This is a genomic window from Pinibacter soli (assembly GCF_029961145.1).
In the GTDB taxonomy this organism is placed as follows: Bacteria; Bacteroidota; Bacteroidia; order Chitinophagales; family Chitinophagaceae; genus Pinibacter; species Pinibacter soli.
In genome coordinates, this window is the sequence record NZ_JASBRG010000001.1 from 230,687 (window position 1) to 288,357 (window position 57,671).

At 41.3% G+C, this 57,671-nt stretch carries 41 protein-coding genes (2 of these 41 running past the window's edge); 18 read left to right on the plus strand and 23 right to left on the minus strand.

Features of this window, described 5'->3' with window-relative positions:
• The 3 genes from QJ048_RS00975 to QJ048_RS00985 form a co-directional block, all read right to left on the minus strand.
• On the minus strand, positions 1 to 3,490 hold the 5' portion of the coding sequence (locus QJ048_RS00975; RefSeq protein ID WP_282332439.1) for a SusC/RagA family TonB-linked outer membrane protein. The gene continues 215 nt to the left of window position 1, outside the view; the window shows 3,490 of its 3,705 coding nt (coding positions 1-3,490); its start codon is at positions 3,488 to 3,490; the stop codon falls past the left edge of the window.
• Between the two features lie 107 nt (positions 3,491 to 3,597).
• The gene (locus QJ048_RS00980) at positions 3,598 to 4,485 is read right to left on the minus strand and encodes a FecR family protein (RefSeq protein WP_282332440.1); all 888 of its coding nucleotides are present in this window, start codon (positions 4,483 to 4,485) and stop codon (positions 3,598 to 3,600) included.
• 197 nt (positions 4,486 to 4,682) lie between these two features.
• The gene (locus QJ048_RS00985) at positions 4,683 to 5,291 is read right to left on the minus strand and encodes an RNA polymerase sigma factor (RefSeq protein WP_282332441.1); all 609 of its coding nucleotides are present in this window, start codon (positions 5,289 to 5,291) and stop codon (positions 4,683 to 4,685) included.
• A gap of 296 nt (positions 5,292 to 5,587) precedes the next feature.
• Here QJ048_RS00985 and QJ048_RS00990 point away from each other — a divergent pair, with 296 nt between their 5' ends.
• Positions 5,588 to 6,214, plus strand: a complete 627-nt coding sequence (locus tag QJ048_RS00990; protein ID WP_282332442.1) for a M949_RS01915 family surface polysaccharide biosynthesis protein — start codon at positions 5,588 to 5,590, stop codon at positions 6,212 to 6,214.
• 34 nt (positions 6,215 to 6,248) lie between these two features.
• On the opposite strand, the gene QJ048_RS00995 is transcribed toward QJ048_RS00990, so the two are convergent.
• A complete protein-coding gene (locus tag QJ048_RS00995; protein WP_282332443.1) occupies positions 6,249 to 6,503 on the minus strand; it encodes a hypothetical protein in 255 nt (84 codons plus the stop codon).
• Positions 6,504 to 6,955: 452 nt separating this feature from the next.
• On the opposite strand from QJ048_RS00995, the gene QJ048_RS01000 reads away from it, so the two are divergent.
• A complete protein-coding gene (locus QJ048_RS01000) occupies positions 6,956 to 7,810 on the plus strand; it encodes a hypothetical protein (protein ID WP_282332444.1) in 855 nt (284 codons plus the stop codon).
• 130 nt (positions 7,811 to 7,940) lie between these two features.
• Here the strand turns inward: QJ048_RS01000 and QJ048_RS01005 are convergent, their stop codons facing one another.
• A complete protein-coding gene (locus tag QJ048_RS01005) occupies positions 7,941 to 8,969 on the minus strand; it encodes a DUF481 domain-containing protein (RefSeq protein WP_282332445.1) in 1,029 nt (342 codons plus the stop codon).
• A gap of 236 nt (positions 8,970 to 9,205) precedes the next feature.
• Here QJ048_RS01005 and QJ048_RS01010 point away from each other — a divergent pair, with 236 nt between their 5' ends.
• The 5 genes from QJ048_RS01010 to QJ048_RS01030 all read left to right on the plus strand — a co-directional run bounded on the left by QJ048_RS01010 (position 9,206) and on the right by QJ048_RS01030 (position 15,837).
• A complete protein-coding gene (locus QJ048_RS01010; RefSeq protein WP_282332446.1) occupies positions 9,206 to 10,420 on the plus strand; it encodes a DcaP family trimeric outer membrane transporter in 1,215 nt (404 codons plus the stop codon).
• A 79-nt stretch (positions 10,421 to 10,499) separates the two neighbouring features.
• Complete coding sequence (glsA, locus tag QJ048_RS01015; protein ID WP_282332447.1) at positions 10,500 to 11,537, plus strand: glutaminase A; 1,038 nt, start codon at positions 10,500 to 10,502, stop codon at positions 11,535 to 11,537.
• Between the two features lie 144 nt (positions 11,538 to 11,681).
• Positions 11,682 to 13,037 (plus strand): hypothetical protein, encoded by a 1,356-nt coding sequence (locus tag QJ048_RS01020; protein WP_282332448.1) that lies wholly within the window; start codon positions 11,682 to 11,684, stop codon positions 13,035 to 13,037.
• Between the two features lie 73 nt (positions 13,038 to 13,110).
• On the plus strand, positions 13,111 to 14,475 hold the full coding sequence (locus tag QJ048_RS01025) for an amidohydrolase family protein (protein ID WP_282332449.1): 1,365 nt from the start codon (positions 13,111 to 13,113) through the stop codon (positions 14,473 to 14,475).
• Positions 14,476 to 14,697: 222 nt separating this feature from the next.
• On the plus strand, positions 14,698 to 15,837 hold the full coding sequence (locus tag QJ048_RS01030; protein WP_282332450.1) for a BamA/TamA family outer membrane protein: 1,140 nt from the start codon (positions 14,698 to 14,700) through the stop codon (positions 15,835 to 15,837).
• Positions 15,838 to 16,155: 318 nt separating this feature from the next.
• Here the strand turns inward: QJ048_RS01030 and QJ048_RS01035 are convergent, their stop codons facing one another.
• From QJ048_RS01035 to QJ048_RS01060, 6 genes are all read right to left on the minus strand, one after another.
• On the minus strand, positions 16,156 to 17,535 hold the full coding sequence (locus QJ048_RS01035) for an efflux transporter outer membrane subunit (protein ID WP_282332452.1): 1,380 nt from the start codon (positions 17,533 to 17,535) through the stop codon (positions 16,156 to 16,158).
• Between the two features lie 171 nt (positions 17,536 to 17,706).
• Complete coding sequence (locus QJ048_RS01040; protein ID WP_282332453.1) at positions 17,707 to 20,871, minus strand: efflux RND transporter permease subunit; 3,165 nt, start codon at positions 20,869 to 20,871, stop codon at positions 17,707 to 17,709.
• 38 nt (positions 20,872 to 20,909) lie between these two features.
• Positions 20,910 to 22,043, minus strand: a complete 1,134-nt coding sequence (locus tag QJ048_RS01045; protein ID WP_282332454.1) for an efflux RND transporter periplasmic adaptor subunit — start codon at positions 22,041 to 22,043, stop codon at positions 20,910 to 20,912.
• 216 nt (positions 22,044 to 22,259) lie between these two features.
• Positions 22,260 to 23,387, minus strand: coding sequence for a hypothetical protein (locus QJ048_RS01050; protein ID WP_282332455.1), 1,128 nt, complete (start codon positions 23,385 to 23,387; stop codon positions 22,260 to 22,262).
• Positions 23,388 to 23,730: 343 nt separating this feature from the next.
• The gene (locus QJ048_RS01055) at positions 23,731 to 24,717 is read right to left on the minus strand and encodes a helix-turn-helix domain-containing protein (protein ID WP_282332456.1); all 987 of its coding nucleotides are present in this window, start codon (positions 24,715 to 24,717) and stop codon (positions 23,731 to 23,733) included.
• Positions 24,718 to 25,438: 721 nt separating this feature from the next.
• Positions 25,439 to 28,003, minus strand: a complete 2,565-nt coding sequence (locus QJ048_RS01060; protein WP_282332457.1) for a T9SS type A sorting domain-containing protein — start codon at positions 28,001 to 28,003, stop codon at positions 25,439 to 25,441.
• 594 nt (positions 28,004 to 28,597) lie between these two features.
• Here QJ048_RS01060 and QJ048_RS01065 point away from each other — a divergent pair.
• A complete protein-coding gene (locus QJ048_RS01065; RefSeq protein ID WP_282332458.1) occupies positions 28,598 to 29,197 on the plus strand; it encodes an HD domain-containing protein in 600 nt (199 codons plus the stop codon).
• A 266-nt stretch (positions 29,198 to 29,463) separates the two neighbouring features.
• Entirely contained in the window at positions 29,464 to 29,961 is a 498-nt protein-coding gene (locus tag QJ048_RS01070) for a quercetin 2,3-dioxygenase (RefSeq protein WP_282332459.1), read from the plus strand.
• A gap of 325 nt (positions 29,962 to 30,286) precedes the next feature.
• Here QJ048_RS01070 and QJ048_RS01075 read toward each other — a convergent pair whose 3' ends face one another.
• On the minus strand, positions 30,287 to 31,747 hold the full coding sequence (locus QJ048_RS01075) for a S41 family peptidase (protein WP_282332460.1): 1,461 nt from the start codon (positions 31,745 to 31,747) through the stop codon (positions 30,287 to 30,289).
• 663 nt (positions 31,748 to 32,410) lie between these two features.
• Between QJ048_RS01075 and QJ048_RS01080 the strand changes: the two genes are divergently transcribed.
• Positions 32,411 to 34,804, plus strand: a complete 2,394-nt coding sequence (locus QJ048_RS01080) for a TonB-dependent receptor (protein WP_282332461.1) — start codon at positions 32,411 to 32,413, stop codon at positions 34,802 to 34,804.
• 122 nt (positions 34,805 to 34,926) lie between these two features.
• Here QJ048_RS01080 and QJ048_RS01085 read toward each other — a convergent pair whose 3' ends face one another.
• Complete coding sequence (locus QJ048_RS01085; RefSeq protein WP_282332462.1) at positions 34,927 to 35,826, minus strand: ROK family protein; 900 nt, start codon at positions 35,824 to 35,826, stop codon at positions 34,927 to 34,929.
• Positions 35,827 to 35,870: 44 nt separating this feature from the next.
• On the minus strand, positions 35,871 to 37,706 hold the full coding sequence (locus tag QJ048_RS01090; RefSeq protein WP_282332463.1) for a class I mannose-6-phosphate isomerase: 1,836 nt from the start codon (positions 37,704 to 37,706) through the stop codon (positions 35,871 to 35,873).
• A 295-nt stretch (positions 37,707 to 38,001) separates the two neighbouring features.
• Between QJ048_RS01090 and QJ048_RS01095 the strand changes: the two genes are divergently transcribed.
• The 6 genes from QJ048_RS01095 (at position 38,002) to QJ048_RS01120 (ending at position 42,017) form a co-directional block, all read left to right on the plus strand.
• Entirely contained in the window at positions 38,002 to 38,733 is a 732-nt protein-coding gene (locus tag QJ048_RS01095) for a GntR family transcriptional regulator (RefSeq protein ID WP_282332464.1), read from the plus strand.
• Positions 38,734 to 39,147: 414 nt separating this feature from the next.
• Complete coding sequence (locus QJ048_RS01100) at positions 39,148 to 39,426, plus strand: RNA-binding regulator (protein WP_282332465.1); 279 nt, start codon at positions 39,148 to 39,150, stop codon at positions 39,424 to 39,426.
• A 40-nt stretch (positions 39,427 to 39,466) separates the two neighbouring features.
• A complete protein-coding gene (locus QJ048_RS01105; RefSeq protein WP_282332466.1) occupies positions 39,467 to 39,757 on the plus strand; it encodes a hypothetical protein in 291 nt (96 codons plus the stop codon).
• Positions 39,758 to 39,808: 51 nt separating this feature from the next.
• Positions 39,809 to 40,060 carry an RNA recognition motif domain-containing protein gene (locus QJ048_RS01110; RefSeq protein WP_282332467.1) on the plus strand — a complete coding sequence of 84 codons (252 nt, stop codon included), beginning with the start codon at positions 39,809 to 39,811 and terminating at the stop codon, positions 40,058 to 40,060.
• 347 nt (positions 40,061 to 40,407) lie between these two features.
• A complete protein-coding gene (locus QJ048_RS01115) occupies positions 40,408 to 40,854 on the plus strand; it encodes a cold-shock protein (protein ID WP_282332468.1) in 447 nt (148 codons plus the stop codon).
• 83 nt (positions 40,855 to 40,937) lie between these two features.
• Complete coding sequence (locus QJ048_RS01120) at positions 40,938 to 42,017, plus strand: fatty acid desaturase family protein (protein WP_282332469.1); 1,080 nt, start codon at positions 40,938 to 40,940, stop codon at positions 42,015 to 42,017.
• A gap of 364 nt (positions 42,018 to 42,381) precedes the next feature.
• Here QJ048_RS01120 and QJ048_RS01125 read toward each other — a convergent pair whose 3' ends face one another.
• Both QJ048_RS01125 and QJ048_RS01130 read right to left on the minus strand, forming a co-directional pair.
• Positions 42,382 to 42,933, minus strand: coding sequence for a hypothetical protein (locus QJ048_RS01125; protein ID WP_282332470.1), 552 nt, complete (start codon positions 42,931 to 42,933; stop codon positions 42,382 to 42,384).
• A gap of 6 nt (positions 42,934 to 42,939) precedes the next feature.
• Entirely contained in the window at positions 42,940 to 43,743 is an 804-nt protein-coding gene (locus QJ048_RS01130; protein ID WP_282332471.1) for a tetratricopeptide repeat protein, read from the minus strand.
• Positions 43,744 to 44,530: 787 nt separating this feature from the next.
• On the opposite strand from QJ048_RS01130, the gene QJ048_RS01135 reads away from it, so the two are divergent.
• Both QJ048_RS01135 and QJ048_RS01140 read left to right on the plus strand, forming a co-directional pair.
• Positions 44,531 to 47,182 carry a glycoside hydrolase family 2 protein gene (locus QJ048_RS01135; protein WP_282332472.1) on the plus strand — a complete coding sequence of 884 codons (2,652 nt, stop codon included), beginning with the start codon at positions 44,531 to 44,533 and terminating at the stop codon, positions 47,180 to 47,182.
• 102 nt (positions 47,183 to 47,284) lie between these two features.
• The gene (locus tag QJ048_RS01140) at positions 47,285 to 48,154 is read left to right on the plus strand and encodes an AraC family transcriptional regulator (protein WP_282332473.1); all 870 of its coding nucleotides are present in this window, start codon (positions 47,285 to 47,287) and stop codon (positions 48,152 to 48,154) included.
• 3 nt (positions 48,155 to 48,157) lie between these two features.
• Here the strand turns inward: QJ048_RS01140 and QJ048_RS01145 are convergent, their stop codons facing one another.
• From QJ048_RS01145 to QJ048_RS01175, 7 genes are all read right to left on the minus strand, one after another.
• On the minus strand, positions 48,158 to 49,597 hold the full coding sequence (locus QJ048_RS01145) for a hypothetical protein (protein WP_282332475.1): 1,440 nt from the start codon (positions 49,595 to 49,597) through the stop codon (positions 48,158 to 48,160).
• A 120-nt stretch (positions 49,598 to 49,717) separates the two neighbouring features.
• Complete coding sequence (locus QJ048_RS01150) at positions 49,718 to 51,019, minus strand: aspartate aminotransferase family protein (protein WP_282332476.1); 1,302 nt, start codon at positions 51,017 to 51,019, stop codon at positions 49,718 to 49,720.
• A 125-nt stretch (positions 51,020 to 51,144) separates the two neighbouring features.
• The gene (locus QJ048_RS01155; protein ID WP_282332477.1) at positions 51,145 to 52,470 is read right to left on the minus strand and encodes a sugar MFS transporter; all 1,326 of its coding nucleotides are present in this window, start codon (positions 52,468 to 52,470) and stop codon (positions 51,145 to 51,147) included.
• Between the two features lie 27 nt (positions 52,471 to 52,497).
• On the minus strand, positions 52,498 to 53,478 hold the full coding sequence (locus QJ048_RS01160) for a 3-hydroxyacyl-CoA dehydrogenase family protein (RefSeq protein WP_282332478.1): 981 nt from the start codon (positions 53,476 to 53,478) through the stop codon (positions 52,498 to 52,500).
• 43 nt (positions 53,479 to 53,521) lie between these two features.
• On the minus strand, positions 53,522 to 53,905 hold the full coding sequence (locus tag QJ048_RS01165) for a RidA family protein (RefSeq protein WP_282332479.1): 384 nt from the start codon (positions 53,903 to 53,905) through the stop codon (positions 53,522 to 53,524).
• 66 nt (positions 53,906 to 53,971) lie between these two features.
• On the minus strand, positions 53,972 to 56,260 hold the full coding sequence (locus QJ048_RS01170) for a glycoside hydrolase family 3 N-terminal domain-containing protein (RefSeq protein ID WP_282332481.1): 2,289 nt from the start codon (positions 56,258 to 56,260) through the stop codon (positions 53,972 to 53,974).
• Positions 56,261 to 56,393: 133 nt separating this feature from the next.
• On the minus strand, positions 56,394 to 57,671 hold the 3' portion of the coding sequence (locus QJ048_RS01175; protein WP_282332483.1) for a beta-galactosidase trimerization domain-containing protein. 867 nt of this gene lie beyond the right edge of the window; the window shows 1,278 of its 2,145 coding nt (coding positions 868-2,145); its start codon lies off the right edge, out of view; it ends in the stop codon at positions 56,394 to 56,396.

A 57,671-nucleotide genomic window follows, 5' to 3' on the forward strand; every position in this document is an offset into this window, starting at 1 on the left:
TGTTGAGGTGGAAATATGTGTTTCCTCCAATTTGTTTCGAAGGGTTCGGAGCGGAAGCCTGCCGATTATAAGCAGCTATCGGAAAATCGATCTTCTGACCAGCGTTATAACGGTCAAGTGTAAAGCGGCTCCAATCTACAGCAAACAATGCTTCTGTTGTACCATTGAAATGCAGGTTTGTTGACGGCATTGGATCTGCCGCTACGCCGCCCGCTCCTTGAAACAATACGGAGAAATCCCATCCTTTATAATTAAATCCAAATGAAACGCCATAAGTATATCGAGGTATGGATGTGTAACCGTTTCTTACGTAATCCTTGTTATCGATCACACCATCATAGTTAATATCTTTCATCTTTATATCACCGGGTTGCAAAGCCGCCGTACCGAATGAAAGATCTCTTTCAAGAACAGTCTGTCCGCCAGGGTTCGTATAGGTTTTACCATCTGCATTTTTTGCAGCAACCGGTTGTGAAAGAATCGGGTTGCCAGCCGCATCTACAGCGTACAATTGTGACCATGAAGTGTACAAACCATCCGCCTGCAGATATAAATTTGTGTTGATTGGCTTGCCTGTCTGAGACTGGTACTCAAGACCCGGTACGATCGGTTCATCGCGGAAAACGATCTTATTCTGGTTGTTGGAAATATTGGCTTTTACCCAATAATTGAATTTGCGTCCAACTTTATCGTTGTAGGTAATTTCCAGCTCATTACCCCAGTTTTGCGTTTCTCCTAAGTTGTAAGGAGGCAAACTTGCAGCAACGATGCCCGGCACTGTTCCTCTGTATGAAAGGATATCTGTTCTATGTTCATTATAATAATCGTAAGTGATACCCAGCTTGTCTTTAAAGAACTTAGCTTCAAAGCCAATATTCATTTTTCTTGATGTTTCCCAGGTTACATTAGGGTTACCAAGTGTACTTTCATAAGCGCTTCTTATTTTGTTACGGTTAGATCCGTTTACACCAAAATAGTAACCGCCCATATCACCGCCGCCGTAGCCCCATACATCGGGTAAATACAGGTAGCGAGCCTCAGTCGTGGTACCAGGAATATAAATTTTATCATTACCTACATAACCAAGCGATCCTCTCACCTTCAGGTAAGTAACAATTTGGTTTTGCGGCCAGAAAGATTCGTTACTTGCTACCCATCCAAGTGAGTATGCCGGAAGGAAGCCAAATCTTTGACCTTCAGGGAAGTTCTCAGATCCGTTGTAACCCATGTTATACTCTGCAAGGTATTTGCCTTTATAGCCATAAGCAACCCTGCCCACAATACCCTCGTATGCGTGCGGAAGATCATAAGCCAATTTTGGATCGAACTTCTTTTCAGCGTTAGCCATCAACAAAGCTGTAACTGAATGATCGCCGAAAGTGCGGTTATAGTTGATAGCAAACTCTGCATACCACTTGCGCCACTTTTCTTTGTACGCGTTGGCAAATCTTTGCGAAGGTTGCTCATTATTCAACTGCACCCAGATCGGATCCAAAACGTTGCCGTTGGGATTTTGGCGCACCGCCCATTTTACCGGGAAAGATGTTCCCCTTGCAGTATTAGCAAAGTAACTGTCGTATGCAGCTCTGCCACTTACAGAAAGCCCTTTCGTAATAAAGTCCAGCTTGTGTACTATGCGAACAGCAGAATTGAGTGTACTGTTATTAGTAAGTGCGTACGAGTTACGCATTGACAAACTCCATAACGGGTTAAACTGTTCTGCATCACGCTGCCAGATAAATGCAAACTTGCCATCAATATAACCAGGAGAGCCCATCGGATTCGTCCACATCAAATTCTTCTCATAGTTATAGTTGTCATTGTCCATACCTGTAACCTGAACGAACTGGGTTCCCAGATCCACCGATACTTTCAAATTTTCATTTACATCAAAATCAAAGTTGCCTCTCAGGTTGTAACGGTCTTTTCTGTAGTCCATCTCCTTAGAGAAAGGCATATAATCTGTTTTGAACAAACCACCCTGTGTGAGGTAACCACCGGAAATGAAATATTTCACACCTTTGGTTCCACCAGTGATGTTGATATTTGCCTGCGTTTGAGGTGCATACTTTTTGTAGATCTGGCTTTGCCAATCCTGGTCAGGATGGAAATACGGATCATACCACGGATTTTTTGTTCCGTCAGCCAGCGTGGGTGTATGTGCATTTTGGTAATACTTCAAATCGTTGTCCGAGTATTGCGGCTTATAACCGGTAGGTCCCGGATCATTTCTTTTCGCTACAAACTTTGACCAGCCATCAGCCTGACCCACGATATCCGGATCGTTGGCATGTTGTTGCCAGTATGTTTCAAATATCTGCTCGTTTCTCAACGTTGCATACTGTGGAGAGTTAACATACTTAGGCATGTTAAGGAAACTTACAGCAGCTGTTTGAAAAGTAGCGCTCACTTTAGGTGCACCTTCCTTACCACGTTTTGTGGTAATAAGAATTACACCATTTGCACCACGTACGCCAAATACGGCAGTAGCAGACGCATCTTTAAGAATACTGAGTGTTTCTATTTCATTGGGATCGATATCGTTATAAGTATCTCTTACAACTCCATCCACCATAACCAAAGGCGCTGTACTTGCGCTATAAGTGCTCACACCTCTGATGTATAGGTTCGCAGCATCTTCGCCCGGTTTACCGGAAGACTGCACGGAGATCAAGCCCGGTAAACGACCAGCAAGCGCATTACTGATGTTGGCAACAGGTGACTGAACGATTTCCTTAGAAGATATGGTACTGATAGATGCAGTTACGGATGCTTTTTTCTGTTGTCCATAACCTACTACCACTACTTCTTCCATTGCACTGTTCTGCGACATCAATGCAATTGAGAAATTTCTGTTGTTACCCACATACATTTCCTGTGGAAGGTAGCCGATCATTGATGCAACGATAACGGTGTTAGCGCCAGGCACAGTCAGTTTGAACATACCGTTCTTGTCTGTGATCGCGCCCTTTGCGGCACCTTTTACAAACACGCTTACGCCATCCAGCGGTTCGCCTTTTTGTGTGGTTACTTTACCGGAAATGTTCAAAGTAGTATCAACCGGCGCCTTTACCTCAACTACTTCTTCGGTATTTTTTATATTCAACGAAAGCATCAGGCTCTTCAGCTCTTCGTTGTTTGTGTAAATCACATATGCCTTCTTTAAAACTTTTTTGTACTTAAGTCCATAAGGCTTAAGGAGTTCGTCAAGAAAAGCAGTAACGGTTTTGTACTTCGTTACGTTCATGGCAAGCGCAGCATCCGGCAAGACATTTGATTCGTAGACAAAGTCTACATCAAACGTTTTTCTTGCTTCCAGTAAAAGTTGGGAAATTGTTTTAGATTCCGAATTTGTTGGAGAATTGTGTTTCTGCTGACTGTACGCTATAGCATTCAATGCTGTTTGCGAATGCGCACTCATGACGTTGACCACAGACATGACGATGCCGAGCAGGAAAAACACTTTCCTGGGGTAGAGGCTCTTTTTCATACTTCTTTTTTGCGATCGTTAATTAATCAGTTTTGGTTTCTGTTTCAATTTTTCAGTGTGCCGGGAGCACACTGTGTTTTGGTTTGTTGTTGTTGCTGTTGTTGTTGTTATTGCCCGATGACGAGCGTTTTATTCTTGATTGTTATTTTCCTCTTAAGAATCACTTCCAGGACTTTGGCCATATCCTCTATATTACCTGCCCGCAGCTCTCCTGATATTTTTGCCTGCCATAAACTTGAGTCCGAAATTACAACGCTGTAACCATAGGTGTCCTGTATTAGCCTTGCAACTTCAGTCATTGACGTATAATTGAAGTGGAATTCGTTGCGTGCCCAGCCTGAATACATGTTGATTGTAGAGTCTGCATCCAGTTTTACTACGTCATTCTTGTTAACTACCGCTACTTCACCCGGCTTCATTACCACCGGTTGCTCCTTTTTATCGGCCTTGGATGAAGTAATAGCTTTTACGGCCAGCTGCACTTTTCCTTCCTCCAGTGCCACAGTCGACTGATCGTTTCTTGTATTTACATTGAACCTGGTTCCGAGTACTTCAATGTCTACGTCTTTGGTATGTACTATAAATATGTCTCCGGTGACCTTCTTTTTCGCCACAGTGAAGTAGGCCTCCCCTTCGATCCACACATTTCTTTTGCCGCTCTCTTTCCAAACCTTGGGAACTTTCAAAACGGAATTTGCGTTCAGCACCACGAAAGAACCGTCCGGTAAAGTAATGCGTTTTATTTCGCCGGAAAGCGTTTTTACTTCAGTCAGGTAAAGATTTCGATTTTCATATTGCAGAAATATCCAGATAGAGGTTGCCGCTATGAGTACGAAAGATGCCGCAACCAGCAGGGGTCTTAGCCAGACAATTCTCGTTTTCCCTTTCTGAATTGCAGCTTCAACCTTCAACCAGTTTTCAGTTTGTATTTCAGGGGAAACGGGCTCCTTTTTGAACTCAACCTTATTATTTCCTATCTTAAAAAACCCCGGCATTCTTGTGTTTTTATGTTATACAATGATTAAGACACATGACTTTTTCAGTCATACTCTTTGGGAGTAAAAATTTTTAACTTTTTTTTATTTGGGATAAAGCGTGCGTTGCGGTGATTAAATAAACCGAATTGACTGAATAAACTGAATGATTGATTTTCAATCTTGTACTATAACTTTCAACTATTCAGTTTATTCAGTCAATTCAGTTTATTCAGTTTATTTGTAATAAAGACTGCAGCCAAAAAAACAGCAAGCAGCTGCTCAGAACGCAGCCTGTTGAGTGCTTTTTGGATGAGGTTTAGAACTGACTGATAATTAACGTTCATTATCTCGGCGATCTGCTTGTACTCCATATCTTCATAATAGCGCAGGTAAATGGCTTCCTTCTGGCGGGCAGGTAGTTCGTTTAAAAGTGCGGCGAGTTTCGTATGCAGTGACTCTTCCGTTTCCTTTTCCACAATAATTTCTTCTACCGAAAAACAAATGTCAGGCTCTACCGACATTTTGATTTTCAATTCACGCAACTTTAAGGACCGCAGCTGGTTGAGTATCTGGCGACGAAGAACAGTGAAGAAATATGGTTTTACTTTTTCGAGGTTGCCTATAGAAGTTCGTTTGGTCCACATCTTTACAAAGAGTTCCTGCACGGCATCGTCAGCGAGGCCATTGTCATTCAATAACTTGGATGCATAATAATACAATCCATTAAAAAGCATTTTATGAATGTCGTTGAAGGCATCGGTATTTCCCGCCAGTGTATCGGTCCACCATTGTCGCAGTAGTTCAGTCTCTGATCTGGATTCCATTAGGCCGGCTAAAGATTTTGTATTTATACTTTTCGCATTACCAATCTCATATATATAATATTGCCTGAAAGATCGCATGAAGCTTTTTTCCCAGCTTTACCTATGAGCGCTCAAAAATAAACACTAAGTGTCGTATTTAAAGTGATTTACAAATTAAAACTGTTTTTTGTGGGCATGGGCGTTTTTAGTTGCTGGTTTTCAATCGAGTTGAGAGTTAAAGTGGGAAATCTCCGTATTCATACAGTTTGAAAGTCAGCACAATTTTATTTTCTTTGGAAACAAATTAGCCTACCCTAATGAAACTCCTTACCTTATTAATTCTTTTGCTAGTTACCATTTCAACTTTTTCTCAAATTAATCTCACCAAACTCGGCGCTCAAAATTTACCCAAACACCTGAAGTACGAGGGCCATATTATTAACGCGGTTAAATGGCTCGACAGGCTTGGTTTAAATTATGTGATCACGAGCGAAACAGGTGAAATCCCAACGAAGGGCAAAGACAACGATGGCCTGCGCGATGCTTATTTATATGCTTATCATTATGTTGTAAAAAACGACAGCACAAAGCTTGTATGGAGAATTTACGATTTTAGCGATGGCTGCGTTGTTGATCTCAATGTATACTTTGTTGATAAAACTTTTGCCGTAACAGATCTTGACAACAACGGACTTGCGGAGGTTTGGGTGATGTATAAAAACTCCTGTCATGGCGATGTGAGTCCTGTGCCTACAAAAATTATTATGTACGAAGGCAACAAAAAATATGCGCTAAGAGGGGAAAGCAAGGTACAGCTTTCAGGAAAAGATTATTACGGAGGCACTTACAAGCTGGATGACAATTTTAAAAATGGGAAAGCTGCCTTCAGGCAATATGCTGAGAATCTTTGGAACAAACACATTTTAGAAACATGGAACAGGTAAACAACAATTCTAACTCCTAATTCCTAATTTCACCTCACGGCTTATGTTCTTCAATAAAACTCCTCAGCTCTTTGCTAAGGTCAGCAAGAAGGGCTTCAAATTCAGCAAGATCATTATTTTTTTCAGAGGCTTCTCTTTTATACTTTGCAAGATGCTGCAAACAGGATGTATATTCTTCGCATAACGACCTGAACATACCATCTTGAGAATAAAGCTTTTCGATGCTTTGAGAGTGCATCGGAAAATCTTTCTTTACGACATTCATAAAGTGATCGCTAGACTCCAGCATTAATATCTTTTTTAATAATCGATTTCTAAATTAAATCATAAACACGCTACACGCTAGTGTTTACAATGGTTTACGGTTAAATGCGGAATTTGAAAAAGAGAAAGAACGCAGATTTTCATGATTGTCAAGATCTGTTATGATCAAAAAAAGCATACTCGCTAGATGCCTTTAAAACAGACATCTAGTTTAATAAAAATCCAAATAAGCATCACAATCATGATGATCTGCGTTCCCACCCCTTGGCACATTTTTTTGTGCGGGCTGAACAATTCCAAATTCCTGATGTTGTATCTATAATGACCGTATTAAAACAATAGGTTTCCAAGACCCTGACGTAGCATTTGTGCTACCGTATATCTATGCCCATGCAAAATGTATCCGATATATCCGATATGGGAGCACAAAAAATCTTGTACCTGTTTATTGATCTTTTTTGAAACAAATCGTTACATATGCAATCTCTAACTGCAACGTCAATAGTTCCAGGCATCGATGTCTTTGAACTACAATTGGAAAAAATATCATGCGACCCACTTTTTGCCGAAGCTGGCATTTTAAAAAAGTTTCTGAAATACATTGTATTGGAAACGCTGCATGGCCGCTCGAACTGCCTTAAAGAATATACTATAGCCACCAACGTACTTGGCAAACCGCTGGATTTCAAGCCACAGGAAAATGGCATTGTGCGCATACATGCCGGTCGATTGAGAAGAGCGCTGGATCACTACTATGAAACCGCGGGACAAAACGATGAGTTGATCATTTCCATACCTAAAGGAAAATACGTTCCTGATTTTTCAATGAGGGATGCTTTAACTCCGAACGAAGTTTTGCATACTATTATTGATGATACAGCAGCTGAACCGGAAACAGATTCTGCCATTGCAGTAGTGCCTTTGCTATGCGATGAAGAAAACCCGCTGACAAAACTTTTTATGAACGGCTTTTGCCTTCAGTTAAGCAACAACCTGATGGAAATAAAAGACTTCTATGTTATTTCTTATCAAACGATCAAAGGCATGGTAAATGCAGACAAGGACCTTCGCGACTTGCATCGAACGGTTGGATGCTGCTACATTGTATCTGGTTGTGTGCAATTGATAAATCATCACCTGAGAGTAACACTTCAACTTTTCATCGCAAAAACGGGACAACAGGTATGGTCAGAAATTTACGAGAGAGTGATGACCAAATCGAATGTTCTGCAAATTCAGGATGAGATAGTAAAGAAAATAATTCCTTCTATAAGCGAATCACTTTTACACTTTAAAGACAAAGGAGTGATTGCGAAAATGGAAGCGGTATAGAGAATGATTGAATAACTGAGTAACTGAATAACTGAACTTGCAAGTTCATCTTGCTTCAGATTTTCAGCTCCCCGTCTATTCAATGATTCATTAACTTAATCATTTACTTCTTACTCAACCCTTCAGTTATTCAGTTATTAAAAGAATACGCTATCCCGAACACAACGCCAAAGTCAAGCGTTCTGCTGCCTGCAACGGGAGGCTTGGAGTCGAAGTTGTTGTAGAAGCTCAGGGTGAGTTTAAAATCATCAAAAATTTCCCAGCTTAGATCTGTTGACCCATCGTAACGAAAACGGTCCTTCTGTGTGAGGCTGTAATAAAATGTTTGGCTGGTGAGCAAATTAATTTCAGGTTTGCTGAACCGGAAGAAATTAAATTCAAGTTGTCCGAACAACTCCGCTTGTGTTCCGGTCCTTACATCTTCTGTACTTTTTTCCTGGTTAAATACCATTCCCAATCTTCCCCACGCATACACACTTTTTCTTGTAAGAAACTTATTTCCTGCTCCTAAACCTTCCTGGTAACGCCGGCTGAGACCGAGCTCAAGATTGCGCTGATATGCAAGAAAAACCGAAGCGAACCATGTAGGACTAAAGTAATAATTGTCCTTCATGTAAATATCTTCACGATCACGGCTAAACGATGAGTCTGTAATGGTATAAATGCCGGATGCAGAAAATGTCAGCTCATTCTTTTTCGCGGTATAACTGAGCCTGGTATCAAAATTAAAGCGACCCAAATCACTTGATCTTGTAAAGCTATAGCCAACGCTTACGTTGCCCGAAAACCGCTGCAGCACTGTGCTTTCGTAAGGATATAGCACAGAGATATTTTCGAGCTGCAACTCTGTTGTATCATAACCACGGTTTATAAATATTTTGGTAGCTTCACTATCCGACAAAATTTTCCCGTAATAAACTTCACCTTTTATTGACTCGATTCGAAACACACGCGTACGTGCGGAAAGCGTTCTAATTTTGCGAAGCTGTATAGTAATATCATTTGCATCGTCGGGATCAAATGTCATTACGCCCAGCTTTATTTTTTTTACTTCACCCACAACCATACTGCCGTTTAAAAAATATACAGTATCACGCTGCGCATGCAAGTTGTTGCAAGCCACTATGAAAACAAATATGACGAATGCTAATCTTTTCATGTAGACCAACGGAATGCGTCCCTTATATTTTGATCATGAAAATAAACTCTATAGAAAAAGCAATAGCGCTTTACCGTAAACAGCTTTGGAATGTAACCGTAAAGTAAAATGCCCGACATTAATTAAACAATCTGCTTCTATTTTTGGTTTACTCTATATCCCAGGCAAACTCATTAACTGCTCTGCCAGTAATGTATTGCAGTTGAAAACTCATTTCCAACACAAACTGAAATTTTATGAATCCCTCACACACACATTCGCGACTCCTTTTATTATTTACAACTTTGCTACTCATTTGTTGCAGACTGTCTGCACAGGACGAAAAGCAAAAAAGCATGGAGATCTATGGCGCCATTATGACTGATGCAGGTTATAATTTTAACCAGATCCAGCCTGATTGGTATGATGTGATCCGTACAACGAAATTACCTTCTTACAAAAATCAATATGGCACTAACGGTAATGTTTATTTTTCTGTAAGGCAGACAAGACTTGGCTTTAAAAACTATTTCCCTACTGCATTGGGTGAATTGAAAACTACGTTTGAGTTTGAAATGTTTGGTACCGGCGTCGATGCGGGACAAACAACATTGAGGTTGCGCCACGCATATGCAGAGTTGGGAAAATTTGGAGTTGGTCAATACTGGAGTCCGTTTATGGATATAGACATATTTCCCAATACCTTGGAATACTGGGGACCAGTGGGAATGCCATTGTTCAGAAACATACAGATCCGTTATATGCCCATACAGGGAGATGACAAACTCACGTTCGCACTCGAAAGACCAGGCGCCAGTGCTGATCAGGGCCAGTACGCAGGCCGTGTAGAGTTGCAAGGCGTTAACCCAAGATTTCCGGTGCCCGATTTTTCTGCAGAATATCGAAAGGCATTCAAATGGGGGTACGTAGAGCTGGCGGGCATTCTGCGTTACATCAAATGGGAGGACCAGAATAATGATCAATATAATCTTAGTGGCGATGCTGTTGGCTGGGGACTTAATCTTACTTCAAATATTAAAGCGGGTAAGAACACAACTTTCCGCCTTGGAGTTGTTTACGGCGAAGGAATTGAAAACTATATGAACGATGCCCCGGTAGATATTGGCATCAAAAACAATCTCAGCAATCCCGTTACTCCTGTCTTGGGAAAAGCTCTTCCTGTTTTTGGTGTTACAGCGTTTGTTGATCACAACTGGAACGAAAAATTCAGCTCTTCTCTTGGCTATTCATCTGAAGACATCACCAACTCCGATGCGCAAGGCCCTAGTGAATTTCATATGGGACAATACGCAATAGGTAACCTCCTCTGGTATCCCGCAAAAAATGTAATGGCAGGAGTAGAACTGCAATGGGGCCGCAGGGAAAATAATTCAGACGGATTTTCGAGTACTATAACCAAGCTGCAGTTTTCATTTAAATACAATTTCTCCCAGGCATTTTACAGGAAGTAAGCGGTGAGTTTTAGGTAATAAGTTTTAAGTATGTGCGTGTTCAAATAAAATAAAAACCTCTCAATCAAATTATATTACAATGAAAAAATCATATCGTATTTGCAAAGTTGCCTTCTTCTTTCTGTTGACAATAATTGCAGGCAACACCATCGGTTTTGCGCAAACAAAAACAGATCTTTCAAAAGCAAACATAGAGCGTTTGCTTAATGAAGCTTACACCAAATTCAAAGATGTAAAGGAAGGCAAGAATGCAGACTACATCAAGGAATTGGCAAATGTTGATCCTAATATTTTCGGCATCGCATTGGTTACCACAGATGGCACTGTGTACACGAAGGGTGATATCTCTTCTATGGTTTCTATACAAAGTGTGTCGAAAGTTTTCGTAATGGCTCAGGTACTTGAAGAACTGGGCCCGCAAGCCGTTCAGGATAAAATAGGCGTAGATGCAACTGGCATGCGCTTCAATTCAATTGTTGCTGTTGAATTGCAAAAAGGGAAAGAGATCAACCCGATGGTAAACCCCGGAGCTATAGCGGCAACAAGCCTTGTAGCCGGTGCCGACTCTGCAGCAAAATGGAAAAGCATTCTTCAAAAACAAAGCGATTTCGCAGGACGTCAGTTAACGGTTAATCAACCTGTTTATATAAGCGAAGCAGGAGACAATCTTCGCAACCAGGCAATAGCGCATTTGCTGCTTGCATATGGACGCATGTACTTTGACCCTGTACAGTCAACAGATATTTATACAAAACAATGCGCTATCAATGTAAATGCAAAGGACCTTGCCACAATGGCGGCAACGCTTGCAAACGGCGGCATTAATCCTGTTACAAAGAAAAAAGTTGTTACGCCGCAAACGGTGCAATACACATTACCGGTAATGGCTACAGCGGGGTTGTACGATGATTCCGGTATTTGGTATTACAACTCGGGACTGCCGGCCAAAAGTGGTGTTGGTGGTGGTTTACTCGCTGTTTGCCCAGGCAAATTCGGTATTGCAGTTGTATCTCCCCCACTTGACGCAGCAGGCAATAGCGTGAAGGCGCAAAAAGTGATCAAATATGTAGTGGACCAACTGAAGGTTGATCCGTTTTTGATCGAACCAAAGAAGTAATTAATGATTAACAATTAATAGGGCGGCAGTCTCTACATTATTCGGACACACAATAGTTGATAAAAGACGATAAACGATACCTTATTAATTCTTAATTATTAATTATTAATAGGCCCTCGTCAATCATCCAAACAATGCATGAACATGACTATAAAACGTGCTCTTATAAAAGCGTTTCTTATCCTGGCAATATCCTTATTGGGCTTGTCTACTCATTTGTTTGCACAAAACGACACACCTGTGCTTGACAGTCAATTGAACGGAACTTTCCAAATTAAGCGGGGACCAGTCATCAATGATACCGCGTACAAAAATTACGCAAGTGGTGAATTTACACCGGGACGTGGTTTTGATTTGGTGAGAACAAAATTCGGAGCGCTTAACATTAGTATTTATGCGATGGCCCGTTACCTGAATCAAATGCCGGGCACACAAACATGGCAGGACCATTTAGGAAAGTCGCATGATTTCACAGGTCGAAACGATTTCTACTGGCACCGTAGCATGATCTGGTTTTCAGGTTGGGTGGGCACACCGAAGTTTACTTATGCAGCCACAGTGTGGACAGTGTTTACCACACAACAAACACTTATCTATGGTAACATGCAGTACAGGGTGAACAGCCATCTTCGCTTCGGCTTAGGTGTTGGCCCCAATCTTTCAGTTCGTTCCATGCAGGGGAGCTTTCCTTTCTATTCATCAACGGATAGAACCATGGGGGAAGACGCATTACGAGGAGGTTTTACGCATGGCTTCTGGATCACAGGAGAAGTTGTTCCGAAACTTTATTACACCGTAATGTTTGGCAATAACCTGAGCACACTTGGCATTCAGGCTTCCAAACTTACACGAAACCTTGCAAAAAGTGCATCAATCTGGTGGATGCCTACAACAGGCGAATTTGGCCCACGTGGAGGAATCGGCGATTTTGAAAATCACGAAGAAGTCGCCACTCGTTTCGGAGCATCTTATGTAAATAGCCGGGAAGACAGATTTAACAATATAGGCACACCTTCTCCGGACAATACACAAATAAGAATGACCGACGGGGTGTTGTTTTTTGAAACAGGGGCCTTGGCTGAAGGTGTAACTGTAGACAACGCAACGTACAATATGTTTTCTATTGACGCAGGTGTTAAGTACCGTGGCTTCAACCTTCAGGCAGAATTTTACGGAAGAAAACTTTCAAAATTCGCTGCAGACGGTCCGCTACCACTTAGCGAACTAAATGATTTTGGCTACAGCCTGCAGGTAAACAAAATGATCATTCCACAGAAATTGATGCTGTATGGAGCGCACTCCTACTTCTTTGATGAATTCAAAAGACATCCATGGGAAGCTGGTGGAGGCATCAATTTATATCCTTTCAAAAATCGCAGCTGGCGCCTTAACGGACAAGTGATGTATGTATATAAAACAGCTGCCGGTGGTACGTTTGGATTGTATACTGCCGGGCAAACAGGCACTACCATTACGTTTGGAAGTGATATTCTTTTGTAGTGAAACAACCAGAGGCTGATAGATACATTTGCGGCTCGCATCGTCATTGCGAGCCACAGCACGTAATGAATCGATGAATATTAAAAACAAGATTCCGGTAAAAGCAGGCGTGGCGAAGCAATCTCCGCCCGAGTTCTTGGGAGATTGCTTCGCCCACTCGCTGATTTTTGACTTTGCTTTAATGAATACAGACATACAATTTCCGCATGGGCTCGCAATGACGGTGCCGACACATTGGATGGAAGTTAAGAACCCATTTCAACTCAAAAACTATTTTATGAAATTTGCACCTTCCTTTTATCTAAAAAACATACACATCCGTTGCGCCATGTTTTTGTTGTTTTCGTTGACTACTACACACATCTATGCACAACCGAAAAAACAAATTTCGGCTGACACAGCTTTGTTTTTCGACTCGCACTTTCATTTAACGAATTATGTGCAGGAAGGCATCAGCATACAAAAGTTTCTTTCGATCATGGGAACAACAACAGGCAGGTCCACACTGTTTGGCATTCCATTGCAACAACAATGGTCGTATTCAAACACCGGCGATTTTGCTCCGACATATTATCTCGCCAGCGACGCGCCGTTGTACTATTATTCATTTACCGATGCATATATCGCAATGACCTATCGCTCTTTATCTGCCAAAGATCAAAAGCGCTTTGACCCCATGATAACGGGTTTTAATCCTGCAGACATGTATGCGGCGGACCACATCAAACGTGTGTTGTTATTGTTTCCCGGCGTGTTCAGCGGCATTGGAGAATTCTCTATTCATAAAGAATTTGTGTCGTCAAAAATTGCGGGCGAAGTAGCATCACTCACCAATCCCGCACTGGATCGCATCCTCGACTTCTGTGCAGAATCTGGTTTACTCTCCATTCTTCACAATGATATTGATATGCCTTTCCCAAAGTCCGGACAGGATCCTTATCTTATCAAACAGATTGTAGATCTTTTTCGCAAGCACAAAAACACAAAGATCATTTGGGCACACTGCGGATTAGGAAGAATCGTACGTCCTGTTGAAGAACAGATTTCTTTCCTGGATAAATTTTTGGCGGACCCAACGCTTAGTCATGTTTGCTTTGATATTTCCTGGAGTGAAGTAGCAAAATATATTGTAAGAACTCCGGCAACCATTAAAGCGACCGCTACACTTATTAATAAATATCCTGACCGCTTTTTGTTTGGCACTGATGAAGTAGCTCCGCCTGATGCAGAAAAATACCAGGCTGTGTATCGAAGCTATCAGCCTTTGCTTGCGCAGCTAAGTGCTGAGGCCAGGTATAAATTATTGAAAGGAAACTATACACGTCTGTTTGATGAGGCCCGCGTGTCAGTACGTGCGTGGGAAAAGGCCCACCAGAATGATAGTACGGTGACTGTACCAATATCAACAACTAGTTCGGGAACGGGTAATCAGGATTGATGTAAAGCATATCGCTTGTCATCCCCACGAAGGAGGGATCTGGAATTTACACTTGCGAGCAATTCGCATAAATAAGCACCAAGATCCCTCGTTCCTCGGGATGACAAGCAACTTTCTTTATTCTTTCTAAGCAGGCTAACTAAACGACATTGGATTAGATATTTGAAAATGATAGCTAAACACATTGATAAAAGTGTGTGTTAATTAAAAAAATTCTACCGCATGAATAACAGCAAAAGGCCTATGCGATTTTTTGCTGGAACATTGTTACTGTTAAGCTCGGTTAATGTATCGGGTCAGGATAGTACTATAGTAAAAAAAGACAGCAGCAAATTTGATAAGTTTAATGCCAAGGCAGAGAAACTTTTCAAGATTATTCCTGTCCCTATATTTTCTTACTCAAGTGACGCGGGCAATATTTTTGGCCTGGCAAAATTCAATGTATTAAATCTCTCAAAGAAAGACACCATTTCAAAGCCTTCAAAATTATCTGAGGTGATGACCTTCTCTACTAAAGGAAGGATCAACATTTCAGTTGCAACAGAACTGGTTTTCAAGGAAAATAAATACATCGTTATTTCCTATGTCAACTATAAGAAACAACCGGAATATCTTTTTGGAATTGGCAATGATGTTACAAGAGAAACCCAGGAGCAGGTACAATATGAAAGATTTAAATTTTCGGCGACAACACTTAGAAGAATTGCCAAAGATTTTTATGTGGGCATTCCTTTCAATATTTCCAGCTACTTTAATATTCGTCCGGATAGCGCAAGCTTCCTGATAAAAGACAGTGTAAGTGGTGTGCAGGGAGGCTTTACAGCCGGCATTGGCTTGGATGCGGCTTATGACACAAGGGACAATCGCTACAATCCACACAAAGGCGCATACATTATAGGGGTATATCTATATCAGCCGGATTTTATGAGCTCTTATGTATATGGCAAAATGACGCTGGATGCAAGAAAATATTTCAGTCCATGGTTAAAGCACGTTATAGCGGTACAGGCCACTACAACGTACTGTACTGGTGACGTTCCGTTTTATGAATTGGCGTTGCTTGGTGGCGACAACCAAATGCGCGGTTATTACCAGGGTGCCTTTCGCGATAAAGTGTTGCTCGATGGACAGATTGAATATCGTATGCCGGTTTGGAACATATTTGGCATTACGGGCTGGATAGGTACAGGACGCGTGGCAGACAAATACGAGAACCTTGCGCTTAGAGGTTTTAAACTTTCTTATGGTGGTGGCCTTCGTATCAGAGTAGATTCCAAACACGATACCAATATGCGTTTTGATATGGGATTTGGACCTGGTGGAATCAGCGGGTTCTATATCAATTTTGCGGAAGCTTTCTAATGCCATCCATTTTACCACTGAGGCACTAAGGGCACTAAGCTTCACTAAGGGGTCGCCGATAAAGGACGATGTTACAAATAAATTTAGGACCTTTCGTAGAGACGCATTGCATGCGTCTCTTTTACATTATCGGGCTGTTACACACTTCTTCACAACATCAAAATTAAAAAAGACGCATTCAATGCGTCTCTACTATCTTGCGTTATTCGTTACAATCTTTTAAGTGTTTCCAAATACTTTTGCACTCCTTAGTGAAACTTAGTGCCTCAGTGGTAAATTTTTTAACTCGCACACTAAAGACTGTCGTACACCGCACACCTACCATCCTCCACCGAGTGACTTATATAATAACACAATCGAATTGAGTTTGCCCTGCAAGGCTTGTGACGCATCCAGTTGCGCATCGAACAGATTATTCTCCATGAGTATTACTTCAATATAAGAGGTATAACCGAAGTCATATCTTGCCTTAGATAAATTCAGCGCCTTGCTGGCCACTTCCACCTGGAATCTTCTTTGTTCGTATTCTTCACTAAATGTCTTATAATTATTCAGGGCATTATCTACATCACCAAAGGCAGCAAGTACAGTTTGTTGGTATTGATAGGATGCTTGTTCGGTACGCCTCTTTTCTACTTCCACTAAATTTTTCCTTTGATTGAATTGGAAAATGGGTCCCGTAATATTTCCAAAGCCATTCGCAACAAAACCTTTTGCATCAATGAATGAACTTAGCTGAGGACTTGCAAATCCCAATATACCCGTCAAACTAATTGTTGGGAAACGGTTTGCCTGTGCTACGCCAATTTGTTCAAACTGTGCTTCCAGATTTTTTTCTGCGGCAATGATATCCGGTCTTCTTTCCAGCAATTGAGAAGGCAGACCTACAGGAATATCGGGAGAAAGTGTTTGATCAAAATTGCTGTAGCCTCTTGACACTTTGCCTGGTCCTTGTCCCATCAAAAGACGAATGGCATTTTCCGTTTGCACAATTGCACGTTGAATACTTGGAATAGTGGCCGCCGCAATTGCTTCCTGCTGCTGGGCTTGCAATTTATCAAGCTCCGGCACATAACCTTTCTCAAATCTATTAGAAATAATTTGCGTACGCTCTTTTCTATTTTCAAGTGTTTGCTGCGCTATGAATAATCTGTTATCAAGATCACGTAGTAAAAAGTAATCTGTTGCTACTTCAGACACAAGACTTACCTGCAATGCATTTCTATTGTTCACAGACGCGAGAAACTGTGCCTGGAATGATCTAGTGTTATGCCTTAACTTACCCCATATATCAAGCTCCCAGTTCAAGACACCAAAGGCACTAATCAATCCACCTTCTATGCCTGCGGCCACGTCTTTTGCAGATTGCCCCGCATGACCTCCGCCGGCCTGTGCAGAATAACCAAACTGAGGCAAGGCATTTGCTTTTACAACAGCAGTTTGTGTACGTGCTTCTTCAACACGTGCTGCAGCTGTAAGCAGATCGCGGTTGCTGTCGAGAGTAGTTTTAATCATCGCTGCAAGAGCAGTGTCCTTATAAACATCAAACCATTTCGCCAACGGCATTGTATCCGTCGCTAATGAATCTCTATAAGAAATGTTAGCAGGCGCTGTTGGCTTTTGATATTTCTTACCCACCATACAACTCAGGGAGAGCAGTATGACAGCGAGAAAAAGATATGCATGTTTTGTTTTCATTGTCTATTACAAAATCGTCGTGTGACAATTAAGAATTAGGAATTAGGAATTAAGAATTCATCCAGTGCAAAGACACAACAAGACTTAGAAACCTGCTTCTCTTCATTTTCAATCTTCAACTTTCAATTTTCAATTCCATCCCATTTTCAAATTTTCAAATCTTCAAATTAATCAATGGCTCGGTGGATGCGATTGATCGGGTGGATTCGATTCACCCGCAGCAGCCGCGGCCTTCTTCTTCTTTCTTTCAATCAACACAAAGAATGCAGGCACCAGCAGAACGCTCATCACTGTAGCTGCAATCATTCCTGAGAACACGGCCATACCCATAACCTTTCTTCCTTCTGCACCTGCTCCGCTTGCGGTCAACAATGGAATTACACCAAGTATGAATGCAAGTGATGTCATCAGGATCGGACGGAAGCGAAGCTTCGCTCCATCAATCGCTGCATCCATCACGTGATCGCCCGCTTCCTGTTTCGCCTTCGCAAACTCAACAATCAGGATGGCGTTCTTCGCATTCAAACCGATCAACATTACCAAACCAATTTGTGCAAATATGTTGTTTACATAACTCAATGATGTTATACCCGCCAGGAACAGTCCAAGGAACGCGCCCAACACTGCCCACGGCGTTCCCAAAAGCACACTCACCGGAAGTTTCCAGCTTTCATATTGTGCCGCAAGAATGAGGAATACGAAACCGAGTGCCATCAGGAAGGCAGATCCGGATGAACCTTCTGCTTGTTTTTCCTGGAATGAAATGTTGCTCCATTGATAACCCATGTCTTGCGGTAATACTTGTTTAGCCACTTCTTCCAACGCTGTCAATGCCTGCGCCGAACTATATCCCCGTGCGGGCACACCGCCAATTTCTGCGGCTCGATAAATATTGAAGTGGTTCGTGTATTGCGGACCTGTTGTATCACGTACTGAAGCCACCGTTCCTACCGGCACCATTTCTCCACCTATATTCTTTACATAGAATTGTTGCAGATCCTGTGGCGCCATACGATAGTTCTGATCCGCCATTACGTACGTTTTATATTGACGCCCAAACTGGTTAAAGTTGTTTACAAATGCACCACCCATCATGGATGATATAGTTGTGTTCACATCGTTTAACTGTAAACCGAGCTTGTCAACTTTTTCTTTGTCTACTTCAATATTTTTCTGAGGAACGTTCGCACGGAAGAGTGTGTACACTTTTCCAATTTCTTTGCGTTTGCTCGCCTCTGCAATAAATTTCTGAGCATTTGCAGCGAGATATTGCGGAGAGTTACCTGCGCGATCTTGCAGCATCATCGAGAAACCGTTACCGTTACCCAAACCAATGATTGGCGGCGGACCAACGGCCAGTACCGTTGCCTGAGACACTTCTTTCATACAAATGGCATTGATCTCCTGTACCAGGTCCAGCGCTGTTTTGTGACGATCGTGCCAAGGTTTGAGTGTGATAAAGAATGTGGCTGAGTTTGGCGACACCGTGTTGTTCAAAAGGTTGTTACCATTTACGGTAGTGTAAAGTTCTATTTCAGGAATGTTCTTTAAAATCGCTTCTACTCTTTTTGTTACATCGTCAGTGCGTTGCAGCGAAGCCGCATCCGGCAACATCGTACTTATCAGGAACCAACCCTGATCTTCTTCCGGCACAAATCCTGATGGGATAGATTTGCCGAGAAATACAGTCGCTACAACAATACCTACAAGAACGAGCATAGTGATCAACAGCTTTCTCGCAAAGAATTTTGCAACGCCTACATAGCCATTTGTGAATTTATCGAAGAAGCGGTTGAACGCTGCGAAGAATTTTGCAAGCAAGCCTTTCTTTTGACCCTGCGGTTTTAACAACAACGCTGCAAGCGCCGGGCTTAGCGTCAACGCATTGAATGCCGAGAACAAAACCGAAATCGCAATGGTGATGGCAAACTGTTGATACAACCTTCCCGTGATGCCTCCCGTAAATGCCACCGGCACAAACACTGCAGCAAGAATTACCGCAATGGCGATAACCGGACCACCCACTTCCTTCATGGCTATGCTCGTCGCTTCCTTGGGCGACTTACCATGCTCGATGTGGTGCATTACGGCCTCCACCACTACAATGGCATCATCCACCACAAGACCGATCGCGAGTACCAATCCCAACAATGAAAGTGTATTGATAGAAAAACCAAGCAGTGGGAACACAATGAATGTACCGATCAAAGAAACCGGAACGGTGAGCAACGGAATCAATGTGGCACGCCAGTCTTGCAGGAAGATGAACACCACAAGAATTACCAGGACCACTGCTTCAAATAAAGTATGCATGATCTCATTGATACCTTCTGTAACAGCTAGTGTAGTATCAAGAGCAATATTCATCTTCATGTCTACCGGAAATCTTTGTTCCAGTTCACCCATTCTTTTCTTCACTGCCTCTGCAACTGCCAACGCGTTTGATCCCGGAATTTGATATACTGCGATTGTAGAAGCGGCACTACCATTGATACGGCTCGTCATGGTGTAGTTCTCTGTTCCAAGTTCTATCCTGGCAACATCCGACATACGCACGAGAGCACCGTTTTCATTTGCTTTTAAAATGATCCTTCCAAACTCTTCTTCTGTTACAAGACGTGATTGCAACATCGCGGTGTAGGTATTCTGCACACCTTTTGGCGCAGGCTCTGCACCAAAACTACCACCCGGCTTGATAAGGTTTTGCTCTTTCAGTTTATTAATAACGTCCTGAACGGTGAGTTTGTAACGGGAAAGATCATCTGGTCTTACCCATATTCGCATCGCATATTCTGAACCACCAAATACAGACACGTCACCCACACCGTTGATACGTTTTAATTCATCAACGACATTGATAAATCCGTAGTTGTTTAAGAATTTGGAATCATAAGTATTCTTGGGAGAAGATAGTGATACCAGCATCAGAGGAAACGTAAGTGATTTCTTTACTGATACACCCATTGCGGTAACTTCCGGAGGGAGAAATGGATTTGCGAGTGCCACACGGTTTTGCGTAAGCATGTTGGCATTGTCAAGATTTGTTCCAACTTCGAAAGATACTTCCAATCTCATAGTACCGTCGTTCGCATTTACGGAACGCATGTACAACATTCTTTCCACACCGTTTACCTGTTGTTCAATTGGCGTAGCTACGGTTTGTTCCATGTTTACAGAATTAGCGCCATTGTAAGTAGCGTTCACCTGTACCATTGGTGGTGTGATCTCTGGGTATTGCGATATGGGAATACCTTTTAGAACCAGTACTCCAAGTACTACCATCAGAATGGAAAGTACCATCGCAAAAATCGGGCGCCTGATAAAAAACTCGCTCATGGACGGTGTAATAAAGTTTTATAAATAAGTAACCGGACTTATTGCTTTGTTGTGGTTGAGTCGTAGGAGTAAGCTTTGGGCACAGGCTTTATTTCCATGCCTGCCTTGATAAAGGCATTTCCCACAAGTGCCACATTATCGCCTGGTTTCAAGCCATCTGTTACAACCCAGTTGCTGCCCGACCTTTCTCCTACTTTTACAGGACGCGGATTTATTCTGTTGCTATCATTCACCACATATGCCATATACACATTCTGCATTTGATTGATCGCCTCCTGTGGAACCATTATAGCATTCGGGTACTCATATGCTTTGAATCGAACTTTCACATACTGACCGGGACGCAGCAGATTCGATCTATTTTCAACAACAGCCTGTACTAACAATGACCCCGTAGTAGGATCCACTTCGCGGTTGGCAAAATCAAGTTTCCCTTTTTCAGGAAAAATAGTACCGTCGTTTAAAACGAATTCTACCTCAAGGTTCCTGGCCTGATCAGCATTTAACTTCTGTCTGTACATGAGGTAATCTTTTTCAGTAATGGGGAACCGCACACGCAGCGCACCCAATGTTGATACAGTATTGATTGGTGGTTGACCGATGCTTTTCACGTAATCGCCTACCTGCACTTTCGATATACCGATGATGCCATTTATAGGTGAAGTAATTCTTGAATAGCTTAATTGCAAGCGTGCATTGCTGAGAGAGGCTTGAGCAGAGCGTACTGCTTCCTTTTGCGCATCATATGTAGCCTGTGCTGCATCAAGATCGCGCTTGCTTAGGGCATTCATGTCTGCAAGAGGTTTTACCCTGTCGAGATCTGCTTTGGATTTTACCAGCATGATGTTTGCTTGTGCAAGTTCTGCATTTGCAGCCTGTTCACGATCTTTCAATTCATCATCCTGAATTACATACAAGAGTTGGCCTTTCTTAACGGCCGAACCTTCCTTGAACGCGATGTTCTGAACCCAGCCGTTTACACGCGGTTGAATTTCTACATCGGATTGACCAAAGGTTTGCCCGACATACTCCATATATATGGGTAGATCTTTCTGACCAACTTTTACAACCTGTACTTCCGGTACGGGCGCAGCGGTCTTTTCGTTTTTGTCTTTGCACGCTGCAAAGGCGGAGAAAAGAAAAAGGAACGGTATTGCTTGACAGGGCTTCATAAATATCTTTTTACAATGAACCAGCGTCTTTATTATTTTTTTTCTTTCGATTAAACACTTTATTCTTTGGAGTATGTATCGGTCAACAAATCCTAAACAGCCAATCAATCAGAAATGTTTGCTGTTTGAAAAATTATCTTTTGTTAAGTTGTTAGGCTTCATGTGCTGCTACTCCTAACAATCAACAAGTTTCCTAACACCATGCATAACCGCTTTTTACAATCCAAAGCGATACTGCAATCCTCCAATGAACTGTTGCCTTGATCCGAGAAAACCATACTCTGCACGTATCATCCAGCTCTTATTTATTTGATATTGTGTTCCCACAATGAAGTTCCACATGTTCTTGGGCCTTTTATCAAGCGAATATTGCACGCTTGCATTTCCCGCGCCACTAACCACTTGCGATGCCTGATCAAGAAATCCCCCCGCTCTTTCCAGTGCATTATTGGCAGTGTTATACTTTGCCTTATTTACAGGATTTGCTTGCTGTGCGTCTGACAAGCCATTCCACCATGCGTTCACATTCTGCTGAGCATTGTTTACTTTCATGTAGCCTGTATCAAGTTTGCTTTGCCATTGGTCTATAGGGAAAAGGTCTGTTGCATTCAGGGAGCCGCTTGTTCCGCTATTCAGTTTCACGCGAAAGCCTCCAACCCATACGGCGATATTGCTTTTTTTATTAGGCAAAGTAAAGTTCTTACCCAGCCTGGGGCCGAATACAAATGCATATGCGGGCTTTTCAAGTTCCGGAATATCTGTCCAGGTAAAGTTCATATCAATCGCCAAAAAAGCACCGCCGATACCAAACGTGGGTGTAAGGCCAAATCCGTAAGTCGTAGCATCAAAATTTGCTTTCGTGTTAATTGGCAAAATCTTATTCCAGGCGCCGCTGCTGTCGGGAATATAAATGCCTGCATTGATGGCGGTAGACAAATGCGATTTAGCAAAAATTGCATACACATTTAAAAACGGGAACAACCAAATATCGGGTCTGATGTTGATCCCACTGGAAGTTGATGTCGCCTTGTCGAACCGAACTATCTGGTCGAGATTATATTTAGGTCCGTTATTAAATCCCACTTGTAAATTGTTGATAAGAATGTCCGACTGTTGCCAGAGGTACTGCATACTCAGCCCTGCAGAATGTGGAAGGTTATAACCTTTCGCTACTACCTTTTTGCCCCAGATCGGTAGCATATACGGGTATTCGGAACGAATAAGACTATCTCTTAAGTCAGTCTTTTTCTTTCCTACCACTTTATCGGTTGTGTATTGCCCATAGGTAAACGAAATTGAAAGTAAAGTGGTTATCAGAGTCAGGAAAATACCAAGCTTTTTCATCTGTCTGTATTTTATTTTATTTTGGCCAGATGGAATTCGCATGAAACTAACAATGTCTTTGTATAGCAGCATTGTTGTCACGCTCATTTCATAAGCGTATGACGGGGTTTTATCCGAAAAAAATGTCCCCTGGTATTTTACAAAACAACTGTATTGTAAAACGGTTCGCAGGACACATCCAAATTACCCCGTAAAAGCATGACTTTCCTGCTTTTTAGGCATTTAACTGTTAAATGAACAACCGTGAATTTATTTTCTTGCAAGATTGCGGCAGGCGAGGTTCGTTTGTCCGTGAATGATAGAAAAGCAGACGCTGCTTTTTTGTTTATCGATAACCCTTCCTTCAAATTTCAGTAGGAGATATTTTAAACTTCTTTTTAAAAGTGTAACTGAAGTGCGCAAGATTGGCGAACCCAAATTCGTATGCGGTTTCTGTTGGCGACTTGCCGATGGTCAAACTTTCTTTCGCAGCATGCAAGCGATAATGCTGATAGTATTGATAGTAGGATAATTTGAACATGCGTTTGAACAACACTTTAAACTTCGTAAGGCTCATGTGCACCTTGTGCGCCATATCTTCGATGCTGGGACAATTGCCGGAGAGATCACTCACGAGTACGTTTCTTATTTGAATCATCCTCGATGCTTCCAATATGCCCGTTTCTTCCTGCAGCTTATTGCTTTCAACGTGTATTTCCTGTATCAGCGAAGCCAGCAGATTATACACTGATGCCAGAAAGAAAAGTTTCTGTGCACCCTCCTTCCAGGCATACTCAAATAGCTTGTTTACCTCGTCTATCATTACGGAAGTCATCGCTGCGTACCCTTTTACTGTATCACCGTTAAATACATTAAACTGCTCATCGTCGTTTTTATCCCACATACCAGTTAGTGCATTCTTAGAAAAAATAATGATAACTGCTTTCGATGTTTCATTGGGGATCACCTTAAACAGCGTTTGAACGTCTGCTGAGAAAAAAATCGCAGAATGTTTTGCAGCAAGACCGATGCGATTCAACTCTTCATCCACGTTGTCGAATGCATGCAGATCGATGTTTTCCTTCAGAGAAAACAGACAGGAATAAAAAGAAGGTTTTCTTACTGCAATTCGTCTTATGCCTATTTCCTCCCCAAACAAAACATTAAGCCTGAGTAGGGAAATATGTGGGGTAATGGAGAAGAACTCAATTTTGCCTTTCGCTGTTTCATTGTCGAGAGAAATCGAATTACCTACCAGTGCTACACCGGTTTGGTATGACTTTGAAAGCTGTTCATACAATTTTATGAAGTTAGATTTGTCAACACTCAGATTGACGCGAAATTCTCTCATAGAAAAGTGTTGGGTTGATTAACAACCGGTAAAACAAAAAGTTCTGTTTCAAAGCGTTTACGTTTCCTGCCAGACAGGAACAAAAAAATCCGGCTATGGAAATAGCCGGATACATACCTTACTAAGAAAACTATGATAATAACCCTATACTGATAAAGCGTTTATTGCTGTCATATTTGATAGTGCAAACTTACAACGCGAAGGGTTTTTCATATTTCTAATTCTGTCAATAGTCTTTCAAAAAACGGTTCAAATAATGTTAAAGGCCATTTATCCCTTTCGCTCCTTATACTCTTTAAAAGCGCTCTGTTACAGCACATTACAAAGGCATTCATTAAGCGCTGCAAACTTTTTCAACACTGCCTGATCTTGTAATGCATTTGCCGTTTTTTGAAAGCCACAGTAATTCACAGTTGGTACTTTTGACTTATCCAATTACTTCAAATGCGACGCATTCAGAATAATGAATAGCAAGCAGAAGAAAAACCAGCGTTCAATAACGCTATGAAAAACCACGGCATGTTTGCTGTTTAAGCAGCGAAGAAAGAGATCCACTTTCTATGAAGAACAGCCGTATACAAAGAGCGAGTCACTGTGGTGACTCGCATCTTTTTTTAAATCATATCGCAGCGACATTTATTAGCCAGGCAATGCCTTCATTAAATGCAAAAGGACAGACCATAATAAGTCTGTCCTTTTGCATTTAATAGGTTCCGCGTAGTTACTGAACAATAAACTGCTTCACCCAAACATTATTTTGAGTAGCAATCCTCACAAAATAAACGCCGGGCTCAGCGTTCATCAAATACTGCCTGCGGTCGGAGCCATCGGTAACAAATGAACGTTTGAGGATCAACTGTCCACTAACGCTGTAAATACTTGCATCAACACATTGGCCGGAAGGCAGGTCAAAAAACACTGTACACATTTTTGAACTGCTGTTGTAAGAAACGCTCCAATCAGACTTGTCATCAACTCCTTTATAGGTGGCAACAGATGAATAAAGCGCTTTACCGTCTATATCCACTTGCTTGATGCGATAATATGCTACTACATTGCCTACGGTTTGATCAACAAAACTGTAGTTTTTCACCGCAGACGCATTGTCATCCTTGGGGTAAATTTTGCTGATCGCTTCAAAGGCACGACCATCACTGCTGCGCTCAACTTCAAAATGATCATTATTTACCTCATTCGCGGTGCTCCACTGCACGTATGCCTTGCCGTTATCATCCGTTACTTTAAAGCTAAGGAACGTAACCGGTAATAATCCCCCGTCTGTACTTGCCAAAGTGAATGGGCCAAAGCTATTATAGTAAGTCGTAGACTTTACATACGGGCTTGGGCTTGAAGAAGAATTTCCTCCATTTGTCCATTGGCTACCATCCCATCTTGCAACACGTAGGTTGCTTGGATTTGCAATACCACAGCTCCTCGTATTATCATAAGAAAGCCAGATATTGACATCAGCACCTGGAGCAGCCTTGTCTATTGTCCAATATTCGCAGTTGCTAATATTTTTTAAGTTGACCGGATCATTCTTTTTTGTGAGGTCATAAGGAGGCGATGGGTTTTTCCTGAAATATCTTACGGTTAAATAGTCATTACTGTGCGCGCAATTTGACCATTCTTCTTCGGTAATGCGAACCGGCGCATAAAATCCGCCATTGCCGACGGGATATTCTACAGAACTCCATCCGCTTTTATATTTAAACGGCCCATCCACATGGCTTGCATTGCTTGCGCCTGTAACAGAGCCTTGATCCATTTTAAGATAGTTGTCGTCTGTGGCCGACTTAATAATTCCTTTTTTGAAGATAAGCGCCTGAGCAGTTCCATAACCGGATACGTTGAAAGGCGCGTCCAGTATTATTTGTCCAGAGGGCTTATCAATTGTTACCGGGCAATTAAAGAAATCAACTTTATCCGGATGTGCATTGAAGAAGTGCTGATCGCCATTGCCGGCAACAACAACACTCAAACTTATTAGGTACTTTTCAGCCACCGATGTGGTTGCATTAAGATCGCCTTTTAGAATGATAGTTGCATCACCTCCCTTGGAACCGTCAATAACTCCTGTAACAAGTGTCAGCTTGCCATTAACAACCAGCGAATCTTTCGACGTTGGTTCTACGCTAGTGCAGTTTAATTGAACGTTATAAAAATTCTCAACATGGTTGGTAACTTCAGTGCTATTGACGTTCGAATTTGCAAATACATATGTACCGTTATTGTGCAAAAACTGACCGCCATAATTTGCGTGTCCCCCTTTATTATAAAAATAATTTGAGGTGGACTTGAATGTGCCCTCTGGTTGTATGATCAGCTTATTGAAGTAACTGATAACAGGTGAATTATCAGGGAACTGTATAGTGCCGCGAAGTACTGTAAAATTACCCCCGTTGCCTATTCTTATCGTATCATCAATACCCGCTTCATTTCCCCTGTAAACATTCACCACCGTAGCGCTGGTATTTTTTACAATGCCTACAAATGTACTAGGTCCGCCTGCCGCCAAAGGCCCATTAAGTGTAAGGTTACTTGTGTTAGCCCCTGTACAACCAATAGGAATCGAACTTCCATCAAAGGTTGACGCTTCAACTAAATCTTTCTCTATTTTGAAAAAGCCATCGCCTGCGAGCTTCCCGTTGGTAAGTGTAAGCAGGTTATCTACCTGGAAAGAATCAATCGCAAAATTCTGGTTGAAGCTTGCTGATTGATCATCCGGTTGTTTATTGATAACCAGGTTATAAAATCTAAAAGAGCCGCCGGCAGGGTCGTCTAGCGTAATAGTATTGGAGGCGCTGTCCATAGTTACTGTGCTGGTACCGGGATCGAACGCGGAGATGCTTGATACGCTCAAATTTGCTTTCAGGTATATTGAACCCTGGTTCGCTTTAAACTTTCCACCACTTATTGAGCATACCTGGTTAGAAGAGATATTTAACTTACCTGTTCCTGCATCAAAGGTTCCGGCAGAGAGGGCAAACTTCGACTGAACTGTTAAGTAGCCGGCATTACCCAGCGAAAGTGCCCCACCGGAAATAGTGATATTATTAATTACAGCGGTATTATTTAACACGCAGTTGTAAGGAGTGAGGGCCTGATCAAAATACACATCGTCTGACGCGCCCGGAACACCGGCCCCGCCTGCACCTCCGGAAACTGTTGACCAGTTGTTCTTATCGTTCCAATCACTTGAGGAAGTTCCAACCCAAAAGAGCTGGGCCGCATTTGCCACAACAACGTGTAGCATGAGAAAAAGAAGGATTACATACGTTTTCATGTATAACTGAATTTAAAGCCACCTATGAACGATTGCGATCATGAGTGACTGGTTATTGCGAGCCCAAAAGAAATTGTTGCTTCCGGATTTAACCAGGCTCGCTTTTCAGACAGGAATTATAAAAACGTTTTCTGTAATGTATAGTAAGTATGAAACTGATTGCAAAGGTAGGCTGAAAGTCCAAACATCATATAGCATCATTCATTTGTTTGTATCTGGTTTTTATTAAAGACTTGATTATTATAAAAAAAGACAATTAACAAAAGCCTACGCACTTAGAGAATGAGACGATAAGGGCATTCGTGTAATGATAACCGTTGCTGTGAATTAATAGCAAAAGCCTTAAATGTTTCACAAAATATTTAGACTTAACTTATGGGGTTGGCTGATAACTATAGATGCACCAGGGAAAAAGCAGCAAGCACATTTTAATAAGCATTCCTTTATAAGCGAATGTTGACTTGTCTCTTTCCTTATCGCTTACAATGGCTTCCCCCTTACATCGAAACGCAAAAAATACTTTGTAAATTTATGGTTCGGCAATGCGATTTATTTGTATGATACCTTGCCGTTATTTTCAAAATCTTAGCAACAATGCAGACCGATAATTTACTAAAGCAAATAACTTTCATAAAGGAAATTGATAAGCTAAAATATATACTCCGGAAAACCAAGTTATTCAACAGCGATAGAAATGAAAATGATGCGGAGCACAGTTGGCACCTGGCAATGATGACGATTGTATTGGCAGAACACTCCAACAAGCCGATAGATGTTCTTAAAGTTTTGAAAATGGTTTTGATCCACGATATTGTTGAAATTGACGCAGGCGACACCTTTTTGTACGACACCACAAAAAGCCACACCAACACTGAGCAAGAGCTGATTGCAGCAAAACGTTTATTTGGACTTTTACCAAAGGAACAAGCCAAGGAATTCATTGCGATCTGGCAGGAATTTGAAGATGGCATAACCGATGATGCAAAATTTGCAAAATCAATGGACAGACTCGAGCCGCTGCTTCAAAACACCTCCAACAACGGTGGCACATGGAAAGAATTTGATGTGCCTTATGAAAAAGTTTACGACAAGAAAAAGGCAATCAAAGAAGGTTCCACTGCGATTTGGGAATATGCTGAGAATCTGATCAACGAAAGTGTTGAGAAAGGAATTCTTAGAAAAAGTATTGATTGACGGATGAAAAAATAGTAACCGACAATTGTGGTTCTTAAAAGATTCCATGCTCTGTGGAACATCCTGAACAACCTGACAAAAAAGCCCGCAAAATAGACATTGCGGGCTTTTTTGTGTGAAATGCATAACGCTACACAAACACTCCATTCATAGGCAATAACACTTCATGCCCTGCAATTGCCATTCGATACTTCCTGTACTGTAACAACAGACTTCCCCTTACTAACTTGTATGGCAGCAACTATAAACAAACTAAACACACAACCATGAACAATGTGATGACGCAACCTTTGTTGCATTTGCCAATTGAAGAACATCTGGAACGATCTTACTGGTACGGTCCAAACCTCGCGACTATTCTAGTCAGCTCCGAAGAAACAAACGGTTCATTCAGCCTCCTAAAAATGTCGATGCGTAAGGGCTTTGGACCTCCCCTTCATGTGCACGAACGCGAAGATGAAAGCAATTACATTCTGGAAGGAGAAATCATGTATCAAATCGGCGAGCAAACAATTATCGCCAGAGCGGGCGATTATGTGCTTTTGCCAAAAAAAATTCCGCATACTTTTCAACTGATATCAGAAACAGCGAGCACCCTTTTGCTCATTACTCCCGGCGGCTTTGAAGAGATGTTTATTGCCTGCGGCAAAAAAGCAGAAAAACTGGAACTTCCGCCAATAACGGGCAAATTACCTGAAGCTTTTTTTGAAAAACAAGTTCGCGTAAATGAAGCGCTTGGTGTGAGGATTGTACCCTCTTTGTAAATCGTCAATTCAATGTCGTTTAGTTAAGCTATTTGAAAAACTAAAAGAATGTTGCTTGTCATCCCGACGAAGGAGGGATCTGGGTTTTGCGCCAGCGTGCCGTTTAAATAAATCACTCAGATCCCTCCTTGGTCGGGATGACAAGCAGTCTTTCACTATTAATCGTTAACATCAAATGAAAAGTTAGGTACTAAACGACATTGAATCGTCAATTACGAAATAAAGCTGTTCTACATGCTCTGAAGGGTATGTAGAACAGCTTGTTCACAGCTATTACAGTAAAGCGATACTGTTTGGATATTTCGTTTAGCATCCCGCACTCATTTCATTTATTGATTATTTCAATTGCTTTATTTAAAACTTCGTCTGCACCATTTTTAATTCCTTCAATGGTTGGCTTCACCTCAACATCAGGCACTATACCAATCCTTTGTGTTTCCCCTCCATCCGGATAATAGATTCCTTGCCCACTTATCATTGTCAATATCCCTCCAGGCAAATAGAATTGTTTTACGTTACCATCAGCCCCGGCTGTAGTGGAGCCTACAACCTTTGCGTTAGGAGCAACTCTAAAAGCCATTGTGGTATATTCTGCCTGGCTTTGTGTAAGCTCATTGATCAATATTATTATTTTGCCTTTGTAATATTCCTTGTTTGTTTTCCCCACTGTTGAGGGACTTTTAAATGTAAATAGCCCGGGCCATTCTGCACTTCCTTCCGTAATTTTTGCAAATTGTGTTTCTTTAGGCATAAGATATTGGCCAAGGGCAGACACAACAAATTCAGATGGGTAGCACCTTAAATCGATTATCAGTCCTTTAGTGGTTTTTACTGTTTCAAAAATAGAAGGTAAATATTTCGATTTAATAGAACCTAAATGTAGATAGCCGATTTCAGGATTTATCCTTTTAAAGCAACTGTCTTTCTTTAAATATTTTTTGTAAAAATTCATCTCGCGAATTGGATATGTTTTGAGTGTTTTCCTGTCGGCATTTCCATTTCGTAAGTAGCCTATATTAATCAAGCTATCGTTTGTTTGAAATAATTTCATAGCAATGTCTCTTAGTTGTGCGGCATGATTTGAAGCGGGCATTATATTAGATTTAGCAGCAATTATTTCATCAATTTTTATATCGTTAACTTCTGTGATAATGTCCCCTTTTTTCAGCCCGGTTTCTTTTTCAGATTTTTCATCATAGAAGTCTTTTACAACCGCCTTATTATCTATGAAGACTAATTCAGGTGCAGCAATTCTTGCCCCAAAATATCTTCCCAACACAGCATTGCCTCCCCAAATGTTAGCGTGCGTGTCATTAATTTTTGCAATAAGTTCCAGTGAGATCAGATGGTATTCCAATTCATTTTGTACATTGATAAATTTGGGTATAAATTCAGACAGCACATTCTTCCAATCCTCTTCTATTAAGTTTTTATAAGGAAAATAATATTGTATAATATTCCAGTATCGGTATAGCGCCAACATGCGAAAACCCACGTCGGGAAATTTCACGGCTGCATATGAATTTTCATTTTTAAAAGTCGGATATCCTTTTCCAAACTCAAGTTCAGTAAAATAATTTTCGTTGTTTCTTTTAGCATTTTTAATTCTGAGTAGAAGTTGAGAAAGTTCCGCGAAAATATTTGAGGCGGTTATCCATTCTACATCGGGTCTTAATTTTGAATCCACGAATTGTTCATCATTGTTTTTAGTCTCTTTAAAGCTTCCAAATTTGTTGATCCATCGGATCAACAAAATATCCCTTTCGCTACTATTTTGAGCATTCAAAATCTGTGGCAAAATTCTGAATAGTTCATAGTCCCAATTATATTCGCCTTTTGCAATATTCGGATGATAGTATTTTAAAAAACCCCAAATCAATCCCAATACTTTTAAATTTTCTATGGTCGTTTTATCGGTTTTGATTGACTCAATTTTGGAGCCATTGTCAAACTCTTTAACGTTCACGTCTTTTTTAAACCCGGGACTTAAGTCATTGCTATTATCCTGAGAAAATCCAACGTTAATTGCGATTGACACAAACAAGAGGGCTAAGGCGATTCGTTTCATGTAGAGTGTTATAGGTTTTGAGCAACTACAGGGCATCAAATTTCGAACTCCAATATGTCAAAAAATAATTCACCAAGCAAAGAAGCTGTTGTTAAAGAAGCTGTTGGTCAGTGTACATTAACATTTTATTGACTAAAAATAAAGGAAAAAAATTCCTGGAGCTTGAGTAAGCGGCTGTCTTTGTTTTCGCACAGCTTTCAATCGTATTTACAATTCATATCGTTCCATCGATTTGCAATCTTTAAGTTAACGCCCAAAAAATATTTTTTAAAACTGCTATTTTCAGCCCTTCAAAAATGGCCGGTGTAACCTTTTACCTTCACCCAAAAGCTACCAAAGTAGTTTCAACGACCAACCGCCAGATACTAAACGAAACCCGTTATGAAGAAACTTTTATTCGTACTTATTTGCCTGTGTACATTTTTCCGATATGCAAACAGCCAGTCATTACTTGATTCCACTGTATTAAAAATCTCCAAAAGCTATGCCCCGGAGAAAATTTATTTGCACTACGATAAATCCTCATACTGTGCCGGGGAAACTGTTTGGTTCAAAGCTTATTTACTGGAAGGAGGTTTGCCTTCTGCACAAAGCAAAACACTGTACGTGGATTGGGTCGCAGACAATGGCACTGTTCTTTCTCATGTAGTTAGTCCGGTTTTGAGTGGCGCCACCAATGGACAATTTGAAATACCCCAGAACTATAACTACAGATCGCTGCATGTAAGAGCCTATACGAAATGGATGCTGAATTTTGATACCGCTTTTTTATATAACAAAGACATTCACATACTGCTCAAAGCTTCTACAGAAACTCCTCATACTGCACCAGCCATTATTTCTTCCATACAGTTTTTTCCCGAAGGCGGAGATATTATAAGGGGAGTAACAAATAGAGTTGCCTTTAAAGCCAACGACCAATATGGAAGGCCCGTTGAAATAAAGGGAACGCTCGAGGACAGTAAAGGCACTTTAATTCAAAGCTTTTCATCTGTGCATGACGGCATGGGAAGTTTTTCTTTCACGCCACAACAGGGAATTGATTATACCGTGAAATGGATTGATGAAAAAGACAAAGAACATACATCTGTTCTACCTACCATTAAACCATCAGGCGTTTCAATGCAGATGACGATAGAAGATACAAAAAGAGTGATACGTATTAGCACCGGCGCCAGCAACGAGAAAGCGCCGCAAGATTTCCATCTTGTGGGGACGATGAACCAGGGCCTGGTTTTTACGAATGACATCAGCCTGAATGAAAACAGCAGCGTTGGCAGGATCATTCCAACGGAAGAACTTTTGTCGGGTGTTTTAACCTTCACACTTTTTGATGAAAACTGGACACCAATCGCTGAACGAATCACGTTTATCAACAATAACGAATACGCTTTTCAACCTATAATGGAAGTGCAGAAAAGCGATTTGAATAAACGAAAAAGAAATGAACTTGAAATTCAAATTCCTGATAGTCTGCAGGACGCCAATCTCTCGATTGCAGTAACAGACATGAGTATTGAAAAAGATACTTCTGAAAATATCATCTCGCATTTCTTATTAAGCAGCGATGTAAGAGGAAAAATAAACAACCCTGCTTATTATTTTTCAAATAACAGCGATTCAATAACGCAGCAGCTAGATCTGGTAATGCTTACCAACGGATGGAGAAGATACAAGTGGGAAGATGTAACGAAAGGCAAATTGCCTGCAATTACACATCCCCGCGACAACACCTACCTGCACCTGACGGGACAACTTTTTGGTGTTCCAAAAAGCCAGTTGAGCGGAAAAGAAAGCGTGGCTATTATATTAAAAGACTCCACCAGGTCCAGGCTGGAGATTATGGATGTTGCGAAAGACGGTACGTTTGGCGATCCGGAAATGCTCGTTTTTGACACTATCAAAGCATACTTTAGTTTAAAATCAAAATTTCTTAAACAAGCCACTGCAAAATTTTCGATCGATCGTTTGCCTGCGCCTAACTACACAAACTTCAGCAAAAACCTGCAGTACGTCACTCCGTCATTTGACACAACAGGTGCATCGCGTCACAGCCTGATGGTCCTGAAATATTTCGATATCATTAACAAAGACAAAGCCCAGGTATTACAAACAGTTACTGTTACGGCCAGGAAGAAACCTTCTGTAGATGTATTGGATGCAAAATATACAAGTGGGCTATTTTCCCATGGCGATAGCTATCAGTTTGATCTTATCAATGACCCTGCCAGCGGGGCTTATGGCGATATCTTTTCTTATCTGCAAGGCAGGATTGCCGGATTGCAGATCAATACAACGAGTTTTCCCACCACTTTTAAATGGCGCGGTGGCGGCGGTGTGGGTTTATTTCTTGATGAGATTCATACAGACGTAGAAATGCTTCAAACCTTTCCTGTGAGCGACATTGCGTATGTAAAAGTTTTCAGACCTCCTTTTATGGGCGGCTTTGGTGGCAGCAATGGTGCCATCGCCATTTATACACGTAAGGGCGATGACAGGGTGGCTGGTTCAAGCGGATTATCATCTAACACTATTATTGGCTACACTATTGTTAAACAATTTTACTCACCGAACTATGACATATACGATTCTAAAAATGATCAATTGGATGTTCGTTCCACGTTATACTGGAATCCATTGCTAAGATCCAATGCAAAAAGTAAAAAAATCGATCTGAGCTTTTATAATAATGATATAACAAAATCTTTCCGTGTTGTGATTGAAGGCATAACAAAAGACGGCCTGCTTACGCATTTTGAGCAAGTGATTAAATAAAACACAACAAGCCGTTAATTTTGTTCTTACGGTACCGGACCTGACAGATTTTAAAAACCTGTCAGGTCTTTTATCTACACAATCTTTTTGCAAGCAGACGATCGTTTATGTCAAACATCCTCTCAGCTCCTAAGCGTTTTTTCTTCTTCTACTTTAGTTTGCATATACCAACCTGCGCCAGCACCAATCATCATTGCATCTTCACCTAACACAGCCGTTGTGATCACTATTTCTTTGTTGACCTTTCTTATTTCATTTTCCATCGTGTCTTTAAAGAAAGAATATGCTTTCGCTATATTACCGCCAATTACGATGGATTCGGGCTTTTCCTTTTCCATAAATGCTGCAAGAAAACAACCAAGGTTATGGCCAAACTCTTCAAAAATTATTGACGCATTTGGATCTTTTGAAATCAATGTAGAAAGTTCGTGGGCACCGATTATCTTTTTACCACTCATTTCAAAATGCCTTTTCACAAACCAACGTGTAGATATATATTCCTCGGCTATGCTAGCTTTAAACGGAAAGCGCCACAGATCGGCGCTGTGTGCAAGGCCATTGCGACAAACCGCGGTGCCAAGCCCAGTGCCCAGTGTTACACCTATTACTGTATTATAACCCATTGCGCTTCCACTGAACACTTCGCCTTGTAAAAAACACGCTGCATCATTATTTAAATAAATATCTTTTGCAGAAAAACCAAGTGCTTGCGCAAGCAATTCTTTCACATTAAGACTATACAGATGAGGATATTTGTCAAGTCCTTTTATCAAACAAATACCCACTTCATAATCGAAGGGGCCAGGCATTGCTATGCAAATTTTCTGCACGTGACTATTGCCTATTGATTGCCCGATGCATTTACTCCAGTCTGAAATTATTTTATCTGCTTCAGCATGAGAATCAATTGCAACTCTAGCCTCTGATGATTTTATAAGCTGCCGCGTTTCAAGGTCAAGCAAACATGATGTAATATGCGAGCCGCCTACATCTGCGCAAACAACCAGGTTATTTGATTGCATGTAATTTGATTTGGAATAATTCATTAAGATACAACAGCAACCGTTTATTTTTTCCAGTGATCAATATTCTCTTTAAGAAACGATCTTACCACTTTTGCTCTCTCTTTTCCTGTATTGGTAATTGTAAAACTTTTTGCTGCCGCAGGTATTACAAACGTTTCAGCATAGTAGAATGTTGAGCGTGTCCCATCTGCAGTTTCTACAGATATAGAAGAGCCTTCAACAAGCATCAATACCTGGCAACTATCATTTGTATCAAGCGTAACTGTTGAATCAAATTCAACCCTTTCTACATCATAGAAATGAAATTCGTGAGTGGGCAAATGTATCAATTGCCAGTCCGCACCCTCTTTTATCACCGATTGTTTTGAGATCAATTCGTTTTGAACACGATCGCCTTTACGTTCGAACCTAAGGTTATTGAAAGCGTGATCAATATTGATAGCACGAGGTTCACCATTGAGGTCCAGACGCAGCCAATCATACATCTTAAATGTAAAAATGTAAGGCGTAGCACTTATTTCAAGAACAACATTGTTTGCTCCCGAACTATGCACTGTTCCGTTTGGTATCAAAAATAAATCGTGTTTTTTAGCATCAAAAGATTGCACATATTTCCTGATGTCAACTTCAACCTTATTTTTTTGGCTGTCTTCCAAAACTGTCCTGAATGCAGCAGGTTCAATATTTTCCTGAAAACCAAGATATACATTAGCTCCTTCTTTGCAGTCGAGAATATAGTAAGTTTCATCCTGCGTAATATGCTCTCCAAATTTTTTGCGAATGTAATCAAGCGAAGGATGGCACTGTATGGAAAGATTTCCTCCATTCCACGTATCAAGAAAATCAAACCGGATTGGAAACTCTTCTCCAAAAAAAGAAGCATGTTTCCCAATCACTTCTTTATTCTTTTTCAGCATCAACAGGTCGAAAGGTACTTCAAGCAAATTCCCATCGCTTTCAAAAACAACTCCATTTTCAGGAACGATCAATTCAAACGACCATGCATAATTTATCTCGTCTTTATTCAACCCTTTTATTCTTTCCTTCATCCATTGTCCGCCCCATGCACCAGGCTCAAACCATGGACGGGCACGCATTACGGATCGGCTTAGTTTTTCAATCCCCACTTCCAGATCTTTTTTAAATATCCAGTTTATTTCGTTTCTCCATTGCGTATCGGCCACCACTGTTATCTTGTTGTAAATATCTTTCCGATGCTTGTTCAGCACTACCCAATCAACAAAAAAATAGCGCTTATACATTTCCGATGATTTGCAGATCATGTCAGTACCAAGATTACCAACTTCTGATGCACGCATCCGGTATTGTATTTCATTTTTAGGTACATCAAGGAAAACCACAGGTACATTCCAGGTTAGCAAGCTGGCACCTGTTCCGTAAGCTATCGTTATGTCATAGTTTTCATCTGGCTGAACATCTTTCAGCTTCTCCATTTGAAAAAACTGCTGAAGTTCGAGTGTAGCTTTTGTTCCCCACACTGAGCCCGGTGTTCCTAAAAATGGAGCGACCATTTTCTGTATTTCATCGGTGCTTTTCATGTATTCCTCTACATCTATCCACTTTACTTTGTATGGCATACCTGCAAAATTCTGCTGCAAGCCCGAGGTAACATCATCCCAGATAACACCACTATAACCATCTATTATTACCTGCTTTTTGTCCGCTATCCATTTTGCAAGTGTGTCATAACCTCCGAATATTTTTCCTTCCCCTAAGGAGTGATATGGATAAATATCATACTCTTTAAGAGACTCTCTACTACTTTCAACGCGCTGAGGCATTAGGATCGGAGCTGTTAACTTCTTTTTAGTTGAAATTTCTTTTTCTTCTAATTTCTGAGTTGACGATACTTGCATGTCTGTCAGTTTAAATCTTTAATAAAATAGAATTATGTATCATTTAGTTTTTCATTAGTGCCCGGCTGAAATACTGTTAGTCTTTATAAACGACCCTTAAACTTACATTATCATAAGCTAACAGGTCAATTTTGTTATTGCATTTGCCAATGCGTTCTCGACCCGGCACCCTAAGCACCAACCCGAAGTAAAGCAGGGAAAACCAGCAAAAAATTAATATGTACGAACATACGAACATATACATGTATCAACAATTTTTTTTCATAATTTTAACCAACCCGTAAAAAAGCACTTAATGAAGCTTTCAATAGACCACAAAAGCTATGTTCCACTTCACCTACAGGCAGAGCAATTATTGAGAAATCTTATTGCCGACCCGCAGTATGCCAATGGTAAATTCTTACCAAATGAGGTTGATTTGGCCAAACAGCTGGCTATTTCCCGTACAACTTTGCGTCAGGCATTAAACAAATTGGTTTATGAAGGTTTATTGATACGAAAAAAAGGTATTGGCACTAGAGTAGCCGCTGGCTCCATAAGTTCCAAATCAAATAACTGGCTTTCATTTTCACAGGAAATGCAGGCTCGCGGAATCCCCATAAAAAACTTTGAGCTGCACGTCAGTTGGGTGAACCCGGATGAGCAGGTCGCAGACTTTTTTGGCATTGGCACCGATAAAAAAATATTAAAGCTTGAGCGTCTAAGAGGCAAGCCGGAAGGGCCTTTCGTATATTTCATTTCCTATTTTCACCCTCGTGTGGAGCTTACGGGAGAGGAAGACTTCAAACGCCCGCTTTATGAGATTCTTGAAAAAGATCTTTATATCATAGCTACATTGTCCCAGGAAGAAATTACGGCTCAGGCTGCCACGAAGTTCATTGCAGACAAACTTGAAATAGAACCGGGCAGTCCCGTATTATTTAGAAAAAGACATGTGTTTGACCAGGGAGATCGCCCCATTGAATACAACCTGGGCTATTACCGGGCCGACAGTTTTGTATATACGGTTGAAAGTAGAAGAGAGTAAGAAATTGATAGCTATTTATCAACACCGCTACGCCCTGAATCCATCTTGGTATTCAAGGCCTTTCGCGTTCCGGTATTCTTTTCTTAAGTGGATCTCCCAACTTGAAATATCCGTTTTACACCGTCTGCTCATTGACCGCCTTGTCAAAAAAAGACTGTTCATTTTTTTCTCAAAAAGAGATATTCTGGCAATTTGGATGCAAAAATATTCAGCGTTTTTTGTAGCAAACGAGTCAACAACCTTGAAACTCTATACAGTTGGGATGTTTGTTAAAATTTAAAATAATCCCAGGTTGTCGATTTAATTATCTACCTTCACTGGGAACTTTTGAGTTATTTAGCTCTTGTAAACTCTCTCCTCTCTTTTTACATCCGCCATTTTTCTCAATATTATTTACTTAATAATTCATCAAAAATGAATATGCATGTGTCTAACCTGGCATTTAGTTTCCAGGATGAAGATCTGAAAAAACTTTTTGCAGATTATGGAACCGTTTCTGCAGCAAAAATTATTACCGACAAATTTACCAATAAAAGCAGGGGATTTGGATTTGTTGAAATGGCCGACGAAAAAGCCGCACAAACAGCCATGAGTGAAGTCAACGGAAAAATGATCGATGGTCGCTCTGTAAAAGTGACTGAAGCAAGGCCCAGAGAAGAAAATCGCAGCAACGGCTTCAATAAGCGCTGGTAATAATTGTATATTACTATCTGAGCCGACCTTATAATAAAAGATGACATTCATATTTTTAAAAGAACATTTACGCCAAAGGCATTACAATTGGTCAGGCGAACCAAATCATTCTATACAGAACAAAGAAATTGACCGGAAGACCTTTGATCCTTTCAACGGTTTTCAGGTCCTGTTCATTATCAATTATTTTGGTAAATCAATTGGAAAACTGACCGTTACCGACGGACTAAAAGTGGAAGAACTTATTTCAACCCAATTGCCTGTGAATGCCAAAAGTGAATTGTCTGTGTTTAACTGGTTACGAGGAATTTATTTATTTTATGGTAATTGATCCGGTCCGAACAAACTGAATTTGAGGAATATCACTACTAAAAAAAAGTGTATGAATATACAGATATTTAATCTTAGTATGAATACTGCGGATCGTGACCTGCGAAAGCTATTCTCTCCTTTTGGACTGGTAACATCAGCAGAAGTGATAAGGGACAAATTGAATGGCCGTTCAAACTGTAACGCTATGGTTGAAATGCCCGTCGATCAAGAAGCCCGGCAGGCTATTGCATCGCTTCATAACGTACTTTTGGATGGCAAGAAAATATCGGTTACCGAGCTTTACTTAGGATCCAAATGGTAAACTTCGCATTGCCTTGTGGAATTAATTGCCTACCTTCATGGTGATATCTTTGAGTTTTATCGCCCGTGTAAACCATCTCCTTCTCTTTACATCCGCCATTTCTCTCAAATATTTATTCATTTTTTAATCCCCATACTATGGTTATGCATGTTTCACACCTGCACATTGGCTTTCAGTATGAGCATCTTAAAAAACTTTTTTATGATAAGCTCAAATCGAAAAACCTCTGGAGTATCATCCAACTGTCGCAACTGCACAACTGGTCGGGGCCAAATGATATAAATATGGCAGGGATATATAACGGAACCGCTTTAAACTCACATTCATTCACCAAACTTTAATGTAATATGGCAACCAGCTGGAATAAAAAAGATAGAGAAAATAAAAAAAGGACTGAACGCAAAAAGAAAGAAGAGAAAAGACTGGAGCGTAAAGAAAATTCGGATAAAGGCAAAAGCCTCGATGATATGATGGCATACCTGGATGAAAACGGGAATTTAACTTCCGTTCCCCCCGGGAACACAAGACGACGGGAAATTAGCCTGGATGAGATTGAGATAAGTGTGCCAAAGAAAAGAGAGTTGACACCTGAAGAACTGATTCGTACAGGCGTTGTAACTTTTTTTAACTCTGCAAAAGGATTTGGTTTTATAGAAGACAGCCAAAACGGCCAGCGGCTATTTGTGCATCAATCGTCTTTAAATTTTCCTTTACAGGAAGGACAAGAAGTGAAGTTTGAAAGCGAAAGGGGCCCCAAAGGATATACCGCCGTTAACGTTTCAAGAAATAAATAATAATATTCGCCTGTATCTATCCGGACAATAATTCAAAGCTGCATACTTAATGCTCTATCATCAACTTAACAGAATTCATAGCAATGACAAAAGTCACTTACAATAACAGGAATGCAGTATTTTTTAATTCGCTGAAAAAATCGGTTGACCGATACTTTGAACAATCCGGTTTAAAGAAAACAGGCAATTTTCGATTGTATATTAAATCCGTCATTTTTATTCTTACAGCGCTTGCCTTGTATGCCACGTTATTATTTGTTAAACTACCGCTATTGGCGGGCGTTGGAGCAAGCGTACTACTTGGTCTTGTTTCAGCATTCATTGGATTTAATGTTATGCATGATGCCAATCACTCCAGTTATTCATCCAAAAAATGGGTCAACAACACACTAGGATTAACGTTGAATGCTTTGGGCGGCAACAGTTTTATCTGGAAGCAGAAACATAATATCATTCACCATACTTATACTAATATTGATGGCATCGATGATGATATTGCAAAAAGTCCTTTTATACGCATGTGCAGCTCACAGCGATGGGTAGCGGCTCACCGTGTGCAACATTTATATACACCTTTGCTTTATGCTTTCAGTTCGGTTATTTGGGTATTATACCAGGATTTTGAAAAATATTACAAACGAAAAATTTGCAATACAGCGCTTACAAAAATGAAAACTGCCGACCATATTTTGTTTTGGAGCAGTAAGGTATTATATATCCTCTTTTATTTGGTTATTCCTATCATGATTGTCGGATGGAAATTGTGGCTGCTTTATTTTATATGCATGCATATTGGTTTGGGATTTACTTTATCAATCGTGTTTCAGCTTGCGCATGTGGTAGAAGATACCGTCTTTGAATTTGCCGAAGGCGATGAAAAGCAGCTGGAAAATGAATGGGCAGTGCACCAGGTGAAAACAACGTCGAATTTCGCTGCGAACAACAAGATCCTGTCATGGTTTGTTGGTGGATTAAACTACCAGATAGAACATCACTTATTTCCAAGAATAAGCCATGTACATTATCCTGCCATCAGCCGTTTTGTAAAGGAAGAATGCCAGGCTTTTCAATTACCATACAACAGTATTCCCACAATGAATGCCGCTATTGCGTCGCATTTCCGGTTTATAAAATCAATGGGGCAAAAGCCATCATTATTGTGATGGACTTGAAATGATTAATCTATTCTGCGGTGAGGGTGGGATTGTAACCCAACTCCTCAAATGCAGTCTGGATCGATATTCCATCATTTCAATAACCCGATATTCCACGAATTACTCCTGCTTAAAGCGATCACGTTCTATCTAAAATTACAAAAAATTGAACGCCTTTAAGCAGTTGATAATATTTGCAACACTGAAAAACCAAATTCAAAAAGAATTGGCTCAAATGTGGATCACTAGTCCGATGACGAATTCCAAACAAATCTATAGAGTATTAGGGCAATGGATATGCATAAAATATAACTTCGGGTATTTTCTTCAGTTCAATCGAAATTAATTTTAAAAGGTGTTCTCCATCGAAACTTTAAAAAGCAAATCCCAAAAAAATACCAAATCCAATTGAAAATTCATTACTAGGATTGTCCGTCCACTGCAACAATGGATAGCCTTGAATAATTGTTCCATACTTGTTCATATACCTATATCCGAGGCTTAGCGTATATGCAGATTCAAATTTTTTATGAATCACAGGAGGCGCTCCAGTTGAGTCGACAAAATCAGGGCCAAACGCTGCTGTGTATCCAATTCCAATCTGAGCAAAGCTTGCCTTTTTTCCAACAAGGCAATACATCGTTAATGGAACATAACAGCTACCTGGGATTTGCTTGTCATAAGATTTACCCCCCGGAGTGTAACCTACACCTGTACTTAAATTATAAAAAAAAGTTTGCGGTTTACTTGCATATATTTTTCTTTCATAATTCACTGATATAATTCCTCTATTGTGTCCTAAACATCCAAAAAACACGTCCTGTTTTAATGGCATTCCATATTTAGAACCGGATTGGGCATTACAGTCTCTGCTTGCAAATAGACTTAACATCAGCACTGCCGTTCTTATTCTTCTAAAATTCATTCTTTTTTAATTGCATTTCATTTTCTCAAGTTCGATAGAAGCTTTTTGATATCCAAATTTCTTGCTTGCATTTAAATCCTGACAAGCAGATGCAAGATCTTCTAATTTCTTATATGACAATCCTCTGTAATAATAAACTTCACCATCGTCCGGACTAATTGAGAGAGAGGCAGAAAAATTACTAATAGCTTTTTGAAAAAGTTTCATTGAATAATAAGCAATCCCTCTATTGGCATAGGCTTTTTGACTAGGTTTAATCTTCAGAGAATTGCTAAAATCATCAATAGAGCTTTCATATAAGCCCAATTTAAGTTTAGCAAACCCCCTGTTAGAAAAAAATATTAGATTTGACGAATCAATGTTAATTGCTTTAATTTCCAAATCTATTGCATCCTTATAGTTACCAAGCATTATTTGTGACGCGGCAATTTGATCCAATATCAACGGGTCTTTAGGATTAATTTTCAACGCACGTAAAGAATAATCGTACGCTTTTTTATAATCTTTTTTCATTAGGTAAACTTTACCATAATAGTAAAAGATTTTATCAGTTGCTGGATTAATTAACTGTGAGGAATCCAAATCTTTAATAGCATTCGAAAAATTTCCGAGAAATGCATACGAAGTACCTCTATACATATAAGACTCTGCTCTATTGTCGTTCAAACTTATTGTCTTTGTAAACATTTCAATTGCACGAGATAAATCCCCGAAAAGATATTCCTGTTTTGCAGCTTCAAAATTGACTTGTGCTTCACACTTTGTGACGATAATAATTGCGAATAAAAGAATGAATTTAATTTTTACCATAAAACTTTTTTAATTTCTACCGATATTTATTTTCGCCCACGTTGGTGTTCCCATTAATCAGCAAGATCGCCGCTGTTGGTGTGTCGCATAGCCTTGTGCGTTAGCTGCACCAACAGCTGTTGTATTTACTTTCGGTAATGCGTATTAAATCCCCTTTCATCTTTAGCCGTTTCATAATACTTAGCTGTTGAATATTTATACTGCTCTGCATACTTACATATACCTGCACGAACAGGGATTATGATGTATATATTTTAGCCACGCTATTCGACATGTTCCGCAGGACATGTCGAATAAAAGATAACAAGGGATTTTAAAATCCCTCAATCGACTGATCATTGTTCAATTAAAATCCCATTAAATCTATCATTCGAGATGTCCTGCGGAACATCTCGAACAGCACTGAAACAATTCATTGGGGCTAATATTTTCTGCGCATCACATTTTTTCTCATATTTTTCTAATTTTTCCTTCCGAGCTGGCGCGGATATGCCGCATCGCTTATGAGCGTTGCCTATCTGTTCCTTTATTTTTTTTGTACCTACAATCTATCTCGAAATGTATGAACACTTTTCTACTCATCAAAGTGTTTACAACGGAAAGCCATATACGAGTCTTTCTGTTTTCCCTTGCCGAAGTTTTTCTCAGGACGACGCAGGACAGTTACAAAGTTGCAAAATCTTAATTTGTAGTTTTGAGAGTCCATGCCAAAAACACTCTCGCAAAACGATTATCTTGTTCTGCCTTTTCAATTAAAGCAAAGGGTACGATATCAAAAAAGCTTGCAATGAAAATATTCTCCCGTCCCGTTTTTTACATCCCGGTAATGATAAGTCTGTTTGTCGTAAAATTTACTCATGCACAAAACAGTGCTCAAAACGAAATAGCGTCCGGTTGGCAAATGAAAGAGGCTGCAAAGGTTACAGCGTCCGGAGCTTTGATTTCGACAACTTCTTTCACTTCGAAAGATTGGTACGAAGCTGTAGTACCAGGCACCGTACTCACTACGCTCGTGCACAACAAAGTTTATCCGGATCCTTTGTATGGAGAAAATAACAGGCCCGATAAAATACCGGAAACACTTTGCCGTACTGACTATTGGTATAGAGCAGCATTTGCAGTACCCAAAAACTACAACGGAAAAAAAATTTGGCTGAACTTCGACGGTATCAACTATGAAGCGGATGTGTGGGTAAACGGAAAGCAGGTGGGGAAAATGAAAGGCGCTTTCGCAAGGGGCATTTTTGATATCACCGGCATTGTTTCCGCCGGCAGTAAAGCAGTAGTTGCGGTACATGTATCTCCGCAACCAAATCCAGGCATCTCGCATGAACACACGATCAAGGATGGGATGGGTCCAAACGGCGGTCAGTCTGCCATTGACGGCCCCACTTTTCTCTGCTCGATAGGTTGGGACTGGATACCGGCTATTCGTGACCGCAATACAGGCATCTGGCAAAAGGTTTTCCTTGCATCGACAGGAGCAGTACGCATTAAAGATCCTTTGGTGACAAGTGATGTATCACTGCCAAATCGAAAATCTGCAGATGTGAGCATACGTGCCACCGTAGAAAATACTACGGACAAACCCGTGCAGGGTATATTGAAAGGTTCGTTCGGCAATGTTGTTTTTGAACAAGCTGTAACCCTCACTGCAAATTCATCCCAGGAACTTATTTTTGATCCCCGGAAATTTGCTCAGCTACATGTCAGCAATCCGAACCTTTGGTGGCCAAATGGATATGGCCCGCAAAATCTTTACAACTTGAAATTAAGTTTCGAGGTAAATGGCCAATTGTCTGATAGCAAAAACATTTCATTTGGCATTCGCAAAATCACTTACGGTTTAGAAGACGCTGAAAATCTTACAGTTACTGTGAACGGTGTAAAAGTGTTTTGCAAAGGTGGCAACTGGGGAATGGACGAGGCAATGAAACGGGTGTCCCGCGCACGTTTGGAGGCGCAGGTACGTATGCACCAGATTGCGAACTATACGATGATCCGTAATTGGGTGGGACAAAGCACCAATGAAGATCTGTATGATCTTTGCGATAAGTATGGCATTATGTTATGGGACGAATTTTTCCAGCCAAATCCGGGCGATGGTCCGAACCCAACAGACATCGGATTGTATATTGCCAATGTTAGAGAGAAGATCGTTCGCTTTCGCAATCATCCGTCTATTGCTATTTGGTGCGCACGCAATGAAGGTTATCCTCCGGCAAATATCGACAGTGCGTTGCGAAAATTAATGAGAGAACTGGAACCGGTTCGTCTGTACCAACCAAGCTCTACAGAAGGACGGGGAGTAAATTCAGGGGGACCCTACCGATGGCGCAAACCAGTTGAATACTACACTTTCAATGAAGCTTTTAAAACAGAGATCGGCAGCATGTCCGTACCTACTCTGCAATCCATTCATGGCATGATGCCAAAGGAGGATTGGGAAGTAATCAATAACGATTGGGCGGAGCACGATTTTGCCAATGGTGCACAAAAAGGATTAAACTACCGCACAATGATTGACGAGCGATATGGAAAGGTGATCAACCTCGCAGACTTTGTGCGAAAGGCGCAACTTGCCAACTACGAGGCTTTCAGGGCAATGTATGAAGGGCGAAATGCCAAACTTTTTAATCCTGCAACCGGAGTGATTACGTGGATGAGCAATCCGGCACAACCAAGTTTTGTGTGGCAGTTGTACCATCATGACCTTGAGCCAAATGCGTCACTCTTTGCTGTGCGAAAGGGTTGCGAGCCGGTGCATATACAATTGAATGAAAAAGAAAACACAGTACAGGTGATCAACAATTTGCCAAATACCTTTAATGGCAAAGCGCAAATAACCGTATACAACCTGGATGGCACGGTGGTGCTTCAACGATCTGCTGCGGTGTCGGCTGCTGCAAGTTCTGCTACCACCATTGGAAATTTATCCGTGACTGCAAATTCATCAGTGTACTTTGTGCAACTAATTTTGAATGACGTGACAGGCAAACAGGTTTCAAACAATTTTTACTGGCAGGCGCTGCCTTCCAATGCTGATAAATTGAGCGACCTTGACAAATTAGCTGTTGTAAAACTACTGGCAACTGTGAGCAGGGAAGATAAGGGGGGAAAGTGTTTGTTGCATGTTACATTGCGCAACCCAACGACAAAACCCGCACTGATGGCGCATTTGCAGTTGTATGGCAAAAAATCGAAAGAGCGTGTATTGCCTGTGTACTATACCGACAACTATATATCGCTGGCACCAAACGAAAGCCGCGCCATCACAATTGAAGCAGATGCATCACAGTTGAAAGGTGATCAGCCGCTAATATTAATAGATGGCTGGAATGTCGATGTAGTACCGGTCTCCGGTGCAGCAAGCATTGAATTAAACAAGGTGTCGCAAGTCTCAACATGGCCACAGACGGGGTTGCCGGTAAAAAAATAGTTGGGAGCAAAACAACCACACAAATATTCTGCCTTTCAACAAAAAAATCACTGAAATTCCACGTATATCCAGTATTTTCCCATTACATAAGATTGTTGTGCCATGAAAGCTATTGAATGCCGCTTGCCGCAGGAAATTGACAAATCGTTTATAGTATTCCAGGAAAGGGGAACCTACTTCCCTTACCCCTGGCATTACCATCCAGAATACGAGTTGGTGCTTATTACCAAAAGCACCGGCCGAAGAATGGTGGGCGACCACATTGGTTATTTCGATGAAGAAGACCTTGTTTTCATGGGGCCTGCACTGCCACACGTATGGGTGAACGATGAAAAATATGCGAATGGCAACGGTGATACTGAAGCCGAAGCGATCGTAATACAATTTGTGGAAGGATTTCTTGGCGATTTCTTTTTAAATATTCCTGAACTGGAGCCACTAAAAAAAATGCTGCAACGATCCAAACGAGGCATGGCAATCAGTGGCAAGGCACGTGAACAGATCAATTGCCTGATGAAAAAAATGCTGCACCAAAACGGATTGCAAAGATTATCATCTCTTTTCGCCATTTTCGATATACTCTCCACTTGCAGGGAATATGAGTTGCTTGCAAATCCTAATTACCAACAAACGGTACAGGCATCCAACTGCTCAGACAGGTTCAGTAAAATCACTGATCATATCATGCGCAACTTCAGCAGCGATATACCATTGCATGAAATAGCTGCAGTAGGCAACATGAGCATTACTGCGTTTTGCAACTTTTTTAAACAGCATCACAAAATGACTTTCACGGAATATCTTAATGTTGTGAGGGTGGGCCATGCATGTAAGCTACTGGGAGAAAAAGATCACAATGTCGTTGGCATTGCCTATGATTGCGGTTATAACTCGCTGGCAAATTTCAACCGCCAATTCAAGAAGATAAAAAACATGACACCAAGCGAATACAGGAAAACCTTGTCTATTTAAAAACTATTGTTGCGCTGGTTTCAATTTACGCAACAGATCAACAGCTGCATCTACAAGCATTTCACCGGAACCTGGCATCACAATAGAGTTCGTTACTTCGTAACTGCCTTCGGCAAATGCCTTGCGTGTGGGAATATAACTTGTTCTGTTGTTGCACACGGTAATAACGATTGTATTTTTGAACGGAGAAGCCTTTTTTATAGCAAGTCCGAGCGCTGCAAATATTTCGCCGGGTACGCCAACAATGGCGGTCTCGTTATCTATCCTGAACACCTGCACTTCTTCTTCTATTGTTTGCTTGCGTTGTGATAAATTCAAATACTTGCTCATTTCCACACGCTTCAAAAAATCACCCGCTTCACCACCCGCATTCTTTACATATGCGCCGGTTTCTTTGGCTTCATACAAACCATTAATGATGATTCTCGCTGAGTCTACTTGTTGCTGCGAAGGAACTTGCAAAGGCAATGAAACTTTTTGCGACAACATCGCCAGCGCAGGCGCTTTTACCTTTTTCATTTTTGAAACGTTATCGATGACAGTCGAAGCAAGCGCTTTACCAAATTGCTGAGGATAGACAGAATCATAGATCGGTAAATCTTTCGTCACATCAATGTGATTCACATCTCCGCAAGGGCCAAGTCCGAAAGCAGAAAAATAATTTTTACCGAAATGCTTTTTCAGTGACTGTTCGAGATAATAAGGATAATCAGCGCCGATCTCAGTACCGCCAACGCAATCGGCATGCATGCCAAAAACAGTAAGGCCTGAAAGAGCTTTTCCAGATTTCGCATCGCAAACCAGTAACATCTCAACATCAGGATCAACGGGTCCTGCGGGAGACACAATGTTTGGATTCAATGGGCCGGGGTTGAACATTACCGTTCCGTCTTTCATATAGTAGCGCCGGTTGTGAGAGAAGTTTTGAGTATCAACCAACACCTCCATGACCACCGTATTCATGTGTGCGTTCGCATTCACAACAGCACGAACAATTTGCTTTTCGAGAAATGTTGGGTAATCATTTTTTTCATGTGTGTCCTCTCCTTTTTGCAATGCTTTATCATGAAAATAATTTCTTTGAAACCCGTAAAAAAGAGGGCCCGTGTGGCTATGCGTGGCAGCCACTATGATATGACTTATCGGAATGAGCGTCTGCTCACTGGCCATAGTGCGGGCTTTTGACGAAATATCTGCAGTAATGCCAATAAGATCGCAAAACACAAAAGCGTATTTTTCTTTGCCTTGTTGTAGTACGATTGCTTTGGCCCATAATGAATCGTGAATACCGGTAGAAATGATCTCATAAAAATGTCCCGCCAGCCTGCAACCAACAGGCGGCGTAATGTTTGCCTGCGCCACACCACTTTTCACAAGCAATTTTTGCGCTTGTGAAAGCATTGGCCACGCCATCAACACAATTATAAAAACCCGAAGTTTCATTTTTACTTTTTATGCAATAACAATGTTTATAATTTATAATCTCAAATACTTACCACTAAGAGTGCCCTTAGTCCCTTAGTTGTGAATGTGAGAGCCCAACATTTTCAAATCTTCAAATTATCACATTTTCCTCAACACTTCACCGGCCACTTCAATCGCATGATCAATATCTTCTTGAGTATGCACTGCATTAATGTACCATAAACCTCTTCCAATTATACGCACACCACGATCATGCATTGCTGCAATAAATTTTCCCAATCTTGCTTTATCACAAGCCAGCGTATCTCTATGATCTTTGATTACTGCAAGATCTGTAAATGCAGTATTGAACATTGGTCCCGGCCCCTGCACAAGCAGTTCCTGGCTTGCATCCGCTGCTGCCTTCCTCAAACCTTCCATCAATTGAATTCCCAATCGGAACATTCGCTCATAAGGCTGTTCTTTTTCAAGCACCTCAATAGTAGCAAGCGCCGCAGCAATGGTTGGATTGCTGGCGTTCATGGTGCCTGCATGTATCACTTTCGCGTCTTCAATCGCATTCATCCATTCTCTCTTTCCCACGATCGCACTGATCGGATAACCACTTCCCATGGCCTTCGCGAAGATGGACATATCAGGAGTGATGCCAAAATATTTTTGTGCTCCTGCCAGCGAAAGCCTGAAGCCAGTAATCACCTCGTCAAAAACTAGTGCAATGCCATACTTTGTACACAATTCACGCATACCTTCCAAAAAGCCTTGCTCCGGAAGAATACAGCCATTGTTACACATAACCGGCTCAGTGATGATCGCAGCTATTTCATCCTGATATTTTTCAACAGTTTCTTTTAGCAATGCAAGATCGTTCCATGGAAGAATGATGAACTCATCTTTCGCGTGTTCCGGCAACCCTTCACTCCATGGGTATTTATTAGGTGCATCACGCTCTCCCAACGCCGCGGCATTTCCAGAAAGTCCCCACGCCACATTATCAAACCATCCATGATAATGCCCTTCGAAACGAAGAAACTTTTTTCTTCCTGTTTTTGCACGTGCTACGCGAAACGCCGTGTGCACCGCAGATGAGCCATCCAGGCAAAAACGCATTAACTCTGCGGAAGGAATAAGCTTGTTCAACTTTTCTGCAAGCTCAATCTCTTTTATATGTTGTCCTGCAAACAATTGCCCTTTCTCTGTATAGTCTCCAACACTCTTTAGAACATGAGGGTGAGAATGTCCGATGATCAATGGTCCCTGGCTCAACGTAAAATCAAGATATTCGTTGCCATCTACATCGTATATGCGGCTGCCATCTGCATGACTATAAAAAATCGCATGCGGATGATTGTATTTTCTAAATTCCGACGAAACGCCTCCTGCCAAAACTTTTTTCGCTCTTTCCAGCAGAGACGCGGATTTCGCGTAAGACACAATCTCCATAATCTAATTCGGTTTTAAATGACGTTATGAAAACGCATAAATAAAAAGTCAAAAATCCAGGTACAATCTGCCTGCTTTTTTACGGTCAACTGTCGCTGGGGTTACAGGGCGAATGCAATTCATCCCTACGCTTCTTGTTCTTCAGCGTAACTTTTTACATTTGCTTTTTTACTTTTTACTTTTGATCTCCAATTTTCGATCTTATATCCTTTGCTAGAAAAAAATACCAACACGAGATAACATGGAACCAGCACGAGCACAGCATTCTGTGGCCTTATGCTATTCAGATCAATTAATTTCCCAAACAACAAAGGGAAAATACCGCCGCCCACAACCGACATCAACAGCATGGCTGAACCTACTTTCGTGAATTTTCCTAAATCCCTAATTGCCAGTCCCCATATCGTTCCCCAAAGCATTGCTGCTCCGAAACCTGTGCACACAAGGCAATACATGGAAACTTCACCGGAACTGTAATACGCTCCTATCGTTAACCCAATACCCAAAATGGCGCTCCACAACAGTGCTTTTTGTTGTGATATGAATCGCGGAATAAGAATCGTGCTTGCGGCATATCCCGCAATCATTGCGTACAAAGTATATTGTGTAAAATGTCGCGCCTCTTCATAAGGCACGCCAAGTGATCTGCCGTAAATAACAATGCCATCAATCGGCAATCCTTCACACGCTGCAGAAAAGAAAAGTGCAACAACCCCGATCAATAAATACGGATAATGAAACACACTCGACTTGTGTTCAACATTCGAAGTTTCTTCACCGGCGTCTTCGCCCATTTCGTTTATCTCGGGCATTTTGGAAAAATATATGATCACGGCAAGTGCAAGCAGAATTGCTGTAATGATAATGTAAGGATCAACGATCTTTAAAGAATAGCTATTTAAAAGCGCGGCTTTTTCCACCGGTGACACCCTGCTTACATTCCCAACGATCGCATCTGCGTCAAACAAAAAAATGGAACCGAGAATGGCGGTACTCAGAATGCCCGCAAATTTATTGGCAAGCCCCATGAAGCCAATTCGCTGGGCCGTGCTTTCAATAGGTCCAATGATCGCAACATAAGGGTTAACGGCAGTTTGCAACAACGTAACCCCTCCTCCTGTAATGAACAGACCTGTAAGAAACAAAGGATACGTGCGTGTATATGCAGCAGGTATAAACAAGACGGTTCCAAGGGCCATTATAATCAATCCGATTACCATTCCCTTCTTGTAGCCGCTATGTTTCAACACCCATGCACTTGGAAGTGCCATGGCGAAATATGCAATGTAGGAAGCGAACGCTACGAGCGACGCCTGTACGTTTGACAGATCGAGGCATATTTGAAAATAAGGAATCAAGATGCCTGTGAGCCACATCAAAAAGCCAAACGAAAAAAACAACGTTGCTATGATCGAAAGCGGATAAATATATGATTTGGTCTTTGCTGTCATTGCCGGTTATGTTTGGTTGTTTTGTGTTTATACGCTCGTTTTCTTCTTCTCACGTTGCGAAGGATACATCGCTGCAAGCCTGTAAATATCCACGTTAAACGCTGCGAATGCTTCATCCCATCGCTTTGCTTCATCAGGCGTATAAGAATAAAGACCGAGGCAATTGCGTGTGCCTTTTGCATTCTTATCTACCATTTTTTGCATGAGCGCCGGAATTTGTTCGTCGTTACAAAACTGTGGCGCCAATCTGTTGTACGATTCAAATGCATCTTTGAGACCGAGATAATCCATCCTTCTGAATATGCCCATTAGCGTTATCCACGAACCTACATCATACCTGAATGCTTTGTCAACATCTTCAAATGTCGCATCGCCTTTAGCAACAATGCTCAAACCTTCCCTGTATACGGCATACATCAGGCGATTGGTAACAAAGCCGCGGATATCTTTGCGCAACAAGGTTGGTTCTTTGCCCCAATGATGTGCAAGTTCATAAACCCATTCTGCATGTCCCGCATCTGTTTGCGCACCGCAAGTAATTTCCATGAAGCGTGTGAAATAAGAAGGTTCCGCCCAGTGTATACCCAGGAAACGCTGCGGTGCAACAAGTCCCTTTTGTAACTCGCTGATCGGTATTGCCGACGTGTTGCTGGCAAGAATAGCATCAGAGCTTATAATCGCTTCTACTTTTTTATAAACAGCACGTTTAATTTCCGCCATCTCGATTACACACTCCAATACAAGATCACAAGGAGCCAGCAAAAGATAATCTTCTGAGATCACGAGTTGCGACAAATAAGCATTCACCGGCTTGTCCAATGTTCCTGCATCCTCGCAAATCAACAGGTGTTCACGAATACGCTGTGGTGCATCTACCATATCTTCTTTGATCGGTGCTATTGCCTTAACCTTGTGGCCCGCAATCAGCAGCGACACAATAAGACTTGTCCCCATCAGACCAAGCCCTACTACGCCCACATCTATTTTTTTAGTTTCAATTTGTTTCATTGGTTACGATATGGATTAATCTTTAACATCACACATTCATCATTTACAATTTCACGATGCAATCAATTTCCACTTTTATACCTTCTGCCAAAACAGATTGCACGGTGGTTCTCGCAGGCCTTACACCTTTGAAATAGCTTGCATACACTTTGTTATATCGATCAAACTCAGTGATATCACTCAAATGAACGGTGCTCTTTACAATCCTGTCCATTGTTCCGCCTGCTGCTTCAATGATCGCTTTGATATTATCGAGCGTGCGTGTCGTTTCCTCTTCTATCGTGCCAAGAATGAACTGCGATGTTTTGAAATCGACAGAAGCCTGTCCGCTCACAAATAAAAAGCCATCCACTATCACGCCATCTGAGTAAGCGCCAGTCACGAATGAAGGATCTCTATTGGGGTGATTCACTTGTATCTTATCCATAAGTATGTTAATTATGCAATGGAGGGTAAAACGAAATCATCTACCATCCCATCATTGTGATTTTCTTTATTTTACTGTAATGGTTGTTTGCAACAAAATATTATCAGAGGTACCAACCTGCAACTCATACTCTCCCGGCTCCACTACTTTTCGCATATCAGCATTGTATAAGGCGAGTTCACTTATCGGCAGATCGAATGCGACCTTTACAGTACCTCCTTTTTTAATGAACACTTTCTCAAATCGTTTCAATTCTTTTACCGGTGTTTCCACAGAACTTACTTTATCACGCACATATAATTGCACGACTTCTTTACCATCCATATAGCCGGTGTTGCTTACAGCTATTTCGATGTGACAATTTTCTTTTTCAGTGAACGAAGTCTTCGACACTTTCATGTCATTGTACTTGAAAGTTGTGTAACTCAATCCTGAACCAAAGGCCCACAGCGCATCAGGGCTCGAGAAAACATAATCTCTTCCAAGTGTATCAACGGAACCCGGTTTGTGATAATAACCTTTGTCGGAAGGGTAATGATTATAGTACACAGGTAAATGACCGACACTTTGCGGAAACGAAACGTTGAGTTTACCGGAAGGATTTGTTTTTCCAAACAACACTTCTGCAATGGCCGTACCGCCTTGTTCGCCCGGATACCATTGCGTAATGATAGCAGGAATATTTTTTTTCACCCATGGCATTGCAAATGGCTTTCCTGCTACAAGTACTACCACAACAGGTTTGCCCGTTGCCTGCACCGCTTTTATAAGATCTTCCTGCGCACCGGTCAATGTAAGATCAGTAAGATCGTATCCTTCACCACTTGTCGCGTTGGGGAATTTATGTCCGGATGACGCACTTTGTGATCCAACAAAGATCACCGCTGCATCGCTTTTTTGCGCAGCCGCAACAGCCTCTGCAATTCCACTTTTGTTCTGCGTATGTATATCGCAACCTCTTGCATAGTTAAGTGAAACACTGTTTCCTACAAGTGCGCGAAGTCCTTGCAATGGCGTTACTCCGTTTTTATTGTCACCTGTCCATGTGTAGTCGCCAAACTGAACCTGGTCAGCACTTGGACCAATCACCGCCAATGATTTGACATTGCTTTTGAAAGGCAGCAATGAATTCTCGTTCTTCATTAGCACGATCGATTCTCTTGCTATATCCAATGCCAGTTGAACGGATTGCGGTGTATGAATAGAAGTTTTTAAAAGTTCAAGATCAGGATAAGGATTCTCAAAAAGACCGATCACAAATTTGGCTCTTAATATGCGTGCAACGGCAGTATCGATGTACTTAACAGGCAATGCGCCGCTTTGCACAAGACTATCCAGCGTGCCATAACAATCGCTCCACACTTCCAGGTCAAGGCCCGCTTTCACCGCCTGCAAAGCTGCATTGGCAGAGTCTTTGGCCGTGTAATGAAAATTGTAAAGCATTTGAACAGATGCCCAGTCTGAATATACATATCCATTAAAGCCCAGATCGTTGCGAAGTATGTCGGTAAGGATATGATGCGATGCGGCTACGGGAACTCTATCATATGAACTGTAAGCATTCATGATGCTCATCGGCTGCGCTTCTTTTATTACTGCTTCAAAAGGTTTCAGATAAATGGAGCGTAGCTCTCTTTCGCCGCCTGCAACTGTCGCAAGATTCAGGCCGCCTGCGGGCGAGCCATGTGCCACAAAATGTTTAGGGGTACAAACGATGTCGCCTTCTTTGAAACCTTTCACAAATGCAACGCCCATGCGGCTTGTAAGGTATGGATCTTCGCCATACGTTTCTTCCACTCTTCCCCAGCGCAATTCACGTGCAAGGTCAAGGTCTGGAGATAGCACCTGGTTGGAACCTTGTGCCTTCAATTCAGGTGTGATCATTTTCACCATTGCATTTACCAGCGATGGATTGAATGTGCTGCCCAATGCAATGGCTTGCGGATAAATAGTGGCGCCGCCATGCACACAACCATGCAATGCTTCCGACGATGTAAAAACCGGAATACCAAGCCGCGTTTTTTCCACCATGTAATGTTGTATAGTATTGATGGCTTGTGCGTATTCTTCCACGCTAAGCCCCATACCCTCAAACACGCCATAACTAAGGCTTTTTAGCCTCTTGTTCATTTTATCCTCATCTATCTTTTTGCCATCGGCAAATTCGCTGAAGGAAAGATCCTGCATTTGTGACACTTTTTCCTGCAGTGTCATTCGCTTCACTAAATCCTTTACCCTTGCTTCTATTGGCGCTTTGGCATCTTTGTAAAGCGGCGCTTCAACGGCTTTCCTTTTGGGTTGAGCAAACATAAGTCCCGGCACCATGACAAATAAAAATAATGTCTTCTTTTTCATACGGTCACATCGTTTTGCGATCTTTCTGCAATCGTTCATTTCAAAAATAATTAAAACCGATTTTGCGCTAACATACTATTTACAACAATTATGATACTTTCATACAACATCCACATCATGCATTTTCTATTCATTATTTCTCCGAAGGATACAGCCTTAACAAACAAGTACTTCCAAAAGGCACGTCAATATTAAACTCTCCGGCATTATCCGTTGCTTTGAAAGCTACTGCCCTGCCAGTTTCAACATTAACAATCTTAGCCACGCGGAATCCTATGCTTGTAAACCTTATTGTTGTTACTGCAGTCATCGTTTCGTGGTTAATGATAAAAATATAACCGTCTTCAGCATTGGCCCGCACTGTAGCTTCTATGTCATGATTGGAAGAATAAATATGCGATTGAACTTTTGCGTCCTTTAATGTGCAGCTGACTAACTCCAGCAATTGTTCCTGTGTTGCGTCACTGCTATCTTTATACGTTTGAAAGTAGTTATCCTGCAAACAAAAGCAAAACGCGTAGGCTTTTCCCTTTCCAACATTATTGCGTATTAAGGCAGGACGGCCGGAGGCTAATTGCATCAGTGGCTTTCCATTTGTCAATCTTGCATAACGCGGACTTACAATCTTAAAATCGAATTGCTTATTGAAAGCATCCCCCTTAAGTTCATCTGTCCTTATCTCTTCACCGCTTTGCTCACCGGAAGGAGGAAATGACATTTTAGGTGGCTGGTTAGCAAAAGGCACCCACTGCCCTTCCTGTAACACACGTCCTGTTTCAGCTTTATTTATACCGAACAGTTTTGTCATTGTGGATAGCGGCTTTTTATTCTCATCCAATTGTGGCACACAATCCGCAATCACAATTCCGCCGTTTTGTACAAACCTGCTGATATGCGCGGCAACGGATGCCGGCAACAACTTAACATCAGCAAGTACCAATACTTTGTAGTCATTGAGCTTATCGTCCGTAACCTGGTTCTCATGTAAAATATCCAATTCACCAAAGGCTCTGAGAAATAATTCAAACGAAAGGCCCACATTAAAATATTCTTCTTGCAGCAATAGATATTGTGTTCTTGGAAAAAGAAAACATGCATTGGCTTTAACCTTAGGTGCATTCAATAAAGCAGGGCCTGCTTTCTGAATTACTTGCATGGCCCGTGCATAGTCTGTCCAGTGCGAAGAATCTACAGGCACGTTAACGCCTGTGTAGTTTGATGGGGATATTAAATAGTTGGCTCCCTGTGCAATGGCAGTATACGCCATTTCTCTTTCGGCCCAATACTGACTCTCTCTTTCAGGGCCTCTAAAACGCGTGAACCAATTTTCATTGTACGTGCCCACCCAAAAGCCAAGATCTTTGTTATAAGTTGTAGTAACATTGCGAAGCTGCGAGATAGCATAATGCAT

Excerpts from the sequence above, each read along its gene's own strand:
- QJ048_RS00980 (WP_282332440.1), bottom strand. The coding sequence starts at position 4,485 with ATGCCGGGGTTTTTTAAGATAGGAAATAATAAGGTTGAGTTCAAAAAG.
- QJ048_RS00985 (WP_282332441.1), bottom strand. The coding sequence starts at position 5,291 with ATGGAATCCAGATCAGAGACTGAACTACTGCGACAATGGTGGACCGAT.
- QJ048_RS00990 (WP_282332442.1), top strand. The coding sequence starts at position 5,588 with ATGAAACTCCTTACCTTATTAATTCTTTTGCTAGTTACCATTTCAACT.
- QJ048_RS00995 (WP_282332443.1), bottom strand. The coding sequence starts at position 6,503 with ATGCTGGAGTCTAGCGATCACTTTATGAATGTCGTAAAGAAAGATTTT.
- QJ048_RS01000 (WP_282332444.1), top strand. The coding sequence starts at position 6,956 with ATGCAATCTCTAACTGCAACGTCAATAGTTCCAGGCATCGATGTCTTT.
- QJ048_RS01005 (WP_282332445.1), bottom strand. The coding sequence starts at position 8,969 with ATGAAAAGATTAGCATTCGTCATATTTGTTTTCATAGTGGCTTGCAAC.
- QJ048_RS01010 (WP_282332446.1), top strand. The coding sequence starts at position 9,206 with ATGAATCCCTCACACACACATTCGCGACTCCTTTTATTATTTACAACT.
- glsA (WP_282332447.1), top strand. The coding sequence starts at position 10,500 with ATGAAAAAATCATATCGTATTTGCAAAGTTGCCTTCTTCTTTCTGTTG.
- QJ048_RS01020 (WP_282332448.1), top strand. The coding sequence starts at position 11,682 with ATGACTATAAAACGTGCTCTTATAAAAGCGTTTCTTATCCTGGCAATA.
- QJ048_RS01025 (WP_282332449.1), top strand. The coding sequence starts at position 13,111 with ATGAATATTAAAAACAAGATTCCGGTAAAAGCAGGCGTGGCGAAGCAA.
- QJ048_RS01030 (WP_282332450.1), top strand. The coding sequence starts at position 14,698 with ATGAATAACAGCAAAAGGCCTATGCGATTTTTTGCTGGAACATTGTTA.
- QJ048_RS01035 (WP_282332452.1), bottom strand. The coding sequence starts at position 17,535 with ATGAAAACAAAACATGCATATCTTTTTCTCGCTGTCATACTGCTCTCC.
- QJ048_RS01040 (WP_282332453.1), bottom strand. The coding sequence starts at position 20,871 with ATGAGCGAGTTTTTTATCAGGCGCCCGATTTTTGCGATGGTACTTTCC.
- QJ048_RS01045 (WP_282332454.1), bottom strand. The coding sequence starts at position 22,043 with ATGAAGCCCTGTCAAGCAATACCGTTCCTTTTTCTTTTCTCCGCCTTT.
- QJ048_RS01050 (WP_282332455.1), bottom strand. The coding sequence starts at position 23,387 with ATGAAAAAGCTTGGTATTTTCCTGACTCTGATAACCACTTTACTTTCA.
- QJ048_RS01055 (WP_282332456.1), bottom strand. The coding sequence starts at position 24,717 with ATGAGAGAATTTCGCGTCAATCTGAGTGTTGACAAATCTAACTTCATA.
- QJ048_RS01060 (WP_282332457.1), bottom strand. The coding sequence starts at position 28,003 with ATGAAAACGTATGTAATCCTTCTTTTTCTCATGCTACACGTTGTTGTG.
- QJ048_RS01065 (WP_282332458.1), top strand. The coding sequence starts at position 28,598 with ATGCAGACCGATAATTTACTAAAGCAAATAACTTTCATAAAGGAAATT.
- QJ048_RS01070 (WP_282332459.1), top strand. The coding sequence starts at position 29,464 with ATGAACAATGTGATGACGCAACCTTTGTTGCATTTGCCAATTGAAGAA.
- QJ048_RS01080 (WP_282332461.1), top strand. The coding sequence starts at position 32,411 with ATGAAGAAACTTTTATTCGTACTTATTTGCCTGTGTACATTTTTCCGA.
- QJ048_RS01085 (WP_282332462.1), bottom strand. The coding sequence starts at position 35,826 with ATGCAATCAAATAACCTGGTTGTTTGCGCAGATGTAGGCGGCTCGCAT.
- QJ048_RS01090 (WP_282332463.1), bottom strand. The coding sequence starts at position 37,706 with ATGCAAGTATCGTCAACTCAGAAATTAGAAGAAAAAGAAATTTCAACT.
- QJ048_RS01095 (WP_282332464.1), top strand. The coding sequence starts at position 38,002 with ATGAAGCTTTCAATAGACCACAAAAGCTATGTTCCACTTCACCTACAG.
- QJ048_RS01100 (WP_282332465.1), top strand. The coding sequence starts at position 39,148 with ATGAATATGCATGTGTCTAACCTGGCATTTAGTTTCCAGGATGAAGAT.
- QJ048_RS01105 (WP_282332466.1), top strand. The coding sequence starts at position 39,467 with ATGACATTCATATTTTTAAAAGAACATTTACGCCAAAGGCATTACAAT.
- QJ048_RS01110 (WP_282332467.1), top strand. The coding sequence starts at position 39,809 with ATGAATATACAGATATTTAATCTTAGTATGAATACTGCGGATCGTGAC.
- QJ048_RS01115 (WP_282332468.1), top strand. The coding sequence starts at position 40,408 with ATGGCAACCAGCTGGAATAAAAAAGATAGAGAAAATAAAAAAAGGACT.
- QJ048_RS01120 (WP_282332469.1), top strand. The coding sequence starts at position 40,938 with ATGACAAAAGTCACTTACAATAACAGGAATGCAGTATTTTTTAATTCG.
- QJ048_RS01125 (WP_282332470.1), bottom strand. The coding sequence starts at position 42,933 with ATGAATTTTAGAAGAATAAGAACGGCAGTGCTGATGTTAAGTCTATTT.
- QJ048_RS01130 (WP_282332471.1), bottom strand. The coding sequence starts at position 43,743 with ATGGTAAAAATTAAATTCATTCTTTTATTCGCAATTATTATCGTCACA.
- QJ048_RS01135 (WP_282332472.1), top strand. The coding sequence starts at position 44,531 with ATGAAAATATTCTCCCGTCCCGTTTTTTACATCCCGGTAATGATAAGT.
- QJ048_RS01140 (WP_282332473.1), top strand. The coding sequence starts at position 47,285 with ATGAAAGCTATTGAATGCCGCTTGCCGCAGGAAATTGACAAATCGTTT.
- QJ048_RS01145 (WP_282332475.1), bottom strand. The coding sequence starts at position 49,597 with ATGAAACTTCGGGTTTTTATAATTGTGTTGATGGCGTGGCCAATGCTT.
- QJ048_RS01150 (WP_282332476.1), bottom strand. The coding sequence starts at position 51,019 with ATGGAGATTGTGTCTTACGCGAAATCCGCGTCTCTGCTGGAAAGAGCG.
- QJ048_RS01155 (WP_282332477.1), bottom strand. The coding sequence starts at position 52,470 with ATGACAGCAAAGACCAAATCATATATTTATCCGCTTTCGATCATAGCA.
- QJ048_RS01160 (WP_282332478.1), bottom strand. The coding sequence starts at position 53,478 with ATGAAACAAATTGAAACTAAAAAAATAGATGTGGGCGTAGTAGGGCTT.
- QJ048_RS01165 (WP_282332479.1), bottom strand. The coding sequence starts at position 53,905 with ATGGATAAGATACAAGTGAATCACCCCAATAGAGATCCTTCATTCGTG.
- QJ048_RS01170 (WP_282332481.1), bottom strand. The coding sequence starts at position 56,260 with ATGAAAAAGAAGACATTATTTTTATTTGTCATGGTGCCGGGACTTATG.